The sequence below is a fragment of the Actinophytocola sediminis genome (genome assembly GCF_054779715.1).
In genome coordinates this window covers 1-57,671 of record NZ_BAAGXS010000024.1, presented here as the reverse complement: position 1 = coordinate 57,671, position 57,671 = coordinate 1, and the positions used below count along the sequence as shown (strand labels likewise).

Below are 57,671 nucleotides of genomic sequence, written 5' to 3'. Positions count from 1 at the left end.
ATCCAGGAACGGGGCGGGATGGCGCGCACGGTGAACAACATCAGGAGCCGGGTGATGATGAACCTCCCACCGGTCAAGCGGCGGGTCACCCTGCGCGCGGCCGAACTCGACACCCACTACCGGGACAGCCCACTGTCCACCGCGGAAGGGGAAGGGCGCTCCGGGTCGCGGCTCCAGCCGGGAGACCGTGCGCCGGACGTCTGGTTCGGTCCACCCGGCGACCGGCGCCGGACACACGACCTGCTGTACGGCGTCGGACACGTGCTGCTGCTGTTCGCCGGTGACGATCCCGGCGCGGCCGCGACGCTCGCCGGCATCGACAAGCGGCACAACGTCGTTTCCTACGTTGTGGTGCGCAATGCCGATCCGGTGCGAACGCGGCTGCCCGACGTCGGTGTCGTGTCCGATCCGGACGGTGCGTTGCATACCGCCTTCGCCGCGCGGCCCGGCAGCCTGTGCCTGGTCCGGCCGGACGGTTACCTCGGGTTGCGCGGGTATCCGCTGGACCCGCGGCTGTTGCACGGTTACCTCGACCGGTTCGCACACTGAGCCCGGAGCGGCCGTTGCCCGGCGATGACGGGAACGTGCCCGACGAGGCCCCCCTGTCCGTGCTGCGGCTGCCGCCGTGGCGGCGGGTCCTGCGGGCAGCGCTACCGAAACTGATCGTCGACGGTGTGCTGCCCGTGGGGACCTACTACCTCCTGCGGCTGGCCGGTGCCGGTGACCTGGTGGCGCTCACGGCGGCCGCGAGTGTGGCGGCGATGCGGGTGGTTGTCGGCATCGCCGCCCGCCGCCAGGTCAACGGACTCGCCATGTTCGTGCTCGTGACCTACCTCGGCACGATACTGGCCACCGCGGCGTTGGATGACCCGAGGCTGCTCCTGGTGCGGGACTCGGTACTGCAGGCGCTCGCGGGCGCGGTACTGCTGGCGACGCTGCTCGGCGCGAAACCCCTTGCCTTCCACGTGGGCCGTGCGCTGATGACGGCGGGCGAGCCGGCCCGGCGCGCGAGATGGAACTCGCTCTGGGAGCGGGCGCCGCGGTTCCGCCGCGCGCTGCGCACGCTCACCGGCGGGTGGGGCATCGGGCTGCTGTGCGAGGGAACAGCGATCAGCGTCGCCGTCTACCAGGTCCCCATCACCGTGGCGGTCGCGTTGGGCGCGGCACTGAGCGCGTGCGCCATGGGTGCCCTGCTCGGCTGGTCGGCGTGGTACGTCCGGCGGACACGGGCCGCACTGATGACAACGATTCCCCACTGAGGAAAGGAAACAGCGTGTCGACCAGTTCCGACCAGGCCACCGACGGGCGGTACCAGTTCCTGGCGGTACCCACGGGGGACCGCCCGCTCGTCGTCGCTGGCTACTCGATCCCGGAGCGGTCATGAGTGCCGACGTGCGTGTCGCTCCGCGACAGCGGCAGGTGCGCGTGGCGTTCACGGGACTGGTCCTCGCGCTGCTGCTGGCCGCGCTCGACCAGACGATCGTGGCGACCGCGCTGCCCACGATCGCCGGTGAGCTGCGCGGTCTCGAGCACCTGGGGTGGGTCGTCACCGCGTACCTGCTGGCGATGACCGTGACGATGCCGATCTACGGCAAGCTCGGCGACACCTTCGGCCGCGCACCGCTCCTGGTGTTCGCGATCGTGCTGTTCCTCATCGGCTCGGCGCTGTGTGGTGTGGCGCAGTCGATGGAACAGCTGATCGCCTTCCGCGCGCTGCAGGGCCTCGGCGGCGGTGGGCTGATGGTCGGCGCCCAGGCCGCCATCGGCGACCTCGTGAGCCCACGCGAGCGTGGCCGCTACCAGGGAGTGCTGTCCGCGGTCATCGGGACGGCCACGGTCGTCGGGCCGCTGCTCGGGGGGTTACTCACCGACAGCCTGTCCTGGCGCTGGATCTTCTACCTCAACATCCCGGTCGGTGCCCTCGCGTTGACCGTCATCCTGACCGCGCTGAAGCTGCCCCGCCCCGCGACCCGGCGGCGGCTCGACTACCTCGGTGCGCTCACGCTGACCGGCGCGGCCGGCTGCCTCGTGCTGCTGACCAGTTGGGGCGGCACCACCTACGCGTGGGACTCGCCGGTCATCCTCGGGCTGGGTGGCGGGCTGGTCGTGCTGGTGTCGGCGTGGCTGCTGGCCGAGCGGCGCGCCGAGGATCCGGTGCTGCCACTCGCGCTGTTCCGGAACCCGACGTTCGGCATCGCCGTCGTGATCAGCTTCGTGGTGGGCGTGACGATGGTCGGAACCGTCTCGTACCTGCCGCTGTTCATGCAGTCCGTCACCGGGGGTTCAGCGACCGACTCCGGACTCCTGCTGGTGCCGATGATGGGCGGCATCGTGTTCTCCGGGCTCACCTCCGGGTTCCTGATCACCCGCACCGGCCGGTACAAGTACTTTCCCGTCACCGGCACCGTCCTCGCCGCCGCCGGCACGTATCTGCTGTCCACAATGGACGCCTCGACGAGCAGGACCACGGTGAGCTGGTACCTGGTGCTGCTCGGCCTCGGTATCGGTCTGGTGATGCAGGTGATGGTGCTCGCGGTGCAGAACAGCGTCGCCTCCCGGCACCTCGGGGCAGCGACCTCCTCGGTGACCGTCTTCCGCACGATCGGCGGCTGCGCCGGAGTCGCCATGATCGGCGCCGTGTTCACCAACCGCCTCACCACCAGCCTCCAGGACCACCTGCCGCCACACACCGCCGCCCGCATCGGCACCGAGCTGAACGCGGACGCGATCGCGGCACTGCCCCCGGACGTGCGGCACGGCGTCACCATCGCCGTCGGCGACGCGCTGCCGCCGATCTTCGGCTACGTCGCCCCCGCGCTGGCGATCTGCTTCGTGCTCGCACTAACACTGCGCGAACAACCCCTGCGCGGCAACAAGACCAGGGAGGGTCCTGCGAAACCCTGACACCCGGCAAGCCAACATCACCAGCGGGGCGGGCCCACCGGCTGGTTGCCTCGGATGGTGATCCGGTGCATGACCCGGTGCTGGTCGCCGTAGTCGTCGACGGCGTAGTGGGCGGTGCTGCGGTTGTCCCAGACGACGACGTCGCCGGGCGTCCACCGGTGGCGCACGCTGTGCTCGGGGCGGCCGATGGCGGCGAAGAAGACGTCGAGCAGTGCGCGGCTCTCGGTCTCGGTCACATCGTTGATGTGGGTGGTGAATCCGGGATTGACGAACAGGCTGCGCCGGCCGGTCTCGGGGTGCACGCGCACCACGGGGTGGGTCACCGGGTCGAGTGACCGGACCCGCTCGCCTTCCCAGAGGTTGCCCTCGCCGGAGAGCCTGTCACGCAGATACTCCTCGAAGTCCCCGCGTCCGTCGTGGACCGCGTCGAGCTGGTCGGCGAGGCGCCGCAGTTGCGGGGACAGCGCGAGGTAGGCGGCCTCCAGGTCGGTCCAGCAGGTGTCTCCGCCGACGGGCGGCAGGTCGACGGCCCGCAACACGGACCCGAGAGGTGGCGTGCGGGTGAACGTGACATCGGTGTGCCACACCGGCGCCTTGCCACCGTCACCGCTGTCGAGCACATAGATCTCGGGGTGCTCGGCGTCCAGTCCCGGCACGACCGGGTGTGCGGGGGTGAGCTCGCCGAGCTCGGCGGCGAAGGCGCGATGCGTGTCCGGCGTCAGCCGCTGCCCACCGAACACCAGGACCTTGTGTTCCAGGAGAGCGGCGCGGACCGCGGCCATCCCTGCCGGCGGCAGGCCGGCAGCCAGGTCGATGCCACGCACCGTGGCGCCAATCGTGATGGTCAGCGGTTCGACCGACAGTGCTGTGGTGGTCACCGGTACCTCCTTCTAGGAAACTGACGCCCTGACCGCAGCGGCGACCTCGCCGCGCAGTGCCGCGTAGTGCGGTGAGCCACGCAACTCGTCGGCGGGCACGCCCTGGCGGGACAGGTCGATGGGCAGGTCGAGCGCGACGCGGCCGGGCCGGTCGGTGAGCACGATGACGCGGGTGCCGAGGAAGACCGCCTCGTCGACGCTGTGGGTCACGAACACGACCGCGCGATCGCCTTCGGCGAGGACACGCACGTCTTCCTGGAGCCGTTCCCGGGTAAGCGCGTCGAGTGCGGCGAACGGTTCGTCCATGAGCAGCAGCCGCGGTTCCGCGGCCAGCGCACGAGCGATGGCGACCCGCTGCTGCTGGCCACCGGAGATCTCCCAGATCCGGCGCGGGCCGAGTTCACCGAGCCCGACCGAGGTCAGCAGCTCGACTGTCCGTCTGCGCCGGTCCACTTTGGACACCGCCGCCCAGCGGAGTGCGGTGGCGATGTTTCCGTCGACCGTGTGCCACGGGAAGAGGCGGGGCTGCTGGAACACCACGCCGACGTCGCGGCCCGGCACCGGCGGGCGGCCGAACAGCGTGATGTCCCCTGTGGACGGTCGCTCGAAACCGGCGAGCAGACGCAGCAACGTGCTCTTGCCCGACCCGGACGGGCCGACCACGACGAGGAACTCCCCCGGGGCCACCCGCAGGTCCAGCGGGCCGAGCGCGAGCACCGGTCCGGACCTGGTGCGGTAGGTGTGCTCGACCGCGCGCAGTTCGGCGACCTCAGGCACCGTCGGCTCCCGGGGCCCGCAGGGCGGCACGGAAGGTCGCCAGGTCCGGAACGGAGTCGACCTTCTTCTGCTGGTGCAGGAACTCCGCGGTGGACCGTAACTGGACCGCCAGCTCACCGGGTTTGTCCGACGTGCCGAAGTAGTCCGGTCCGCGTTGTTCCGCGTGGTCGAGGTAGATGTTCTGCGTGAGCTGGGACAGCGCGTCGGCGGTGCTGATGCCGATCTGCCGGCTGACCGCCGCGGCGACCGTGCCCGGGTCCGTCTTGACCAGTGTGAGCGCGTGGTCCGTCGCGGCAAGCCATTTGTCAAGCACGTCGGGGTTCGCGTCGGCGAAGTCCTTGCCCGACACCGTGAACGTCAGCGTCGGCTTGCCGGCCTCGGCGAGCTTCGCGCTGTCGGTGAGGGTCACGCCGTCCTGCGCAAGGACGTTCAGTACCGGCGTCCAGACGTAGGCGCCGTCGATGTCGCCGCGCTGCCAGGCGGCCTGGATGTTCTGCGGCTCCAGATCGACGATCGTGACCTTGCCCGCGTCCACACCCGCCAGTTCGAGCGCGGCGAGCAGGCTGTAGTGCGAGGTGGAGCTGAACGGCGCCGCGATCTTGCGGCCCGGCAGCTGGCTGATCCGCGTGATGCCACTTGCCTTGCGCACGACGAGCGCTTCGCTCTCGCCGATGACGTTCAGCAGTTCGACGACCTGATACGGGATGTCCAACGGCGGGCACAGACCGGCCGCGGCGGGGCTGCTGCCGATCACCGCCAGATCGATCGCACCACCGAGGAACGCGGTGTTGATGCTCGCGCCGGAGTCGAACGCGGTCCACTCGATGACGTGGTCGGGGAGCGCCTTCTCCAGTGTCTTCTGATCCCTCACCAGCAGCGTGCTGTCGGCGAAGTTCTGGTAGGCGATCCGGACGGTGGTGCCGCCCCCGCCGGACGACGAGCCGCCGACGCCGCACGCGGCGAGCGCCGGCACGGCCGCCAGCAGGGACAGCGCGTTCCTACGGGACATGGGCATTGGGCTGGCTCCTCGGGGTCAGACCCGGCCACGCCAGGGTGACAGGGCACGTTGCGCGACAACGATCAGCGAGTCGATCACGAGTCCGGTGACGCCGATGACGAACAGACCGAGGATCACCACCGAGGTCTGGTTGTAGCGTTGGGCGTTGAGCACCATGCCGCCGATACCGTCCGCGCCGTTGACTGTCTCGGCCGCCACCACCGAGCTGTACGCGATGCCGACGGCCAACCTGATGCCAGTGAGGATCTCGGGCGCCGAGGCCGGCAGGATCACGCCGCGAATCACCTCGATCCGGCCAGCACCCAACGCCTGCGCGGCTTCGACGTACTGCCGGTTGACCCCGCTGACCGCGCTCGCGGTCGCCACCGCGACCGGCGGGAACGCGGCGACCATGAGCAGATAGACCTTGGGCTCCTCGTCGATGCCGAACCAGATGACGAGCAAGCTCAGGTAGGCCAGCGGCGGCAGCGCACGCAGGAACGTCACGGCGGGCTCGGTGATCGCCCGCACGACCGGGATCAGCCCCATCGCCAGACCGAGCACGACACCGATCGCGATCCCGTACACACAGCCGTAGCCGACGCGGCGAAGACTCACCCCCAACCGCTCGACCAGCGTCGACCCCGCGTACCCGCCCTGCCCGTTCGCGGCGTCCGAAGTAGACAGCAACTGGTGCCACACCTGCCCTGGACCCGGCAGGATCGCGGGCGGCCAGATCTTCGCCAGCGCCACCACCCACCAGGCCACGAGCAACACGACGATCGCGATCACCCGCACCAGCAGCGCCCTCGTGACCATGGCCGCCAACGTACAGTTGTACACACGCATTGTGGGAAGGCTTTCCGTATGGTGGATCGCGGCCACCAGCCTCTTGCGCAAAGGCAGGTTCATGAGGCAGGAGAAGACCTCGACCCGCCGGCACGACCCGCGGCGCCGCGAGCGGATCATCGAAGCCGCCGTGTCGGTGATCTCCGAGTCCGGTCTGTCCGGCCTGACCCACCGCTCCGTGGCCCTCCGCGCCGACGTGCCACTCGGCTCGACCACCTACCACTTCACCAGCCTGGACGAACTGCTCGACGCCGCCGTCCGGACGGTGTCCGCCCGCAACGTCGCGCGCCTGCGCGACTGGGCGACATCCCTGCCATCGGACGTCGATCTCAGCACCGCACTGGCGGACTTCATCGTGCGACTGACCATCGAACACCGGCAGACCATGGTGCTCGCCTACGAGCTCTACGGCGGCGCGCTCCGCCGCCCCGCTTTGCGCACCGCCAGCACCGCATGGGACACACTGCTCACCGAGGTCTTCGAGTCCAGAGTGGACTCCACCACCGCACGGGCACTGACCGCGATGTTCGACGGGCTGCTGTACCAGGCACTGGTCTCACCAGGAAAACCGCGACGCACCGACATCGAACCCGTTCTACGTCGCCTGCTCACCGGACCACCATGAGTACTCCAGCTGGAATCCGCCCAGCGCGACCGCCGCGTAGCAGACGGGTCCAGATGTCGATCGTTGACGCGGCGAACGACGACCAAGCAAGCTGCAAAAATCGGTCTTCCGGGCCGGGTGTATCCGGTCAGGTGCCGCGACACCCTGGCGATTTCCGGTGCGCTCGCACGACGCCCTTCGGCCAGCCGGTCATGAACAGGATGAACGCCGGCGCGTCCACGGGCAACTCGACCCGCACCGGGTCCACGGCAAGCGCGGCCGCAGGTTTGTCTCCTGCACCACCGCATGCGTTGCTACCGGGAACTCCATGTGTAGAGCATCTGGTTGGTGTCGCGGGCTTGTCGTGCCAGTTCGACGAGGGCGGTGGCCAGTGGCCGGATCGTGGCGGGTGTGCTGTCGCTGTACTGGCTGAGTTCCTCGCTGTGGGCCCAGTGGGTGGCGAGGTCGGGCAGCTGGTCGTCGGTGATTGAGGCGAGGGTGTCCCGAACCGGTATGCCCAGTTCTTGCAGGGTCGCTGGCGGGTTCTTCCAGGGGGAGTCCACGGGCAGGTTCTCGTACTCCTCAAGCGAGGTTGGCTCGTCCGCGGCGGGCGGCCACACGAACACGAACGGCACGGTATCCAGGGTCCAGTGCGTGTTCTGGGCCAACGCCACCAGCGTCCCGAGCGTGCGAAAAGGCTCGATCCCCCGCGCCTGGACCCCATCGAGCCCCTCCCCACCGTCGGTGGACAGCGGACCACCGTCGCGGTGCACGACGGACATCGCGGAGACCGCGTCAGCTGCTCGGAAGTAGACGAACTCGTGGCCACGTACGGCACGACGGGTCACTCGCAGCGCCATCGCCCCCACCGACTCAACCGTCGGGTCCTCGGCGTCCTGGCGGGCCAGAATCGTCCGAAGCAGGCCGGACAGGCGCGCCCACGCCCGTTCCTTCGTCCCGTCCCGGTCAGTGAATGCATGCCCGGACATCAGCAGTTGCCGCTGCCCACCACGAACGTAGTCAAGGGCAGTTTCCAAAGACGCCCGAACATCATCCCCCTCTTCCGACTCCGACCAGGAGGCGGCCTGATCCAATGCCGCGATCACCACCGGTTCAGCATGCTCAAGAAAAACGTAGCCATCTCCTTGAGGAAGTTTCTGATCGAACAGATCGACCCCACCCATGAACGCCACATTAATCAGCGTGGCACCGGAGAAATCGTTGCCCTCATACCGGTTCCGATCACGACCTATATCCTGCCCATAGAGTTCGGCATTGAAGTTGATCTCACGAAGCACACCAGTGAACACACAATCGATGAACTCGGCATCCTTACAAATCCATTTCGTCAACCGAACATCACGAAAAGAACATCGAACGAATCTGGCACGCCCAGGACCAAGCGCCCTGATACGCGACCCATCGAAGCTGCAATCGATATACTCCGACATCACCTTGCCCGCACCAAAACAAAAATAATCCACCCGAACATTCTCGAACCGGCATCGTTCGAACCTGGATTCGACTACAGTCCACCGCTTGCTCTTGTAGCCGGACAAATTCGCATCCACCACACTGACATCCTTGATGACCAAGCCGTGCTTATCCACAAAGATGCCATCTACCCATTCCGCCACTACACGATCACCTCACCAAAGCCCTATTCGAACATTGTTATTGTAAGCTACATGAATGGTCGGCACCCCGGCGCCGACCTCGGCGAACAGCTCACTCCTTGCGCAGATACACCAACACCAGCAGCGCCTGCTGACCCGGACCAAGCGCCAGCAACGCATGAAGCCCCTGGGGACCAGCAGAACGATCTTGGTCGATAGCTCTGCTACCAGGGGCTTCGCCACATCCACGCGCCGACATGCCGATGATCATGCATCCGGTTCAGGGGATCTCCAGGCCGCTGAGCCGCTCACGCAGGTCGTCCGATCGGTGGTCACCGAACTTGTCGAAGATCGCCAGCGCCTCACGCCATGACTCGATCGTGCGGGCGATGTCTCCGATATGTCGTAGCGAGGTGCCCAGGGTGTCGAGGGTGACGGCGTGATCCTGCGGCCGGGAAGGGTGATGGCGGCGCTCGCGGTCGAGAGCCTGCTCGCACAGGCCGATCGCCTCGTCGTGGTCGCCGGCGGCCTGCCGGGCTTGCGCCAACCGGGTCAGCAGGTAGGAGTCGTAGCCGACGTGGTCGGTCCGCCGTAGCAGAGCGAGGCTCCGCTCGATGTGCCGACGCGCCCGATCATGTTCACCCAGCCCGCTGTACGCCACGCCGAGATGGCACTCGGCGAGGTATTCCATGCGCCCGTCCTGTGCGCCGAGGCTGAGCGGCAGCGCCGCCAACAGGTAGTCCTTGGCTTCGGCGAACAGTTTCCGGTCGACGGACAACCAGCCGAGGTGATGCAGCACCTCCGCGACCAGCCGCTGGTCACCGATCCCGCGGGCCAGCGTCAGGGCGACCCGCATAGCGTCGTCGGCCTCCTGCGGCTGACCGACGCTCCACAGCAGGAGAGCCAGGTTCTCCATCATGCGGCATTCGGCGGTGCGATCGCCGAGACGACGGGCGGCGGCCAGCCCGGCGCGGCAGACTTCGAGTGCCTCGTCCCAGAGCGCTTGCAAGGACAGAAACGTCGCGCCGACACGCGCCAGGGCGACGGTCGACCGGTCCAGACCGTGGCGCGCGGCAACACGGACCACGGCAAGAATGTTGACATACTCGCGACCGGCCCACGCCCACGCCTCGGCGGGCCCGGCGAACGTTATCTCGGGCGACACACGCACGTTCGGACAGGTGCCGCCAAACCAGTCGGCGAGCATCGGCGAGACCACCACCGCAGCGGCGACGGCGTGGTGTGCGTACCACTCGATCAAGGTCCGGCGGGCCTGGTCACGATCTTCCCGGGGCTCGTCGTGGTCGACCCGGTCAGCGGCATAAGCCCGCAGGAGGTCGTGGAAACGGTAGCGATCCCGGGCGATCGGCTCGATCATGTGCGACTCACCCAGGGAATCGAGCAACCGCGTAGCCTCGACCACCCCGAGGCCGGCGACAGCCGCGGCGGCGTGCGGGCTGATCTCGAGCCCGGGGTGCAGCCCCAGCCGGCGAAACATCCGCGCCTGCGCCCCGGTGAGCAGGTGATAAGACCAGCCGAACACCGGCCAGACAGCGGTGTCCTCGTCGGCCGGAACGCTGAGCGCGTCCCACCGCCCCAGGTCGCTACGCAACTCGGCGACCAGCTCAGCGAGAGTGAGATGCGGACGCGCCGCGACTCGCCCGGCGGCGATCCGCAGAGCCAACGGCAGCCGAGCGCACGATCCGATCAACTCGACCACCGCGTCGGGTTCCGCCTCGGCCCGTCGCAGCCCAAGAATCGTTCGGACCAACTCCAGGGCCTCGTCCGGCGTGAGCAGGCCCAGCGTCACCCGTGTCGCGCCCTCACCGATCATCAATCCGGTCAAGCTGGCCCGGCTGGTTACCACCACCAGGCAGCCAGGATTGCCGGGCAGCAACGGCCGCACCTGCCCGGCGGAGTTGGCATTGTCCAGCACGACCAGCACCCGACGCCCCGCCAGCACCGACCGGTACAACCCGGCCCGCGCCTCCAACCCCGACGGGATCTCCTCCGGCGGCACACCAAGCGCGCCAAGGAACCCGCCCAGGACGTCACACGGGTCAGCAGGCGCGCCGGGCCCGTAACCGCGCAGGTTCACATACAACGTGCCACCAGGAAACCGGTGCTGGACACTGTGTGCCCAACGCACAGCCAACGCGGTCTTGCCGACGCCAGGGGTGCCATCCAGCGCCGAGATCATCACCGCCCCGCGGCCACCGTCCTCGTCCCGAGTCAGCAGAGCGTCCAGCGCGGCCAAGTGCTCGACCCGCCCGATGAAATCCCGCACCGCCAAGGGCAACTGACGAGGTACCCGGAGACGGTCATGCTGCCAGGACGGCAGCGAGACGTAGTCGCTGAACCCCGCCCGCACGACCGGGCCCACAGCCCCACCGCTGGCCACATCGCGCACCTCCGGCCAACCATCCACGAAGTCAAGTCTGTCGTCCCCGACGACCGCGCCCACACCAGCACGGCGAACACCACTCTTACGGGCTAACGACGCGCGCCGACGAACGTGCTCACCTCCGCACGCAAATCGAAACCGAGTCTGGGTCACCGGTGAAACGGGCGAATAAATCGGCTGAGCAGATCGAGTTGAAGAAACTCCGCCGGCAAATGCTATGTCATCCTCGACATCTACTCCCGCTATGTCACCGGAACCGTGAAACGCTCTGACCTGGCCGGACACGCCGCGACGGCCACATCCTGTTGGCCGACAAAGGCTTGTCCGGCACAGAGTTCAAGAACCTCCTGGAAGGGCACTTTCTTCAGGTCCGCGCCGGCAACGAACCTCATCGATCCACGGGTCCAGGCTGGGGTCAGGGGGCGACTCCCGTCGTGACGTAGACCCAGCCGCCGTAGCGGGTCAGGGTTCGGGAGGTGGCGGCGCCCTGCTCGATCGCCTTCCAGGGGTGGCGGTTGAGCAGCATGTCGGGTGTGCCGCCGAACGGGGCGATGACTGGGCCGAGCGCCGGAACAGCTCGCTGCGGCCACCAGTGCGGCAGGCGGTAGTCGAGAGCCACCCAGTGTCCGCCCGACACGAGCGCGTCGTAGCCGTTCTTCACGACCGCCTCGTAGCCTTCCATCAGAGTCAGCGAGAAACAGGCGATGATGCGGTCGACCTCGGATGGGAACTCGAAGGTCATGAGGTCGGCCTGTTGCAGGGTCACGTTCGTCAGCCCGTGCTCGCGGATCCGGTCCTCGGCCAGGTTCAGCATCGAGTCGGTCAGGTCGACGCCGATGACCTTTCCCTCTGGACCGACGGCCTCTGACAGGTACGGCAGGTTGTGGCCGGTGCCGCACCCCGCGTCGACCACGGTGTCGCCCGGTCGTGGCGCCAGCTGCTCGATCGCCAGGTGCTTGTAGGCCATGGTCCGTTGGCCGATCAGGTACAGCCGGTTGGACATGACGTCGTAGTGCTTGGCGCGCTTGCGGTAAAGGGTCCGCAGTCGGTTCGTCTCGCCATTGCCGGTCAACGACTTCTCCTCGGATTTCGGGCCGCGCAGCACCGCGGCGACTACACGCGGGTGGAAGACGGCTTGGGGTGAGGCCAGCAGGTGATAGGTGTCGAGCAGTGCGGTCGCCGCGGGGCCCTTGGTGGTGGCCACCTGCGTCAGGCGCCCCATGTAGCGCTGCGCGAGCCGCGCTGCCACGGGCAGCGGTCCCGGCGCGGCCCCGGGATACGCCAGATCGGAGTTCGCTGAGAGCATCCACGCACCGTCGACCCGGCGGGCGATCGGTGCGCGCAGATCCGCCGCCAGCCCGGCCGGGATCCGGCCGGTGTCCCTGGTCCCAGCCGCTTCGAAGGCGTCGTCGAGGTCGACGGCGCACCCCGCCGCCACCGAGATGCCCTGCCCGTAGGCGGGGTTGAACGAGCCGACCGCGTCGCCGGCCACCACGAACCGGTCCGGCCAGCGGTCGAGCCTCTCGTAGTGCCTGCGCCTGTTCTCCGTCCTGCCGGAGCCGTGGACCTCGGTGAGCGGCTCGGCATGGCGGATCTGGTCGTACAACTCGGTACCGCGCAACGTCCTGGCGAACTCGAGCAGTCCACTGTGGTCGAGTGGTGGACGCTCACCGCCGACCCCGGACACCGACACCATCCAGCGGTTGCCTTCGATCGGGTTCAGGATGCCCTGGCGCGGCACGTCCGGAGTGGACTGGATGAGGATGCACTTCCAGTCGGCGTCGTGGCCAGGCGGAATCGCGTAGACACAGGTGGCATAGGCACATCGTGCGTCGACGACGCTCTCCGCCACCTGTTCGTAGTGCAGCTCCGCCAGCCAGCTGGACGACTGGGAGTTGCGTCCCGTCGTGTCCACGACGAAGTCCGCGGCGAAGTCGTAGGACTCGCCCCAGCCGTTCCTGGCGCCGATTTCGCGGTCGCGCAACCGCACACCGTGTACGGCCTTCTCGTCCGCCAGCAGGCCGAGGGCCTCGCACTCCTGCCGGATCTCGACGTTGGGCAGCGCGCCGAGGTGAGCGCGCACCCGCCAGTCGATCAGCTCGCGGGTGCCTGACAGCACCACGTGCCTACTGGTGAAGCGTTCCATCCAGCCGCCGGGAACCATCGCGAGCATGTCCTTGGGCATCCGCACGTCGACGATGCCGTGCTCGCGAAGGTCGGCCAACACGCCGGGGAACAACCGTTCCAGTGCCCGCTGACCCGCGCCGAGCAGGTTGTGGGTGTGCCTGGACTGCGGCACGCCCCGGCGCCAGTACGGGCCGTCGGGGTAGGCGTCCCGCTCGACGAGCGTCACCTTGGCCAGGTGGCGGCTGAGCGCCGCCGCGACGCAGATTCCCGCGAGGCTGCCACCCAGGACCACCGCGTGGAGGCCGTTGTCGGTGTCTGACATCTGAGTCCTCCTCAGGCCGGGGTGGTACGGGCGGACTCCGCCCACCGGGAGAGCTGCCGGGCCGCCGCGTCGAACCACAGCGGGGCACTGCGGTGAACGTTGATCGAGTGCGCGGCCTCCGGCACGACGAACAGCTCGAAGTCCGGGGTCGCCGGGTACCAGTCGCGTTCCTGCTCGGCACCGACGAACAGCTGGTCCGCACCGCCGATCACCAACAGCACCGGGACGTCGACGGCGGCCGAGTGGTCCCGCCGGTAGATCTCGTCCACTGTCGCGCCCTCACCGATGGTCACGGTGGACTTGGTTGCCTCGTGGTACTCGGCCACCCGCGGGTCCACTCCGCCCGCGAACTCGTAGATCAGCCTTCGTTGACCGGACCGGGTGGTCAGGTACCCCTCCTGGCCGCCGGCGACCGGTTCCACCGAGCCCACCGCGTCCAGGTACAGCGGGCCGAAAGTGTGCGAGAGGCCGGTGAGCACCAACGCGTCGAAGTCGCGGTGCTGTGCGGCGCCGATGATGGCGATGCCCGTGCCGAGCGAGTGGCCGACGGCGACGACCCTGGTGAACGGGCGTAGCCCGGCGATCCCCGACCGCAGTGCCCGGACGAGCTCGTGCAGTGTGTCCACATTGGACTGGACGGTGACCTCGCCGGCAGGTGGGTGGAGGCTCTCACCGGTGCCGATCCGGTCCAGCGCGAGCACGGCGTGCCCCCGCTCGACCATGTACCGCACGTAGTGGCTCGATCCCGGCACGAGCCAGTACCGCCGGTCATAGGTCAGGCCGGACAACAACACCTGCACGGTGTCCGGCTGGTCACCTGCCGGCAGGTGCAGCTCACCAGCGAGCCGCCACGTCCCGCCGCCCGGGGCGGTGACGTCGAGGTGGATGGGGACCTGGATGGGGACGTTTCCCATTGTGCGCACCTCTTCTCAGAACACCGTGACCTGTGGTTCGCCGGACACGACGCCCGCGTCCCGCATCTGTTCTGCCAGCTTCATCGCCTCCGTGATCAGGGCCTCCACGATCTGGTGCTCCGGCACGGTCCTGATCACCTCGCCCTTCACGAAGATCTGTCCTTTGCCGTTGCCGGAGGCCACGCCGAGATCGGCCTCGCGGGCCTCGCCAGGACCGTTGACCACGCAACCCATCACGGCCACGCGCATCGGGATCTCCATTCCGTCCAGGCCGCTCATCACCTCTTCGGCCAGTCGGTAGACGTCCACCTGCGCACGACCGCAGGACGGGCAGGACACGATCTCCAGCCGCCGTTCCCGCAGTCCGAGCGACTCCAGGATCTGGATCCCGACCTTGACCTCCTCGACCGGTGGCGCGGACAGCGAAACCCGGATGGTGTCCCCGATCCCCTCGGCCAACAGCACACCGAAGGCCACCGCGGACTTCACCGTGCCCTGCAACGTGGGACCGGCCTCGGTAACGCCGAGGTGCAGCGGGTAGTCGCATTTCCCGGCCAGCTGCCGGTAGGCCTCGATCATCACCATCGGGTCGTGGTGCTTCACCGAGATCTTGATGTCGGTGAAACCGTGCTCCTCGAACAGCGAGCACTCCCACAGTGCCGACTCGACGAGCGCATTCGGCGTCGCCTTGCCGTACTTCGCGAGCAGCCTCGGGTCGAGCGAGCCCGCGTTCACGCCGATCCGGATCGGCGTGCCGTGGTCCTTCGCCGCGTGCGCGATCTCCTTGACCCGGTCGTCGAACTTCCTGATATTGCCCGGGTTCACCCGTACCGCGGCACAGCCGGCCTCGATCGCGGCGAACACGTACTTCGGCTGGAAATGGATGTCGGCGATCACCGGGATCTGCGACTTGCGGGCGATGACCGGCAGCGCCTCGGCGTCGTCGTGTGACGGAACCGCGACCCGCACGATCTGGCATCCGGCCGCCGTCAGTTCCGCGATCTGCTGCAGCGTGCTGTCCACATCGGCCGTCACGGTCGTGGTCATGGACTGGACCGAGACCGGCGCGTCATCGCCGACGGGGACATCACGCACCATCAACCGACGTGCGCGGCGGCGCGGCGCGAGCGGCGCGATCGCCGGTTCCGGCATTCCCAAAGGGACAATTGTCATCGCAGGACTTCCTTCTCCAGCATGGAGTCGAGCGTCCCCCGGACCGCGCTGGCGGCAACCGCGTCGGCGATCCGGTCGGCGATCCGCCCGGCGGTGAGCCCGAACTCCTCCAGCAGTTCGGCACGTGAGCCGTGCGTCAGGAACTGAGTCGGCACACCGAGTACCCGCAACTCGGCCGGCACGACCCCCGCGTTCCACAGGCTCGCCGCGGTGGCCTCACCGACACCACCGTCCCGGATCCCGTCCTCGACGGTCACCACGACCCTGAACCCGGCCGCCAGCTCGACCAGCGCGGGGTTGACCGGTTTCACCCAACCCGGGTCGACAACGGTGCACGCGATCCCGTGCGCGACCAACTGTTCTGCCGCCTCGACGCACGGGCCGGCCATCGAACCGACGGCGATCACCAGTGCGTCGACGCCGTCGGCGACGAGCAGGTCGACCGGACCGTCGGTGTCGTCGCCAACCTGGTCGACCGCGGGGATGTCCGCACCGACCGAGCCCTTCGGGAAGCGAAGCATCGTCGGTGCGTCCTCGACGTCCAACGCCTCGGTCAGCAGCCGGCGGAGCGTCGCCTGATCACGGGGTGCGGCGATGCGCATTCCCGGAACGGCCTGGAAGGTCGCGAGGTCCCACAGACCGTTGTGCGATGGCCCGTCCTCGCCGGTGATCCCGGCGCGGTCGAGCACGAACGTCACCCCCAGCCGGTGCAGTGCGACGTCCATCAGAACCTGGTCGAAGGCCCGGTTGAGGAAGGTCGCGTACACGCAGCAGACAGGCCGCAGGCCGCCCATCGCCATTCCCGCGGCGCTGGTGACCGCGTGCTGCTCGGCCATGCCGACATCGACGACGCGATCTGGATGAGCGTCCCGCAACGGTTGCAGCCCGGTCGGTTCGAGCATCGCCGCGGTCAGCGCGACCAGGTTCGGCCTGCGGTTCGCGGCGGCGAGCAGCTCCTCACCGAACGCACTCGTCCAACTCGGGCCGGAACTCCTGGCCGCGGCGGCGCGCACGGCGTGCATGCGGTCCCGCTCGTCCTGTTCGGCGGGCGGGTGCCCACGCCCCTTCTGCGTGACACAGTGCACGATCACGGTGTCCCCACGGTCACGGGCGTCGCGCAACGCCGACTCGACGGCGACGCGGTCGTGACCGTCGACGGGTCCAACGTAGGACAGGCCGAGGTTCTCGTACATCGACCGCGAGTGCCGGCGATCCCGCAGGTCTCGCAGGTGGTCCGCGAGACCACCGACGGTCGGCGCGTAGGAGCGGCCGTTGTCGTTCACGACCACGACAAGTGGCCGGTCCTTCGCGACGGCCAGGTTGTTCAACGCCTCCCACGCCATGCCGCCGGTCAGCGCCCCGTCGCCGATCACGGCGACCACGTGTGCTTTCCTGGCGCGCAACCGGTTCGCCCGCGCCAGACCGTCCGCATAGGACAACGCGGTGGACGCGTGGGAGTTCTCCACCATGTCGTGCTCTGACTCCAGTTTGGACGGATAACCCGAGAGTCCGCCTCGCTTGCGCAGGTCCGCGAACCTCCCCGCGCGCCCGGTCAGCATCTTGTGCACGTAGGTCTGGTGTCCGGTGTCCCACACGATGCTGTCGCGAGGCGAGTCGAACACCCGGTGCAGTGCGATCGTGAGCTCGACGACACCGAGGTTGGGGCCGAGGTGACCACCATTGCGGAACACCTCGACCAGGAGCCGATCGCGGATCTCCTCGGCGAGCGCACCCAGGTCCGGATCGCCAAGACCGCGCAGGTCCGCAGGGCACCGGATCTCGTTCAGTAACGACATACTCATCCCCTCATCAGTGCCGGTAGCTGCTGTTGGAAAACCACATCGGCCTCCGGCGCCAGTCCGAGCAACTGACCCGTGACCAGCTCACCGGCGGTGACGAGCACGTTGTAGTGGTTCGGGAAATGGCAGGAGTCGAAGCCGAGCACGGTGCCGACCAGTCGTTGGCCGATCCACAACTGGTCACCGCGGTCGATCACGCCGGCCCGTCGCACCTCGACGAACCCAAGGAAGCCCACCCGGTCGACCCGGGCGCCCGGTGCGTGATCGGTCTGGTCCGTGGTGACGAGCTCGTGCACCTCACCCTGCCGGACGCACCTGCTCGCGAACTCCTCCAGGCGCATGCCGCGATCGACCCGGCTGTGGGTCAACACCTTGACCAGGGTGCCGCTTACCGCCCGCTTGTCGCCGTCCTCGCTCTTGTTCATTCCCCAACGCTCGCTTCCCTGCTGTACACGGCATTCACCAACTCCAGCGCGGCCAACCCGTCGGCCGACGGATCGCAGGCCGACGTGGAGGTCAGACTCTCGCTGAAGTGGGCCAGTACGCCGACGTACTCGTGTGCCAGTGACTGTTTGAACTCGGGGTATCCCGCGAGCATGTCGGCCCGCAGCCGGGTGCCGTCGGCGAGTTCGATGTCGATGTCCTTGACCTCACCGGGATAGCTCCAGTCGAGCTCGACCACCACGGCGGCGCCGCTGTTGGCCCGCATGGAGATCCGCGCGCTGCGGTCCACACCGGCCGCGTCCCGCTCGACCTGCGCGTCCACCACGGTGACGTCGCCGAGGAACAACCGCACCAGGTCGAAGGCGTTGGGACCGTTGTCGGCCACACACCCACCGCCGCAGCGCTCGGGATCCAGGTACCAGCCGTCCGCCCCGACATGCTCCTCGATCCGCTCCAGGTACCGGACGGTCAGCGACGCCACGGGCTGGTCGGACGGAAGCGAGTTGAGCAGCGCCAGTACGTTGGAGTTGTACCGGCGGTGCAACGAGGTGAACAGGGGAACTCCCTGCCGGGCGGCGAGTGCGACCAGCTCACGTCCCTCGTCCAGGTCGATCGCCAGTGGTTTCTCGACACAGACCGGCAACCCGGCTTCGATGATGTCCCGGCACACGGGCACGTGCGCGTCGTTGGGCACGTTCACCACCACCGCGTCGAGCACACCCTGCTCCAGCATGTCCTGGTGGGACGTGTAGCACTGCACATCGCCCGCGAACGGGGCCAGCGCCTCGGGCCGCAGGTCGCAGACGGCCGCGAGCTTCAACGTGGGCAGACTCGCGAACGCGTCGACGTAGAACCGGGAGATCACCCCGAGTCCGATGATTCCGATGTGGGTTCGCGTCACGCCACGCCTCCAGTGCGAGGAAGGTCAAGACCGCGTTCCGCGGCCAGGTCCCGAAGTTCGCGATACCGCTCGATCGGCAACAGCACGCCGTTTTCGGTCGCGTCTACGGCCTGCTCCGCCTCGTGCCAGCCGGGATAGCTGACGGTCTGGCCCTGCGTCAGCGGCGGACAGTCGAGCAGGGTGGTGAACAGCCCGTCGGCCTGGTCGAGGAACTCGTCGATCGGCCGGAGCGCGCCTGGCGCCACGACCAGTGCGACGAACCCGATGTCGTCGTCGCTGCCCGTCGGCTCTCCCCCACCGGCCAGCGCCGCCGGCTCGGGACCGAGACCGGCGCCGGGAACCAGCGCGGCGAGCACCTCGACGAACAACCCGAGCCCGTAACCCTTGAACGCGCCGGTCGCCGGGTCACCGCCGAGCCAGCGCAGGTAGGCCTGTCCACGGTCGAACTCGCCGGGGTCGGTGACCGGTCGGCCGGCGGCGTCCTCCAACCAGCCCTCGGGAACGGCCTCCCCCGCGCGGTGCGCCGCCCGGATCCGGCCAGTCGGCACGACGGTGGTGCTCATGTCCAGCACATAGGGGTGTTGCCGGCCGGCGGGAGAGGCGATGCTGAGCGGGTTCGTGCCGAGTACCGCCGGCCGTCCGCCAGGGGGGCGGGCGATGCGCTGCCTGCCACAGTTCGACGCGAGCACCGCGACGAGGTGCCGTCGTGCCAGTCGCCCGGTGTGGTAGCCGGCGCAGCCGAAGTGCGTGGCGTCACGCACGGACACCATCGCTATCCCGGTGTCCAGCGCACGGGTCGCGGCGAGGTCCAGTGCGTGGGTGGCCGACCACAGGCCCAACGCCCGCCTGCCGTCGAGCAGCACCGCGGCGCCGGTGTCGGCCAGGGTCACCGGTGTCGCCGTCGGGTCGATCCGGCCGTCGTCGATCGCCGGCAGGTACAGCCTGGTCAGGTTCGCCGTGCCGTGCGAGGACATCCCGGTGAGGTCGCCGTAGCACAACGCCTCGGCGGCGAGCCGTGCCCGTTCCTGCGGAACACCACGGTCGGCGAATGCCGCCGCGGTTAACGTCACGAGTTCCTCGTACGCCATCCGCACCGTCGTTGTGGTACCGATCAGATCCGTCACGGCGCCCTCCCCTCCGAGAAGCTGGCTTTCCGCAGCGCGAAACGCTGGACGATCGTCGAGACGCCGGCGGCGAACTCCGCCAGTTCGGCCTCCGTGGCGTACTCCCCCTCCGCGTGCGCGTGGTTGGTCGCGAGGGTCCCCGGCCCGAGAACGGCCGTGTGAGCTCCGGGAAGGCCGGCCATCCACAGGGCATCGCAGGTGAACGCCGGCTCGTCGGCCGGCCAACGAGCGAGCCCGGGGCCGAGCAGCTCGGTTGTCCACTCGTCGGTTTCTGGCTCCAGCGCGGGCAGGCCACGCTTGTGCCATTCGATCGTGGTGATGGCGCTGGCGTCCGTCGCCGTGCGGGCCAGGTCGCGGTTGTCGCGGTAGTGCGCACGGAAATCCCGCAGCGCGGAGCGGACCTCGGACTCGACCACATCGACCAGCCTGCGGCCCGTCCGGTTGCGGCCGTAGGAGAGGTTCAGCATCAACCGGCCCGTGCCGTAGACGCGGTTGTGCAGATGTCCAGTGTGGACTCCCGCGATGCAGGCCCGTCCATCGACGGTATGTCGGGAAAGCACGTCGGCGAGCCGTTGGCTGATGAACCCGAGCAGGACTGTCGCATTGTGACCGACCTCGGGGTTGTCGTCGATCGCGTCGTCACCGTCCACCCGGACACACGCCGTCATCGCCGCCGTGCACCGTGTCAGGACACGCATTCCCGTCGGTTCGCAGAACAGGTTGAGCCGGCCGTAGTACCCCTTCGCCACGAGCTGTCGGGTGCCGAAGACTCCCATGGCGCCGCCCTCCTCCCCGGACACGACCTGGATCAGCACGCTGGTGTCCCGCGCGAGTGCTGGGTGGCCGGCCAGTGCCGCGCGAACCCCGGACAGCAGCGCGACGGCCGGGCCCTTCGCGTCGATCGCGCCCCTGCCACGGAATACCGAGCCGTCGTAGCCGACCGGCTCCATCCCGGCCACGGTGTCCAGGTGGACGTTGAACATGAGCGTGTCGGGCTGCGGCAGGCTCGGTCCGAGCCGCAGCACTAGACTGGGCTGGTCGGCGAGGAACCGGGGATCGGCCGCCACGGCAAGGCGAACCGAGCGCGGCACGTCCTCACCGACGGGTGGGTCCGGTGCCTCGTGCGACACGACGGTGAAGCCCAACTCCGCCGCGGCCTCGGCGTAGCGGCGCTGCGCCGCCCACAGCTGTGGCGCTGGCCCGTCGGGTCCCACCTCCAGTGGGCCCGCGGTGGGCAGTTCCAGCAGGTGCAGCAACAGCGTCCGATCGGATTCGGTCAGCACGGGAACCCCCGCAGGCCGGCGGCGAGGCGTTCGGTCGCGCGCCCGTACTCCACGAACCTCGTCACCCCATCAGGTCCGGCGGCCGAACGCCCCTCGTGTGGGCGAACCCGCAGGTGCGGCTCGATCGTCCAGGTGCCGGTGAACCCGGCGTCCAGCAACAGCCGCAGGCAGTCGGCGACCCGGCAGCTGCCCTCGCCGGGCAGGGTGTAGACGACCTCGCCGTTCAGGCCGCGGGCGTCCTTCACGTGGACGTGTTCGACGAACGGCAGCAACGGCACCAGCAGGTCGTGGGCCTGGTAGCCGTAGGCCAGGCCGTTGCCGATGTCGAACAGCAGGCGCAGGGCGGAGTTGTCGACCTCCTCGATCAGGCGAAGGGCACGGCCGGCGTCCGCGCCCGCCCAGCCCGCGCAGTTCTCGTGCAGCAGCACCAGCCCGGCGTCCGCGGCCCGCTCGGCCAGCACACGCATCCGCCGCAGGACCCGCGAGCCCCACTCGTCCTCGTCGAGCCCGTCGTTCGGGTAGGACATCACCCGCACGTACCGCGTGCCGAGCGCGGCACAGCGTTTACCCAGCCGGTCGAGCTCGGTCAGGTCGAGCGCGAAGTCCCCGGTGATCGGCCGCGCCCAGTTGGCGATCCGCGAGTCGACGCACACCACGCGAAGCCCCGCCCGGTCGAGCGTCTCGGCGACGTCGTCGAACGCGGCGTCCTCCAGGTCGGCCATCGCGACGCCGTCGACCGTACGCAGCTCGATGGTGCGCCAGCCGAGCCGGCGGTGGGCCTCGATCTGTTCACCCAACGACGGACCAGCCTCGTCCCCGATCCCGGCAAGGGTGATGGCAGGATCAGCCGACACTGGCGGCCTCCGTTCCGGTGAGGCACAGGTCCTTGGCGTCCGCCAACAGTTCGACGACCTGGCAGGCGATCGCCAGTTCCGGCCGGAAGTCCCTACCCTGCTGGAAACCGAGGTAGGTGTCGGCCATGTACTCGGTCAGGGCGTCGTCCGGGAAGACCTCCCTGGTCGATGGCCGTCCCTCGACCGCGACGTGCAGGTGGGCGTAGTGGTCGTCCTCGCTGCCCGGGTAGTGACCGATCACGTGACCACGGTCGAAGTCGAGCTCGATCCGGCGTTCCCGGACCGGGGACGCGAGGTCGGACACGATCCGGCTGGTCGCCGTGGCGTGGTGGAGCACCAGTTCCGCCGAGCCCATGTTGGGAATCACCGTGGTGCCGATGACCATGTCGGAAAGGCGCGCGTCGATCAGCCGTGCGGCGCCGGCCAACTGGAGGCACACGCCGAGCGAGTGCGGCGGCTCGACGTCGAACGCGGTGGGATGTCCGGCGGTTGCCAGGGACCGGCGCAGGCGCGGCTTGCTCTGGTGGATCTCGATGGCCCGCAGCGCACCGAGTTCGCCCGCGGTCACCAGTTCGGTGAGCCGGGCCGTCAGCTTGCTCGCCAGCCAGGGTGCCACCACCGCCAGCCGCAGTCCCCTGGCGTCGGCCAGGTTCAGGATGGCCGCCAGTGCCGCCCGGTCGGTGGTGACCGGCTTCTCCACGATGATGTCGCGGAAGCCGAGCTCGGCGAGCTCACGCAGCAGCTCAGGCCGCTCGCCCGGCGGTGTGCACACGTGCACCACGGTCCGGACCGGGTCCACCAACCCGGCGGCCGTCGCGAGCGATGCGACGACTCGTACGTCCGACCCCGGCGAGACGGTGTGCGCCTGCGGGTCGACCGCCACGAACGGAAGCTGGCTGGGCCAGGTCGCCCGAAGCTTGCGCAGCACAGGCAGATGCAGGCCGGCACCAGCCCGGCCGAGACCGACGATCAGTGTGCGTGGCACGTCAGCTTGGCTCCTTCGCTTCGCCCGCGCCGACCGCGGCGGAGGGCAGCTTGAAGCTGATGTCCGCCTCCGAGGCGGTGACCTCCAGCTCGATCCGGTCGAAACCGAGTTCGGCCAACCGTGCCAGCAACTGGTCCACCTGGAACTCCGGCGCGCTGGCACCCGCGCTCACCCCGACCGAGTCGACGTGCCGCAGCCAGCGCTCGTCCAGGTCCTCGATGTCGGGCACGAGGTAGGACCGCACACCGGCCTGCTGCGCGACCTCCACCATGCGCACGGTGTTGCTGGAGTTCGCCGAACCGGCGATCAGCACCACCTCGGTGCGCTTGGCGAGCGCCTTCACCGCGACCTGCCGGTTCTGGCTGGCGTAGCAGATGTCGTCGGTCCCCGGGCCCACCAGGTCGGTGAAGCGCGCGGCGATCGCGTCCACGACCTCGCGGGTGTCGTCGATCGACAGCGTGGTCTGGGTGACGTAGGTGACCGGCGTGTCGTTCGGCAGGTCCAGCTGCCGCACCTCGTCCGCACTGCTGACCACGAAGGTCCGGTCGGGCGCCTCACCATAGGTGCCCTCGACCTCCTCGTGCTCCATGTGGCCGACGAGCAGGACGGTGCGATCGTCCCTGGCCGCCCGGATCACCTGCTGGTGCACTTTGGACACCAGCGGGCACGTCGCGTCGATCACCCTCAGGTCACGGGCCTCGGCCTCGGCACGCACCGCGGGTGAGACACCGTGGGCGGACAGCACACAGACCGCGCCGTGCGGAATCTCGTCGGTGGAGCTCACAAAACGGACAGCACGTTGTTCCAACGCACGGACCACGTGCTGGTTGTGCACGATCTGGTTTCGGACGTAGATGGGTGGGCCGAACCTCTCCAGCGCCTGCTCGACAATTTCGATGGCGCGCCGCACACCGGCACAAAAACTTCGCGGTTCGGCCAGAACAACTGTCTTCCCGACAGACTCGCTCGGGTCGTTCGCAGGGTCCATTTCTATTCCCCAGAGCAGTGGGAACGAGGTTTCACGGGCCATGCGTGCCGCCAGGTTAGGCGTTTCACCCGGCCCCGCCGCCTCGTTGAGATATCCCCAGGCTCACTCGAAAGAAGATGGCCGTCAAGCCCTTCCAGGTCGTCGGACCCCGTTCACGACCAGGCGTTCGCGTTCCACGGGCTACGCTGAACAGGCAATACGGCGCACATCTCGGCCGCATGGCTGATGTCAGCCATATCAATGCCGCGACCCAGCCAAGGTATTGCTATTGCCTATCCGAAAAGATCTCCATTAGGTTTCATCTCAGACTGCGGCTCACGCAGGTGCATAACGAATTCTGGAGGGCGACTAGGTGAACTCAGTGCCCGCGTCACCCATTTCCTTCTTCACGCAGGCCTCCTCGTTCAGACACTGCTGGCCGGAGATCAGCCGTCACCTCAATGCCCTGTTCGACCGAGGCAAGTACTCACACGGCCGGCAGGTCGTGGAGTTGGAGGAGATGCTGGTCGACTACACCGGCGCCGCGCACGTGCTGGCCGTCAACAGCGGTACCGACGCACTGACCCTGCTGCTGCGCGCGGCGGGCGTCGAGCGCGGCGACGAGGTCGTGGTGCCGGCGTTCAGCTTCGTCGCGACCGCGTCGTCGGTCGCGCTCGCGCTGGCCAAGCCGGTGTTCGCCGACATCGACCCGGAGAGCTACTCGCTTGACCCGGACTCGGCCGAGGCCGCGGTCACCGAGCGGACCACCGCGATCATGCCGACCCACCTGTTCTGGCAGATGGCCGACATGACCGGAATCGGTCAGGTCGCCGCACGGCACAACCTGGCCCTGGTCGAGGACAGCGCGGAGTCGATCGGCATGCGTTGGGACGGCACACACGCGGGGCTGCTCGGCAAGGGCGGGGTGCTGTCGTTCTTCCCCACCAAGACACTCGGCGCGCTCGGCGACGCCGGCGCGATCCTGACCAACGACCCCGAGGTGGCCAAGCTGGCAGGGATCCTGCGCCACCACGGCCGGATGGGCCGCACCACCGACCACATCGCCGGTATCTCCAACCTGTCCGGCAGGTCGGGCACCAACAGCAAGATGGACGACATTCAGGCCTGTGTCCTGATGGGCAAACTCCCCCACCTGGACACGAACATCACCCGCCGAGCCGCGCTCGCCGAGGCGTACACCGAACGCCTTCGCGCGGTACCTGGCGTGCTGCGCCTGCCCTCACTGGCCAAGCGTGAGGTCAGGAGCGACCCGGTGTTCTACGTGTACGCCATCGAGGTGGAGAACCGCGACGGGTTGGTCGAACACCTGACCCGGCACGGCATCGGCACCGAGGTGTACTACCCGTCACCGCTGCACCTGCAGCCCTGCTTCGCACACCTCGGCTACCGCCGGGGCGACTTCCCGAACGCCGAGGCAGCCTGCGAACGCGCGGTCGCGCTGCCGTTCTACCAGGACCTCACCGACGACGAGGTCGACCGGGTCTGTGCGGCGATCAGCGCGTTCTACACCGGGAGCCGGACATGACCACGCTGCCTTTCTTCCCACCGGACCTGTTCGAGCAGGATCGCCAGGAACTGCTCGACATCGTGTACCGCCACGGAACCGGAGCCAGCCAGCACTTCATCCTCGGCGAGCAGACCAAGGCGCTGGAGGACGCGCTGCGCGCCGAAACCGGGGCCAGGCACGTGATCGCGTGTGGCAGCGCGACCGGTGCGCTGGAACTCTGCGTGCGAGCACTGGGGATCGGGCCGGGCGACGAGGTGATCGTGCCCGCGTTCTGCTGCCAGCCGGTGGCGAGCTCGGTGATCAACATTGGCGCGACCCCGGTCTTCGCCGACGTCGACCCGTGGACGATGGTGATGGACCCCGCACAGGTCCCCGCACTGATCACCGAACGGACCAAGGCGCTGATGCCGGCGCACATCTTCTCGATCATGGCCGCCATGCCGGAGTTCCGCAAGCTCGGCCTCGAGTACGGACTGCCGGTGATCGAGGACTCGGCGGTGGCGCAGGGCGCGGTGCTCGACGGCGTGCCGGCCGGCCGCTGGGGCGACCTCGGCGTGTTCTCCTTCTTCCAGGTCAAGGCGTTCGGCACGACCGGCGAGGGCGGCATGGTACTGACCGACGACGACGAGTTGGCGACGCTGTGCCGGATGTTGCGCAACCACGGACAGGACGGCAGACATCGCTTCACCCACCACCGGATCGGCCAGAACAGCCGTTTCGACGAGATCATCGCGTCGTTCCAGCTCCACCGGCTGCCCACGTTCGCCGATCGCCTTGAGCGGCGCGCACAGATCGCGGACTACTACTCCGAGCGGTTCGCCCCGCTCGCCGACCGCGGCGTGCTGGCTCCGCCCCCTGGCCGCAACGGCCGCTGCTACTACGTCTACTCATTGTTGGTGGACCGCCGGGAGGACTTGCGGGCCTACCTCAGCGACCGACAGATCGGCACCCACATCTACTACCCGACCCCCCTGCCGTTGCAGCCCGCGTTCTCCGCGTGGGCACCGGAAGGGCAGCGCTGGCCCAACGCCGAGCAGGCGAGCGCCACCAATCTCGGCATCCCGATCTGGCCGCATCTGACCGACCAGAACGTCGAGTTCATCGCGGACACCGTATGCGAGTTCTTCGATTGAGAGAGCCATGAGCACCGTCTCCGAGAAGGAATACGTATTCGACCCGACCTGGGTCAAGGAAACCGAACGGCTGCGTACCAACGAGGCCATCTGGGACCCTGGCACGTTCGAGCGGCTGGACCGCCTCGGCGTGACCGCCGGCTGGCGGTGTGTGGAGATCGGCGCCGGATCCGGCTCGGTCGCCCGCTGGCTGGCCGACCGGGTCGGCCCGACCGGCCAGGTCCTGGTCACCGACCTGGAGATCCTGCGGCTGGTGGAGCCACGGGTACCCGGGCAGGCACTGGCCGACCTGCCGCAGGTCGAGGTGCGCCAGCACGACGTGCGGGTCGACGAGTTGCCGGCCGAGACATTCGACCTGATCCACTCCAGGATGGTCGTGCAGCACCTGCCCGACCGGGCCGACGTGGTGGCGCGGATGGTTCGCGCGTTGCGACCCAGTGGCCTGCTCTTCCTGGAGGACACCGACTCCTCGACGTTGTTCCGCAGCTTCCACTCCGAGGAGTTCCTGCAGGACGTCCGGACTGCCGGCTACGGCCTGATGCGCCAGTCCGGCCATGACCCGCGTGGCGGCCACGTCGACCTCCGGTTGTTGCTCGAGGCCGGGCTGGAGACGTCCGCGGAAGGCCGGACCGTGATGGTCCGCGGCGGCTCGGACCAGGCAAGGCACTACATGTTGTGGCTGGAGTTCATGTGGCCGCGGATCGCCGCGGCCGGCCTGGTCACCGACGCGCGCATAGAGCTCGCCCTGGAGGAGATGGCCGACCCGAACAACCACTGGCTCAGCCAGGTAATGATCAGCACCGTGGGCCGCAAGCCCGCACCGGAGGGGGATTCGACGCGATGACCTCGGCCATGAGCCCGACTGGGGAACGGCTACGCGCGTACGTGAAGCTGGCCAAACTCTCGTTCTGGGACTACTACACCTGCATCCTCGTGGTGTTCGCCCTGTTGACCCCCTCGGTGCAACAGGAGCCGAGGGTCTGGATCGTGCTCATCCTGTTCAACCTCGGCTGGGTCGGTGTGGTCGCGGCGACCGTGGCGTTCGACGACGTCACCGGTTTCCGGGACGGCAGCGACGCCCGCAACTACGACCCCGCCCAGTCCCTGCGCGCGAGGGATCGCAAACCCCTGCTGGACGGCAGGCTCACGGTGACCCAGGCGCTCCGCTTCGGTTACACGTGCACGATCCTCGGCCTGGCGCTCTGGGTGATCGCGTTCGCCGCCGCACCGCACGTGTCGCTCCTGGGCGTCGTCGGGGCAGCGCTGTGCGCGTTCGCGTTCATCCAGTACTCCTACGGCCTGAAGATCAGTTACCGGGGTGGCCAGGAGCTGGCCCTGTGGCTGTGCACCGGTCTCTGCGTGCTGGTCCCGTTCACCATGGTGAACGAGGAGGTGACCGGGCTGATGTGGCTCGAGTCGTTCCTCTTTGGACTGTGGAGCCTGATGGTCTCCATCTACTCCAACATCAACGACGTCGATGGCGATCGCGAGGCGGGCCGGATCAACCTGGCCACCCGGGTCTCCCCCGCGACCTACCGCGGTTTCATCGCCGGCCTCAGTCTGTTGGAGACGGTGGTCATCGTGGTCGCGCTCGCACTCGGGGTCGCGCCACTGTGGTTCGGGCTGTTCCTGGTGCCGACAGTGTTCATGCGCGCCAGGCAGGCCTACAACGGTCTGATCGCGGGAAAGCCGTTGATCGCACGGAAGGCCGGTGTCACCATCCATCGATGGGGAGTGGTGGCGCTGCTGGCCGGGAACCTCATGTTCGTCCATGTCGGCTGAGCCGGGAATCGCTGTGGTGAAACTTGTGGTCGTCGGCCAGGGGTACGTCGGCCTGCCGCTCGCCGTGCGGGCGGCCGAGGCGGGGCACTCGGTGATCGGCTACGACGTGGACGGGGACCGGATCGGGCGGCTGCGCTCCGGTCGGTCCTATGTGCAGGATGTGTCCGACGAGCGGCTGGCCGGGGTGCTGACGCTCGGCAACTACCAACCGACGACGGACTCGACCGCGCTGGCCGGGTTCGACGTGGCCGTGGTGACCGTGCCGACCCCGTTGCGCGACGACGTGCCTGACCTGTCCTTTGTGGAGAGTGCGGCGATGGCGATCGCACCGCACCTGACCCGCGGCGCGCTGGTGGTGCTCGAGTCGACCACCTACCCGGGCACCACGGAGGACGTGTTCGGCGCCTTGCTGGAGAAGGAAAGCGGCCTGGCGCCGGGCCCGGACTTCCAGCTCGGGTACAGCCCGGAACGGATCGATCCCGGCAACCAGCACTGGACGTTCGAACGCACTCCCAAGCTCGTCTCCGGGGTGGACGACGAGTCGCTGCGACGAGTGCGTGAGTTCTACGACACCCTGGTCGAGTCGACCGTTCCGGTGCCCTCCCTCAAGACGGCCGAGCTGGCCAAGTTGATCGAGAACACCTACCGGCACGTGAACGTCGCGCTGGTCAACGAGATGGCCGTGGTGGCACGCGAGTTCGGGGTCGACATCTGGGACGCCATCGGTGCCGCGTCGTCGAAGCCGTTCGGGTTCATGCGGTTCAACCCGGGCCCCGGCGTGGGCGGCCACTGCCTGCCGGTCGACCCCCGGTACCTGTCCTGGCGCGTCGAACGGCAGCTCGGTCGACGGTTCCGGTTCGTGGACCTGGCCAACGACGTCAACAACCAGATGCCGCAGTACGTGGTCCAACGCCTGGTGGAGGCGCTCAACCAACGCCATCGCTCCGCCAACGGCTCCCGGGTGCTCGTGCTCGGCCTGGCCTACAAGCGCAACACCGGTGACGCCAGGGAGTCTCCCGCGGTGCGCGCGGCGGAGGCGTTGATCCGTACCGGGGCCGAAGTGCGGGCGGCCGACCCGCACGTCCGGGAGACCGTACCGATCGACCCTCGGGTCGCTCGGGTGAGCCTGACGGTGGAGGAGATCACCTCGGCGGATGCCGTGGTGATCCTCACCGACCACGACGCCTTCGACTACGACCTGGTCGCCACCCACGCCAGCTACGTCCTCGACTGCCGCAACCGCCTCGTGCCCGCCCCACACATCGAGCGACTCTGACCCCAGATGTCACGGTCTCGGTCCCGGCTGCGTCGGGTACTGGGAGCGAGGCGATCCGAGGAGGAACCTGGATGCAGACACGGGAACGAAACCCGTGGGTGGTACTGAGCGTACTGCTCGTTGGCTTCTTCATGACGTTGGTGGATACCACGATCGTGAACATCGCCATCCCGGACATGGTCACCGGGCTGGGGGCGTCACTCGACCAGGTGTTGTGGTTCGTCAACGCGTACACCCTGGCGTTCGCCACACTGCAGATGCTGTCCGGTCGGCTCGGTGACCGGCTCGGGTCGCGGAACATGTTCATCGCCGGGCTGGTGATCTTCACCGTCGCATCGGCCGCCTGCGGCCTGGTGGAGTCGGCCGAACAGATGATCGTCACCCGAATCGGGCAGGGCATCGGCGCGGCCGTGTTGATGCCCCAGACGCTGGCACTGATCACCGCGGTGTTCCCGCCGGCGAAACGGGGCACGGCGTTCGGCATCTGGTCGGCGGTCGCGGGGCTGGCCATCGTCGCCGGCCCGACCCTGGGTGGCTTGCTGGTCAGCTCCGTCGGGTGGCGCTGGATCTTCTTCATCAACGTGCCGCTGGGCGTGCTCGCCGTGGTGGCGGCGGTGCTGGTCGTGCCGAACGCCCGTTCGGGCCGCCGGTCGCGGCTGGACCTGCCCGGCGTGCTGTTGTCGACCGTGGCGCTGTTCCTGGTGATCTTCGCCCTGATCGAGGGCCAGCGCTTCGGGTGGGGCACGGTGTTCTCGTTCGTCACCGTTCCCGCCGTGCTCGTCGCCGGGCTCGTCCTGTTCGTCGTCTTCTTCTTCCTGCAGCGACGCCGGCAGGACCGCGACCCGCTGTTGCCGTTCCAGCTGTTCCGCAACCGGGTGTTCTCGATCTCGGTGACCCTGTCATCGGTGATCCTGTTCGCCACCGTGGGTCTGCTGCTGCCGCTGACCATCTACCTCCAGTCCGTGCTCGGCCTCTCCGCCGTCGTCGCCGGCCTGGTACTCGTGCCACCTTCGGTGATCTCGCTGTTCCTCTCCCCGTTCGCGGGCAGCCTCGTGACCAAGATCGGTGGCCGGGCGATCCTGGTGCCCGGTCTGCTGCTCTACGGCGGAGGTCTGGCGCTGGCGGGGCTGATGGCCGAGCCCGGCTCCAGCCCCTGGGTGCTGATGCCGGGGTTGATCCTGTTCGGCATCGGCATGGGCCTGGTGTTCCCCCCGATCAACACGCTGGCCATGCGGGACGTCCCGCCGGAGCTGGCCGGCGCCGCGTCCGGCGTGCTCGCCACCACTCGCCAGCTCGGCACCGTGCTCGGTGCGGCCGTCGTCGGCCTGCTGTTGCAGAACCGCCTCGCCAGTGCGGTGACCGACCAGGCAGGCCAGCGGCTGGACGAGGTGCCGCCGGAAGCGCGGGACGGCTTCCAGGACAGCGTCGCGGCGGCCGTGGACCGTGGCCTCGACGTCGGCACCGGCCAGAGCGGTGGGATCGCGCCACCGCCCGGGCTGACCGAACAGGCCGCCGAGCAGACGGCGCGGGTCACCCAGGACGTGTTCGCCAGCGGCTTCACCACGGCCGCGACCGTGGCGCTGGTCCTGACCGCCGCCGTCCAGTTGGCCGGCATGGTGCTCGCACTGTGGTTGCCGCGGCACCCCAGGCCGGCGCCCGCCCCGTCATCGGAGACACCGGCCACCGCCGGGGCAACGGGAGAACGGTCGTCATGACGGTCGACCCGTTCAGCCTGCGGCCGCCGCCGTCGCTGGCGGCCCGCTATCGGCGCGCGGGCTGGTGGCGCGACCGGTCCGTTCTGCACGACCTCGTCAACACCGCCGCCACCCACCCGGACCGGCCCGCGATCATCGCCTACCGCGCGGCGGCGGGTCGGGTCGTCACGGTGCGGTACGGCGAGCTTCTGCGCTATGTCCGCCGGTTCACCGCGGCGCTGCAGGTCCTGGGCATCCGACGGGGTGACGCGGTGGCCTTCCAGTTGCCGGACTGGTGGGAGACGACGGCGCTCACGCTGGCCTGCCTGTGGCTGCGCGCGGTGGCCGTACCCATCCAGGCCAGCATCGGGCCACGAGAGGTGGAGCTGATCCTCGCCGAGGCGCGGGCCCGGTTGTGTGTCACGCCGCAGACCTGGCAGGGCGCCGAGCTGGCGTCGGCCCTGGAGGAAATGGCGCGCAGACTGCCACAACTGCGGTTCCGAGTCGTGCACGGGGAACGTCCGGACAACGGAGCGATCGACTTCGCCGACCACTTCCTCAACACCCCGCACGAGGACCTGGTCCGGATGCTGCCGCCCCTGCCCTCCGGCGCGGCGATGGACGAGGCACGGCTGATGCTGTTGACCTCTGGCACCACCGGGCAGCGAAAGTCCGTGGCACACACCGAGAACTCCATGTTCGCCGGGATAGCCGGGCACGCGCGGCCGGTCGAACGCGGGTGGGACGAGCACGACGTGTTCTGCACGCCCCACCCGCTCACCGGCGGCGCGGGCCTGCTCTACTCGATCTGGGGACCCTTGCTGGCCAACGGAACCGGCGTGTACCAGGACGTCTGGGACGCCGACCGGCAACTCGACCTGATCGCCACCGCGGAGGTGACCCAGCTCTTCGGCGCCCCGGTCTTCCTCTCCAAGATGCTCGACGCCCAGCGGGCACGTCCACGGGCCCTGCCCTCGTTGCGGTTGTTGAAGACCGGTGCCGCACCGACCCCCGATGACCTCGTGCACCAACTGGTCGACGAGTTCGAGGTACCGGTCCGGTCCTGCTGGGCCATGACCGAGGTCGGCATGGGTGTGCGGATCAGGGAGGACGATCCCGACAGGTGGGCGGCGCACAGCGACGGCCGGCCGCTGCCAGGACTGTCGGTGGACCTGCGTCCGGTGCCGGGTGCCGGCGGGATGCACCGGCTGTGGGTACGTGGGCCCTCGCTGTGTTCCTCGATGTGGCACACCAACGCCTCCGGTGAACGGGACGTGCGCCGGCCATGTGACACCGCCGACGACTGGTTCGACACCGGCGACCTGGTCCACCCCGACGGCCGTGGCGGGTTCCGCTTCGCCGGCCGGGCGAACCGGCGGATCGGCGGCATGTTCATGATCCCGATCGAGGAGGTGGAGAAGGAACTCCAGCAGCACCCGGCGGTTCGGGAGGTGGCGATGATCGGACACCACGGAGCCGACCGCGCCGAGCAGGCCTGGGCCGTGGTGGCGGCCCGTGGTCACTGCCCGACACTTGCCGACCTGCGTGACTTCCTGACCTGGCGCGGCATGACCGAGTGGTACCTGCCGACGAACCTGATCCACGTGGACAGCCTGCCCCGCGACGCCTGCGGCAAGGTCGACCACGACGTGCTACAGACCATGATCGTCCAGTGACCCGGTGTCGCCGGCCTGCAACACCCACTGGGCGACGTGGATGCGCGAAGGCAGGCCGAGTCGCTGCATGATCTGCCGGACATGGTTGACCGCGGTCCACTCCGAGATCTGTAACTGGTTGGCGATCTGACGATTCGTGAGGCCCTTGCTGACCAGGGAGGCGATCTGGTACTGCCGGGGCGTGAGCTTCGCCTGCCTCGGCGCGGAGGTCGTCCGCCCGGTGCCGGCCATCAGCGGCGCCGCCAGCATCTCGGCCACCACGGCGCCGGAGCTCAGCAGGCGCCCCTCGTGCCACAGGTCCTCGAAGTGCTGGCCGCCGAGTTGGCGACGCAACTGGCGCAGCGGCCCCACCGGTGAGGATCGCCGGGTTCGCAGCGGCGACGCATCGGTGGCCTTGCGCAGGGACGAGCTCGCCGACATCACCCGGACGACCCTATCCTCCTGCCCCGGAACCTGTTGCGACAACAGGAATGCGTACGCGTCGAGCACGGTCGGCAACATGGTGCGCTCGCCGACCGACCGCAACTTCTCCAGACTCAGCCTGAACGACCGTTCCGCCACGTCGACCTGACCGCGTGCCAGCGCGACCTCGCCCTGCTCGGCGAGCACCAGGCCGGTGCCGCGCGCGTCATGGTGACGTGCGTACGCCTGCCTGGCGGCATCCAGCAGTTGCTCACGGCGTTCGAGATCGTGGTCGGACATGGCGAGCGCGAGCGCCGCGTCACCGATCTCCGCCGGAGCTTCGGCGCGGACGGCCGACCGGATCACATAGTCGACCAGTCGGCCGTTCAGTCCTTCGCCCGCGTACTGGAGAACCGCCTGGCGTTGCGCGAGCACGGCATGTTCCCGGTCCTGGTCGCCGCACGCTCGATAGGCCTTGCTCGCCCGATGGAACGACTCCGACGCGAGCAACACGTCACCCATCGCCGCGGCCAGCGCACCCCGCGCCGCGTTCAGCTCACCGTCCAGCGACGGGGTGATCGCCGTCGTCGCCAACACGTCGGCGAGGTGGCGGCAGCCAACCTTCAGATGTCCGTGGACCAGCCAGAACCGGTGCATCGCCGCCGTGATGTTCGCGGCCTCGCTCGACCGGCCCTGGTCCAGCAGGAACTCCATCGCGCCCTGTAGGTCATGCTGTGCTGCCTCGAGCTCACCGAGCCAGTGACCCTGGTCGTGGCCGGTCAGCTGAGGTCGCGCGCGCTCGGCGAGATCATGGAAGTGCTCCGCGTGCCGGGATCTCGCCTCGACCAGCTCGCCGAGCTCCCTGAGCCGGTCGAGGCAGAACACTCGAACCGTCTCCAGCACAGCGAACCGCGGGTCCCCCGCGCCGCGCCGCACCGCGACGAGGCTGAGTGCGACCAACGGCTCCAGGACGTGCTCCATCTGGTGCGACGCCAACCCGCCGAGGTCTTCGACCGTATGTAGCCCAACGTGTCTCGCGCACACCGCGACCCTCAACAGCAGGCGCTGCTGCTCCGCGTCGAGCAGCCGGAAACTGCCCTGGGTGAGCGCGTGGACCGACCAGTGCCGGGGAGACTTGCCCATGTTCTTGCCGACCGCGCCGTAGTCGCCAGCACGCAGTCGGGCCGCCAGGGCGCCGACCGAGAACAGTCGTAATCGCGACGCGGCGAGCTCGATCGCCAGCGGCAGGCCGTCCATCCGTGCACAGATCTCCGCGACCGGCCCCCCGTTCTCGGCCGTCAGGGCGAAAGACGGATCCACCGCCCTGGCCCTGTCGACGAACAGCGCCACCGACGGGTACTCCTGCAACTCCGTCACGGCGTCAACGGGTGCGCAGCGCGGCGTCGGCAACGGATACAGCGGCAACAGCCGCTCCCCGTACAATCGCAGCGGCCGCCGGCTCGTGACGAGTATCCGCAGGCGATTGCGGTTGGAGAGCAGGTCGCTCACGACGGCGACCACCGTCTCCGCCACCTGCTCGCAACCGTCGAGCACCAGGAGCACCGTGCGGTCCGGCGGAATGATCGACGCCAGATCGGCCACGGCGACCGGGGAGTCGAACGCACCCCCGAAACGCTCGCCGAGAGCCCGGGCGATCACCCACGGCACGTCCTTCGCCGTGTCCACGTCGTGCAGGTCGGCGAGCACGACGGTGACCGACGTCAACCGGCCGACTTCGTCGACAGCCGCTGCCACGAGCCTGCTCTTACCGACCCCACCAGGTCCGGTCAGGGTGGAAAGGTGGGTGTCGGACCTGCACAGATGTGCCGTCAGCGTCAGCAGATCCGTGTCCCTGCCGAACAACGGCGGCAGCTGACCGAAGAAGCGTGGCGGCTGGGCCGCCGCGTCCCCACCCAGCCCGCCCAGGGGCGTGCACGTGAACGTCATTCCGGTTCCCCCATCGTCAGCGGACCACCACAGGTCATCTGGCTGACGAGATCCTCACAACCAGGACTACCAGGTGCCACATGGCTCGTACCTCTCGCACACGTTATTTTCCACCGCTACGACACCCGATTCTGGTTTCTTCCCGCCTATCTGTCCACACTCCTGCGCAACTTCCCACAAGGCGGCCAGAGATGTCGTAACTTTGATAATGATTAGTTCCCTCAATCGGCCTATTCCAAAGCTTTCGACCAGCCGCAGTGCGTCACTCCGCGTGAGTTCAGCCATCCGATGCCAGCGCCATGTCACAGTCCGGCGCTCTGGTGCGTCGGTCGGGGTAGCCACCATCACAAGGGGTGAAACCATGAGTTCGCTAGGAGAGAAATTCGTCGTGACCTGGGGTGCCCAGGACTGGGATTCGTTTGCCCAGCTGTACGACGAAGACGTCATTCTTTACGCTCCCTTTGCCTGGAAGGTCGTCGGCCTGGACGCCATCCTCAAGGTCGCGGCCGGGTTCCACGCGACCTACCCGGGACTGCGCGTAGCGCTGCACGACGAGTTCCACAACGCCGACTACACCCGCGCGGTGTTCCGCTACGCCTGGGACTGGCACAACACGGGACCGTTCCACGGCCAGCCGCCGACCGGTGAGCGGGGCTCCACGATCGAGACCCACACGGTGCGGCTACGAAATGGCCGCATCATCGAACAGGTCGTCTCGGCGAACAATCTCGCGCTGATCAGCCTACAGCTCCGACACGGACTGGAATTCCCGTTGGTCACACCCGATCCAGCGTTGGAGATCTCCCCCACGCCCTGACCGGCAGCCCGGCGAAGACGTCATCGTCCGCCGGCGTCCATGGACGGGGGTGCGGTTCTGCCGGCGGAACCGCACCCCAACATGGACGATGCCGGTAGTGGGCTCGCAACGGCCGAACACGTGGGCTCGGTGCGGGAAGACCACTAGTTGACCACAGGAATGCGCGACAGCTTGTTCTCCTCGCGAATGACCCAGATCGCATCCACGCGACTGTCCTCATCCGCCGCGAAGTCAAGAACAAACGCCGCGTACACCTCGTTGTCGACAATGAACAACCCGCCGCCACTGCCGTTGAGCTCGACATAGCGCGAACGGATCCCGGCCGGGAACCGGCCGGCGACCGCGGCGAAGTACTCGGCGATCGCGGGCGCGCCGTGCACCGGTTGCCTCGGCCCGCCCTCGGACTGGCCGTTGGAGTCCACCCACATGGTCACGTTCGGCGCAAGCAGCTCCATCAGCACACCGAGGTCGCCGCCGAGACAGGCAGCGAGGAAACGTTCGGTGATCCGCCTGGCCTGCTGGCCGCTGGCCGCGAAGCGGCGGCTGCCGCGCACGTTCGCCCGCGCGCGACTGCCGAGTTGGCGGACCGCGACCTCCGAGCGGTCGATCGCCCGCGCGACCTCGGGGTAGCTGAAGCCGAACACCTCGTGCAGCACGAAGACTGCCCGCTCCAGCGGCGACAACCGCTCCAGCATCACGAGAACGGCCATCGAGACCGAATCATTCCGCGCCACGCTGTCGGCCGAATCAGGTTCGGTCAGCAATGGCTCCGGCAGCCAGGAACCGACGTAATTCTCCCGCCGCACCTTTGCCCGGCGGAGATGGTCGATAGAGGTTCGGGTCACCGCACGTACCAGATAGCCGCGTGGATCGTCGACCGCCCCTCGGTCGACGTGATTCCATCGCAACCACGTCTCCTGGAGAGTATCCTCAGCGTCCGCAAGACTACCGAGCATTCGATACGAAATGCTGAACATCAATTCTCGGTATTGCTCGAACGCGTCAGCGCGGGCCGATGTGAACCCCATACCCCGCAGTATACCAGCGAGGTACATGACCGGCCAGCCACCGACAACCGGTGTTGACCGGACGTGTGCGCCGGCGACGAGCAGCTGGCCAGGAACCGTTCGGCGTCGGAAAATGGCTTTGCGCCACGAAGAACTCGACGGTTCTGGTGAACAGGCCAACGGTGCCCCGGTGACTGCGCGGCCCGACCGGCTCGCGGCCATGGCGATTGTCCGATCGGTCGGTCGTGGTCCCGGCCGGCGTGCGCCGGCCGGGACCACAACCGCCCTTCGGACCAGGGTCAGCAGTTCCACCAGTTGGCGGCCCAACCTGACCCGGCCCAGTAGTTCTGGCACCAGTTGCCAGTTCCGTTCACCCATGCCGAGACGCGGCGATCACCGTTGGCCCATTCCAGCCAGATCGTGCCGGTGTCATCGGCTCTACCGGAACTGTCCGGCATCTGGTGCCAGCGCCCGGCGCCCGGCCAGGTGTGCCAGATCGTGCGATTTGGCGCGATACCGAAGCATTCGTCGACATCGGTCGACCAGTCCACCGCGACGACGGTGGTACCGGATCGGAATTCGCCACGGTAACCGAAGCAGGACGAGAAGTACTGTGCGCCGACGTCACTGGCCGACGGTCCCACGGGCGTGGCACTGACCGTCCACGGTTCGGCCGACTCGGCCGGTGCGGACACCGCCGCCGGGGCGGCGGCGATGAGGACACCGACGATCAGCGCCGCGACCGAAACCAGCCGAGCCGCGGTGCGCGACCCCGGCCTTGATTTGACGAATGAATATTTCATCGTTCCCCTTCGATTGTCGTGTCCGGACTTGTCCCTGCTCGCCGCTATCGGCAGGCGGAACAACGGGCTTCACAGTAACGATGACCGGGTGGCCGTTCGTCCGGCATCAGGTTGAGGTTTCCGTAAACCGTTGCGGTACCTCATCGACTGGCCAGCGACAGTCCGAGATCAACTATTCTTGATGATCGAATAGTCACCCCAGTAATTCATGGCGGTGTTCGTGGTGGACGGCGGTATCGGGTTTCGGGGTTCTCGGCACCGGCGTCGGTCGAAACGTCGTTGAACGATCGCTGACGCCGCTGCCGCAAACCTGTGCGGTAGGTGCCTGCACCGTGGGTAGGACGTGTGCGCCGCACGCGGTACTTATGCTGAGGCGCATGCGCGGCACCGAGGCGAAGAACGTTCCAGTCGCTGACCTCGTGGTCGCCGTCGCACTGGTCGTGATCGCGTGCGTGGTCGGTGCCCAGTACGCACCGTTGGGCTGGGGAACCGATTCCGTCGCCCTCGTGTTGACCGTCCTGGTCTTCCTGCCGTTCGCGGTGCGGCGCCTGGTGCCGGTGCTCGCGTTCGGCCTGAGCAACGCGGCGTTGCTGGTCTTTGTCGTGCTCGGCTACACCCAGCTGGGGCTCAACTACTGGGGTCCCATCCTCCTGCTGTACACGGTGGCGTCGGTGCGGGCACCGATGATCACCGCGCTGTGTGTCGCGACCTTGGCGCCGGTGCTGTTGTTCGCTGGGCTGCGGCTGTCGTTGTTGTGGTACATCGCAGTCGCCGAGGCCATAATGTTTCCGTTGACCGCGTGGGTGTTGGGCAATGTCGGCAGACAGTTGGCGCTGCGCAACCGGCAGTTGGCCGAGTTGACCGAGCGGCTGCGGGTCGAACAGGAGTCGCGGACCGAACAGGCGGTGACCAAGGAGCGGGTCCGCATCGCCAGAGAGCTCCACGATGTCGTCGCGCACCACATGTCGGTGATCGCCGTGCAGACCGGGCTTGCCCAGTACGTCTTCGACGACGACCCGGCAACCGCCCGGGTCGCGGTGAACGCCATCGGCACCACAAGTCGCGAGGCGCTGCGGGAGATGCGGCGTCTACTGGTGCTGCTGCGCACCGACGACGAACCGGGAGACACCGCTTTGAGCCTGGCGCACCTGCCAGAGCTCGTCGATCGGATGAGATCCATCGGGCTGCCGGTGACACTGGACCTGGCCGACCCGGGGGACTTGCCATCCGGGCTGCAGCTGTGCGCCTACCGGGTCGTTCAGGAAGCACTCACCAACGTCGTCAAACACGCCGGGTTCGCCGGCACCGACGTGGTGGTGGGGCGGGACGCCGACCGGCTCGTCGTGCGGGTCACGAACGAGCCGGGACACCCGTCACCCGTGGCCAGGTCGGGCATTGGCCACGGCCTCGTCTCCATGCGCGAGCGGGCGGAGCTGTACCAGGGGACGGTGTCCGTGCGGGGCCGCGCGGACGGCGGGTTCGTGGTCGAGCTGACCCTGCCGGTCAGGGCGGATGACGAGCCGCCTGCGGTATAACTGTTTGTGATGAACGGAATGGTTACCGTCCTGGTCGCCGACGACGAGGTCCTGATCCGCGCCGGGCTGGCGTCGCTGATGCGGGCCGCGCCCGGGATCGAGGTGCTCGGTGAGGCAGCCGACGGCGAAGAGGTGGTCGCGCTGGCCGCGCGGACGCGGCCGGACGTGATCCTGATGGACATCAGGATGCCGGGCATGGACGGCATCACCGCCACCGAGTACATCCTGGCGGCGGCGAGGGAGCCCAAGCCGCGCGTGCTGGTCCTGACCACGTTCGACCTCGACGAATACGTCTACGCGGCACTGCGTGCGGGCGCGTCGGGTTTCCTGTTGAAGGAAACCGAGCCGCACCAGGTGATCGCGGCGGTCCAGACCGTCTCGGCCGGCAACACGCTCCTCGCCCCCGCGGTCACCTGCCGTCTCGTCGAGGCCTACGCCCGGCAACCGCTGCCACACCTGGTCGCACCGAAGGTGATCGACATCGAGCGGCTGACTCCCCGCGAGGTCGAGATCCTCCGCGTCGTGGCGACCGGACGGACCAACCGGGAGATCGCGCACGACCTGACCGTCAGCGAGGCAACGGTCAAGACCCATCTCAACCGCGCCATGACGAAGCTCGCGCTCAACAGCCGCGCACAGGCCGTTGTGGCGGCCTACGAGTCCGGCCTGGTCACCCCCGGGCACCAGGCACACTGACTCGCGCTCGTCAGATCAGTGAGCCGCTCCTGTCGACCCGCTTCTCGATCCGCTTCCCGAACAGTATTCCGGCGAGGGTGGCCCGCGCGTCCAACGTGGGCGGACAAACCGACGCGGTAGGGCGGCGCGACTTCCGCGGTACCGGGTGCTCGAGAATGGACCCTTGTAAGGGGTCATCCCTCTTTGCCAGACTGATGTGAGACATCTCGTGTGAGCGCGAGGTTCCGGGTGGCGGATGGGATCGGAGATCTTCGGCGGCGCAGATCGAGTTGAAGAATGGGCGGGCGTCAGCATTTCTAGTGCGATGTGGACTCGTCGTCCTTGGTGCGCCGCGCCCGCTTCTGGAACGTGATCGCACGCTCGCGGACGACCGCCTGAGCCCAGTCGAACGTCTCGGCGGTGATCCGCTCCTCGTGGTTCGCGATCTCCCTGCGATCGGCCCGCCGACGGCGCCTGGCCGTGCGAGTAAGCGCCACGCGCAGCCGAAGTCCCTCGCGCAACGCCAGCTCGAGCTGCTCGAACACCCACACGACTCGCTCGAGGTAGGCGCGCTTGCCCTCGTCGTCGTACAGCTCCGCGAACAGTTCGGTCCGACGTGGGTCACCCTTCGGGTACAGCAGCACGATCACCCGCAGCAACAGCCCGGGAGCGAGGCCGAAGGTCAGCCCGAAGATCAGCGCGGCGACCGGTACCTGGATGCCAGCCGACGCCACGGCGTCGACCAGCTCGTTCAGCATGTCCGCACCCGGAGGAGCGCGGCGAAGCGCGCGCTCTTCCGGGCCTCCGCGAGCAAGGCGCCCAGTTCGGCGCGCCCGGCGGCGGTGAGCCGGTAGTACCGGCGTGGCGGCCGTTTGTCGGTGATCGTGGCCGGGTCCTCCCAGCCGTCGGTGAGCCAGCCCTCGGCGAGCATGCGGGCGAGAATGGGGTAGAGGACGCCGGCGCGGACCCCTGTGCGGCGTGAGGTGTCGTAGCCCCAGTGTCGGCCGTCCGGGTCGTCCAACAGCGCGAACGCGACTTGGACCAGTGCGTGGGTTTTGCGCATGGCTCGTAGTCTATATAGGTTCTGGACGTAGGATTGTAGCTTACGCATCACTCATAAGTGTATATTTCCGTGTCCCCGATGGGGGTAGTTGTGGAAATCAAAGAAATTGATGTTCATCCAGGACGACGACACCGTCCGCATCACAGAGTCCATTGAGGACCGCTGAGTAGTCCTGTCGGTAGCGCCGTCTGATCAGCGTCGGCTGGCCTGGAAGGGGCCTATCACACCCGACAGGACATGTTGCCGCTCTCCCTTACCCCGTCCTCAACCTGGGCTGTCCCTTCGGGAACGAAGCCATGCTTGCGGTAAGAACGCCTGCGCACGAGGGTTCAGGCGCGGCGACCCAAAGCACCGCCGATTCCGCCGGGTCAATGACGGCCTCCAGAAGCGTGCACATAGAGCGCATACGGCTGACTGATCCAGGACGACGTGCCGTCCTGGGGCGGACCTCGTCATCCCGGACGGCGACAGCAGCCCGATCAAGGCGACAGCGCTCGCCAGTCAGTGCGGCAGTCCACATCCGTTCCCGGCCGGCCGGCACCGTCACCCTCCCCCAACACCACCGGAGCTATGGCCTTGACCGGAATGAGTCGATCAGTTTCCGGGTTGGTGAGCCGAGGCCGGTTGCCGTGTTGTAGCCGGGTGCGAACCCGAGGTTGGCGTTCTCGTACTGGCCGGGGGTGACGAGTGTGACGTAGCCGCGGTCGCTGACGGCGAATGCGATGGTGTCCGGGGTTCCTACCGGGTTGTCGTGGATGCGGTGGAACTCGTGCTGGCGGGCGTAGAGAACCGGGTTGGCCAAGCCGAGCGGACCGTGGACCTGCACGATGAGGGCTTCGACGCCGGCGAACAACGGGGACGCGAGGCTGGTGCCGCCACCGTTTTCCTCGGTGTAGCCCAGGTTGTCGTCGACGTCGTACTCGGTCACCCCGATGCGCAGACCGAGGTCTGGGTCGGCGAGGGCGGAGACGTCGGGGACGGTGCGCATCGGCGGGGTACCGGCGAAGGACGCGGGTACGACATCGTGTTGGTAGAAGGGTTGACCGAACACGGTGCTGGCGCCGCCACCGGTCGCGTATCCCTGGTAGCCGGGTGGCGCGTACTCCCAGCTTGCGCCATCCGCGGACAGATCCGTGCTCTCGGTCGCCCAGACGACTTCCCACAGGTACCTGTTCCGCGGGCCGATGGCCAGGGTGGTGCCGCCCACCGCGGTGACCCAGGGGCTGGACGCTGGATACTCGACCGTCAGCACACCGTCAACGAGGCCATCGCCCGCGTTGCCGCTGGCGAAGGTGAACGTGATGCCTTCGACGGCCGCCTCCTGGAACAGGCGCTCGTACGCGGCGATCGCGTCGGGCGCCGAGCCGGGGGTGTAACCAACCGAGAGTGAGCCCGACACGACATCTGCCAGGCGTTGGTCCACGATGGTGGCGATCCCGTCCAGCACCATGTCCCCCCACATGGCGCCGGAACCGACCACGTAGGCGATGTTCGCTTCCGGCGCCATCGCGTGCACGGCCTGGATGTTCATGGCGAACTCGCCGCTGGCCTCGCTCGTGCCGGCGCCGGGCGCGACGTACTCGGTGAACTGACCTGGCGCCAAGGTGGGCTCGCCGTGTTCCTCGGCGAAGCGGTTCGCATCGGCCTTGGCGTTGACCTCGTAGGTGGAGCCGAGGATGCCGATGGTCACGCCTTTGCCGGTGGTCCCGGTGCCGGTGATCCCGTAGGCGTCGCGCACCTGCTTCGGCGTGTAGCCGCACGGGGCCCACTGGGCGGGATGCCCGTAGGCGGGGGGAAGATCGGTGGCCGGAGTGTCACCGAAGTGTGCGGGGCAGGGACTGGTCGGCGTATCGGCTCGGCGAGCGGCTTCGTCCGACGTCAGTGCCCTCGCTTCCGGGCGATGGCCGCTGGACGTCAGCGTGCCGGGCTTGCCTGGCTTGCCGGCGGTGAGCCCGGTAACGGCGAGAACGTCGGCTGCCACGGCGGCGGGCACGGTGATCGGATCCACCGTCGCGCGGTACGGCTGGGTCAGGAAGGTGTAGTTCGCGAACCGCGTACCGAAGGCGGTGGCCGCCTGGGCCACGGTTCCGTGCACGACGACGCCCCGGGAACTTGCCCTGCCGATCGACAGACCGGTGCCGCGCAGCCAGGCGGTGACCGCGTCGATCCGTTGCTGAGTGGCACCGAAGCGGGCACGTGTCTGAGCGGGTGTCAAGAACTCGCCGTAGCGGGGGTCGGCCGGGTCGGACACCGCGCGCGCGTAGTCGGCCAGGCCGTTGGCGTCGCCGGTGAGAAACACCTGGGCGGTGAGTTGCGTGGACGGATCGGTCGGTCCAAGATGAGTGCCCTCACGGACCACTCGGTCGGCCATGGTGTCCGTCAGCCGCTCCACCGGCACCCGATCCGGCTGGTCAGCCAGAGCGGCGCTCGCCCCGGGAAGGCTGACGACCATGGCCACGAGACACCCCAACACCGCGTAGAGGTGGCGTTTCCTCCGCATTTCTCTCCTGTTCCCTGGGGGGTAATTTGTCCTGATCAGACGGTCCTGAGTGGACGTAACCGGTTCGGTCAGAACTTGCCGACCGCGATGTCGGCGACCTTCACCCGGGAGGACTCGTAGGTCGATGAGGGCGACGGCTGCTCGCCCGGGGTGGTCCTGGTGTTCTCGGAGCGGATCGGCAGACCGGTCCTGGCGTTGATCACCAGCACGTATTCGGAGTGCCCACCGAACAGTGCCGATCCGGCCGTCAGGATCAGCGTGGGCTGTCCGTCGGCGGTCCCCTTCGTGACACTGACCTCCGGAATGGTGGACATCAGTCGGAGCACGCCCGCCCGGACCTCGGAATTGGCCGCACCCGCGGCAAGCGCGCTGAAGCTGTTGCTCCACAGGGTGTTGTTGATGCGGTCCGCCAGCGCCTTGCCGGTGGGCCGCGGCCGCGGCAGCGTACCCCGGTACCCCTTCTGCCGCAGGATCGGAGCCAACTCGGCCTCGGACCTGTCCCAGACCTTCTGTGCCTCTGCCGGGCTCAGGCCCACCCCCCACGGGTTGCGCGACGCGTTGATCATCCCCACCCGGGCCTTGTCGAGATCGTTGCCCGCCGCGAAACGCGCGGCCTCGATCACCGAGGAGTTGTCGGCGTCGTCGATGTTGTCACCGCGGACGACCACCCCGGCGAGCGCACTCCGCTCCTCCGCGTAGAAGATCTCGCCCTTGTCGGTGTACAGGTTGTACCTGACGCGCGACTGTCCACCTGGAACGGTCGTGGTCATGATGACCAACGAGGCGTCGCCCGGCAACGAGCCGCCACTTGCCTTGACGTCAGCCGCCAGGGTCACCAGCCCGGACTCGACCACGGGCGCCTCGGCGGTCGGCCCGACCGGCCACGGGGCCTGCAGCGTCGCGGCCACCACCACGACGGCCACCACCGCCGCGGCAACTCCGATGACACCCACACCCGCGCGGAAGTCACGAATCCAGGTGAACCTCTTCTTCCGCGCCGGAGCCGCGACCATTTCCGGCCTCTCGGACGTGGCCATCGCTGTCCCCAACATCGCCCTGGCCCGCTCGTACGCGTCTTGCCGCAGAGGCGGCACGTCCGTCAACCGCTTGACCATGTCCATCTCATCCATGCTGACAAGCTCTCCTTCACCCAGTGGGAACCGTCAGTAGCGCGGCTACTTCCGGCGCGTTCCGCAGTTCTCTCCTGGCCTCGTGCAGCAGACGGCGCGCTGTGCCCGCCGGTATGCCGAGCACCCGCGCGGCTTCGGCTGCTGTCAGGTCCTCCCAGGCGACGAGGGTCAGTACCTCCCGTTGCTCTGGCTTGAGCTTCGCCAAGGCCGCCCGTAGCAGCGCCTGGATGTCCACCCGAGCGTCCACCGCAGGCCACGGGTCCCACCAGGTGGCCATGTTCGTGACGTCCGGTACGAGATCCTCGGCCGGATCCGACCGCCAGTGACGCCGCAGCTTGTTCAGCGCCACGCCATACAGCCACGGCCGCGCATCGGCGAATGACCGGTCGTAGCTTCGCCTGGACTCCCAGGCCGCCACCCACACCTCACCGAGCAGGTCCTCGGCCTTGTCCCGCCCCACCCGCCGGGCCAGGTAAGCACCGAGCGCGACCTCGTGACGGCAGATCACCTCGACAAAGGCGTCCCCGTCGCCGTTCAGCGATTCGCTGATGAGTTCCGCGTCTGACGCCATGAAGCTCCTCGGTCTGCCTCGCCCTTCACCCCGTACTTGCCAACCGGCCGCGAAAGTGTTCAAAGCCAGCGCCGGATCGGATCGACGGGCTCAGCTAGAAGCTCGGCCAGCAGCCGTTGACGAGGGATCTCGCCGCCGCGGGCGGAGTCGTCGAACTGGTTGTCGGCGTCGACGCCGTACTCGTCCGGCTGGTCGATCGTCCAGTGTGGAGTCCAGATGTCGCTGGACGCCTCTGTCTGGTGTGGACCGACGCACATGGCGGCTGGCAGGTGCCTGCCGTACCAGTGGACCGACGTCTCCTCGTCGCGGCTGTTGCCGTTTCGGGCGCCGACGGTGCGGCGGGGCTCTCCGTGCGCGCGGGGACGGAGGTCAGGGCTTCCTGGGTGGCAGGGGAAAGCCGATGTCCAGTTTCCGGCGGGCCTGCAGGATGGCCTCCGACTGGGCGGGGTTGTACCACTCGCGCAGCGCGTCGACGAACAGCCGTTCCGGGTCGTCGCTGCCGCCCGGTTCCCGGGCGGGCGCGGAGTCCACGCCGCGCACCAACGGGGACATCTCCGCCACCATCTGCTCGGCCACCTCGGCGATCTGGTCCGGGTCGGCGTCGGCAGGCAGGTTCTCCACGGCCTCGTTCGGCCAGACCACCGATTCCCGGTGCCTGCTCAGCACGGCGCCGAACTCGCGCAACCCGGCCGGCTCGTACAGATGGGTGATCAGCGCCATCAGGTCCCGGTCCCGGTCCTGGTGTTGCGCCGGCCGCGCCGGCGCGAGCGCGGCCAGCTCTCTCGCCGTGTCCGGAGAGGTCCCGCACCGCCGCACCGCGGCGATCTCCTCCCGCCTGCGCTGCAACAGCGTGATCGTGACGGCCAGTTCGTCGTCCAGTTCACTCAGCTCCGAGTCGGCCGGCGCGCCCTCCCGAAGGAGCTCCCGTACCCGGTCCAGGGAGAAACCGAGCTCCACCAGCCGCCGGATGCGTAACAGCCGGGCCAGATGGACGGTGGTGTACCGCTTGTGACCGTTCGTCCGTCGCTCGGGCTCATCGAGCAGCCCGATCTCGTGATAATGCCGCACCGCGCGCAGGGTGACGCCCGCCTCCTCGGCGAGCTGTCGGGTACTCCATGACAACACCGGCGACTCCTGAGCAGCTTCGGGGTTGAAAGCCCACCTTATCGAGCGAACCCCACGGTGCGCCCGGTGTGCCGTCGCGGTCGGACTTGATCGTGCCGCTACGGCATGTTGTTTGCTGGCCTCCGCCCACCGATCCGATCCCCGAGGAGGCCGTCGCCGATGCGCCGGACCACGCTCGCCGTACTCGCCGTCGCGGTCACCGCGGCGTGCGCCCCCGAACCGGCCGCCGTCGAACCACTGGCCACCCCGGAGCCGCCGACCTGGGGCGCCTGCCCGGACGACGTGCAGGACACCAGCCTGGAGTGCGCGACGATCGACGTCCCGCTGGACTACCGCGACCCCGGCGGCCGCACGATCGAGATCGCGATCTCCCGGCTCGCCAGCGCGAAGCCGGCGCAGCGGCGCGGTGTGCTGCTGACCAACTCGGGCGGGCCGGGCGGCCCCGGCCTCGGATTCCCGGCCAAGCTGCGTGAACTCGGGCTGCCGCAGACGGTGCTGGACAGCTATGACGTGATCGGGATCGACCCGCGCGGGGTCGGTCACAGCACCCCGGTGACCTGTGAGCTCACCGCCGAGCAGCAGACCAGCAACATCCCGCCGTACGCGGCCGACGACGCCGCCGTCGCCGCCCGCGCCAAGGACGTCGAGGTCATCGCCGAGCAGTGCGGTTCCTCGGCGAGCGCGGCCGTGCTGCCGCACATCAGTACCGCGAACACCGCAAGGGACCTGGACCAGGTACGCGCGGCACTGGGCGAGAAGACCGCGTCCTACCTCGGTGTCTCCTACGGCACCTACCTCGGTTCGGTCTACACCACACTGTTCCCGGACACCACCGACCGGGTGCTGTTGGACAGCGCGGTCGGCCCGAACGGCTGGGATGTGAACCACTCGCGGGCGCTCGGCGAGGGCATGGAGGACCGGTTCCCGGACTTCGCCGCGTTCGCCGCCGCACACCCGAAGTACGGCCTGGGCGCGACCCCGGCGCAGGTACAGGCGAAGTACCACGAACTCGGCGCCCGACTGGACCGCACGCCGAGCCCGGACGGCGTCACCGGCGTGATGTTCCGCCAGACCACGTTCAGCATGCTGTACTACGACACCGGACTGCCCGGACTTGCCCAGCTGTGGCAGGTGTTGGACACCGGCACGCCGCTGCCGGGCGCCGGGGAAGCGGTCGAGGTGGAGAACTACCTGGCCAGCCAGCTGCACGTGTTGTGCAACGACTCCGACTGGCCCGAGTCGGTGGTGGAGTACCAGCGCAACGTGGCGACCGACCGGGTCAGCCACCCGCTGTTCGGCGCGGCCGGGGCCAACATCACCCCGTGCGCGTACTGGCCGGTCGAGCCGACCGAACCGGCTGTGGAGATCACCGACGACGGACCGTCCAACGTGCTCATCATGCAGAACCTGCGCGACCCGGCCACCCCGCTGTCCGGAGCCCGCGAACTACGCGCGGCGTTCGGCGACCGAGCCCGGATGATCACCGCCGACCAGGGCGGGCACCTGGCCTACCTGTACCTGCCGAATCCGTGTGCGGACGACCCGGTGACCGCGTTCCTGGTCACCGGCGAACGCCCTGCCGACGACCTCGACTGCGGCCCCGGACCGGCCTGACCGTAAAAGGCCCGCTTACCTGGACAAACATCCAGGACCAGCGGGCGCTCAACGACCGTCGGCTGACAGGATTTGAAATCTCCCGATTTTCTCCTTCTCCCACGCGGCAATTCGCAGGTCAACTTTGCGGGCACGCCAACCAGTGGACGTCGAAGTCGGTGGTCACTGGATCGTGATTCAAGGTCTTCGGTACTTCGCCCAACGTCGAGCATGGCTTCGCACTGCACGAACGGAGTTCGTCGGCGGGCGCAGCGCCATAGAGGCTCTCTATGGGAACCCGGTGAAACACGTCTTTGCACTTCGGACTCGCGTCGTTCTACGTTGAACGAGTTGGCGACGTGCGCAACGCGGAATCCGAAGAAATTCCACGCGCCGTCGTCGTCCATGCCAATGCGATGACGAATGGAACGGTGTCATGACGACGATCGATCACGGATCGGCGAGGCCGGAGTTGAAGGGAAAGCGGGCGGTCGTCACGGGCGGCACCCGTGGAATCGGTGCCGCCATCGTGCGGAGGTTCCTGGAGGAGGGGGCCGAGGTGCTCACGACCGCCGGGTCGGTGACGAGCCCGGCACCCGAGGGAGCCGCGTTCGTCGCGGCCGACGTGCGGACGCCGACCGGGGTTTCGGCCCTCGCCGCTGCCGCACGCGAACAGCTGGGCGGCGTGGACGTCCTGGTGCACAACGCGGGTGGCGCAGGCCCGAGCGACAACGCACTGGCGATCTCCGAGGAGGAGTGGCAGGACGTGCTGAACCTGAACCTCCTGTCGGCGGTGCGACTGGACGCGCTGCTCGCGCCGGACATGCGCGACCGGCGTTCGGGGGCGATCGTGCACATCTCCTCGGCGGCGATCTTCCCGCCGCCGCCGCAGGTCGTGCACTACACGGCGGCGAAGGCGGCTCTGGAGAACTACAGCCGCGGGCTGACCACCGAACTCGCGCCGTTCGGTGTCCGGGTCAACGTCGTGACTCCCGGCCGAACCGCCACCCCCGGTGGCGAGCAGACTCGGCGGCAGTTCGCACTCCAGCACGGGGACTCGATCGACGCGCCCGGTGTGCCGTTGGGCCGCGACGGCAGGTCCGAGGACATCGCCGAGGCGGTCCTGTTCCTCGTCTCCGACCGGGCGAGCTGGATCGCCGGCGGAAATCTCGTCGTCGACGGCGCGGAGTTCCCCCGGCGTTGAGCCCGCCGGGGTTCGGCGCGACCCCGGTCCCCGGTCACGACACCTGCGAGCGGGGTGGGGCCCGGTGCCAGGTCTCCTGCCGGAGCGATTCGAGCAGGAACGTCTCCGCCGGACCCGCGCCCGAACGGACCACGGCCACGACGGGCTTGACAACGCCGGGGAACAGCGGTCGCACGAGGTGCTCGTAGCCGCGAGGCACCGCGGAGGCCGGGACGAGCGCCACTCCCAACCCTTCGGCGGCCCAGCGCACGGCCGTCGCCGTTTGCGTCACGCGGGCGACCGGGGGCGGGGCCGGCTCACCTTCCCCGAGCGCCTCCCGCAGGACGCCGTCCAGGGCGCTGTCGCGATCGAATCTCACCCACGGGTCCTCGGCCAACTCGCGCAGCCGGACCCGGTTCGCGGTGAGCCCGCGGTGCTCTTGGCTCAGCACGACCACGAACTCCTCGTGGCCGAGCCGCTGCGCGTCGGCGGGGGTCTGCTGGCAGGCGGCCATTAGCGCCAGGTCCAGCTCGCCCCGGCGACTGAGCCGTTCCAGTTCCGCGGTGCTGGGTTCTTCGATCACGGTGACCTCCAACCGCGGGAAGCGGCGGCGCAGGCCGCGCAGCGCACCGGGCAACTGACGGGCGCCGAAACCCAGCTGCACCGCGATCGAGAGCTCACCGGTCAACTCGTCGCTGCCGGATCGTGCCACCGCGGCCGCCCGTCGCGACGCGTTCACCGCGACCTGCGCCTCCCGCAGGAAGGCGCGGCCGACCAGCGTGGGCACCAGACCGGTCGAGAGGCGGGCGAAGAGCCGCACGCCCAGCTCCTGCTCCAGCGCGCGGATCTGCTGGGACACCGAGGGTTGGGCGACGCGAAGCCGCTCCGCGGCGGCGGTCACCGAACCCGCCTCGGCAACCACCAGCGCGTACTCGTACTGACGAAGACTCATCGGCGGCTCTTCTGGCAGGTACCCCTGACCGCATCCCGCGAACGCGCCGGGGCCTGGCGGGAGACGACCCACCTCGATCCGGATCCGCTGGCGACGGCATCCGTCGTGCTCACGTCTCGGCCGCACTCGTCTGCGGAATGGGAACGGCGTTGTCGACGAGAACGGCGGCGATGGCGGCCGCGGTGGAGAGACTCTCCCCGCCGAGAACCCGGCCGCGAACCGAGGCGCCGTCGAGGAGCAGTGCCAGCTGTTCGCCGAGCCCTTCCGGATCGGCGGCTCCGGCCTGGCGCGCGGTGTCGGCGAAGCGGGCCGCTACGGACGTCTTGTACTCGTGAGCGCGCTGGCGTGCCGGGTGTTCGGGATCGTCGATCTCGACGGCGGCAGCAATGAACGGGCACAGCGATCTCACGTCGTCCGGTGACACCGACCACGACGAGTCGAAAGCGGCGAGCAGGCGCTCCCGGGGTGTCAGGTCGGTGCGATCGAAGACTTCCGGCAGCACGTCGGGGTCCTGTCGTCGCAGGTGCTCGGCGATGAGCGCGTCCTTGCCGCCGAAGTGCTGGTAGGCAGTGCGTTTCGACACCCCGGCCACCGCGCAGAGCTGGTCGATGCCGGTGTTGTTGATGCCCTGCGTGCGGAACAGGTGCTCGGTCGCGCTGAGGATGCGCTCACGCGCGCCCCTGCCACGACGCCGCCCCAGGGGCCCTTTCTCCTGCTCAGCCATCTTCTCACGATACACCCGATGGTAACGATGGGTGTACTTAACTTGCACGGCTGTCCGCGAATGACTAGCTTAAGTACACCGATCTGTTTCTATCAACGAATCGGTGATGTCCGGGACGAACGCGACACCTGACAGGAGCAGACGATGACCACAGCCACAGGCGGGCTCGACGGAGGCGCGGAGGGCGCCGCGCAGCCTCGGGACGACCCGGCAGCCGGGAGGGAGGCCGAGGTCTGGGCCGTGGCCAGGCTCCGGCTGCACGAGGACAAGCTCGACGAGTTCACGCGTGCGGCGGCGAAGTGCCTGGAGCGCGTCAGCACCGCGGACACCGGAACGCTGCGGTACGAGATCCACCTGAGCGCCGACGAGTCCGAGTGCGTCTTCATCGAGGGCTACCGGGACGTCAACGCACTGGCCGAGCACAACGCGAACCTCGCGGACCTGCTGCCGACGATGCTCGGCACGGGATCGCTCTCCGCCGAGCTCTTCGGACGCTTCAGCGACGAGTTCAAGAAGTCGTGGGCGCACGAACCCGTGCGGTTCTTCGCTCCACTGCGGTGACGCGCGACACCCTCCACGTACGACGTTCCATCAGGAGTTCAACATGATTCGCGGTATCCACCACCTGGGCATCCACACACGAGACCTGGACCGGATGCGGTCGTTCTACGAGCAGGCGTTCGGGTTCGAGGTCGTCGGCGAGGAGTTGCAGCTCGCCGACGTTCCGGTCGCCTCCCTGGTGACCGGAGTGCCGGATGCGGTCGCGCGTGTGCTGATGATGCGCACCAGCAACGCCTTCGTCGAACTGTTCGAGTGGTCGTCACCCGAGGGCGAGCCGTTGCGGCCGCTGCGGCCCCACGACTACGGCTACACCCACTTCTGCGTCGACGTCACCGACATCGACGCGGAGTACGAGCGGCTCACCGGACTCGGCGCGACCTTCGTCCACCCGTCCCCGGTGCGCATGGGAGACATGGCCTCGGTGTACGGAAAGGACCCCGACGGCAACCTCTTCGAACTCGGCGAGATCCCTCCGGGGAACATCTACCACCGCGACGGGGGTGAGTGACCCACCGGAGCATGCCTTACGCGCCGAGCGTTCTCGTAGACAGGCCTACCGGTTCACCATGCGGTGCCCTCTGCCCGTCGGCGACGACATCCTCCACGTGACCGCCCAGTTGTGCGCGGCCATGCACGAGAACCGAAACATCCGTATTCTCAGCGGTTTCTGGCGCGGCCAGCGGGACACCCACACCGTTCAGCCAGCAGTGAACCCGGGCCCGACCATGCCGGACGATCACTACCGTCCAGTCTCATGACGACGATCACCACGCGCACGGTCGAGTACCTGGCCGACGGTCTGACGATGATCGGGCACCTCGCGCTCCCGGCCGGTATCGACCGCCGGCCCGCAGTCCTGCTTGGACCAGAGGGCACGGGGCTCAGCGACGTCGAGCGCCGCCGGGCCGACACCCTCGCCGAACTGGGGTACGTGGCGCTTGCCTTCGACATCCACGGCGGCCGCTATCTGGGCGACCCCGAGGAGATGCTGGCCCGTTGCCTGCCGCTGCTCGCCGACTCCGACCGGATGCGGGGCATCGGCCACGCGGCGCTCGAAGTGCTGCGCGCCGAACCGCGGATCGACCCCGACCGGATCGCCGCTGTCGGCTACGGCACCGGCGGCGCGATCGCGTTGGAACTCGGGCGCGACGGCGTCGACCTGCGCGCGATCGCGACCGTCAACGGACTGACCACCGGCCGACCGGACGAGGCGGCGCGCATCCGCTGCCCGGTGTGGGCCGGGGTCGGGTCCGAAGACCCGATCATGCCGCCCGCGCAACGGGACGCATTCACCGCCGAGATGCAGGCCGCGGGCGTCGACTGGCGCCTCGTGGTCTACGGCGGCGCCTTGCACGCCTTCCACCACCCGACGGTCGACCACACCGTGCTCCCCGGCGTTGGATACCACCCACGGCATGCGCAGCGCGCCTGGCACGACGTTGTCGACCTGCTCGCCGAGTGCCTGCCCGTGACGGAGTGACCTGACCAGCACTTACCGGTCACCACGGCAGGTTTCTGGCGTATGCGGTCGCAGCGGCGCAGGACGCTGACAACGCGTTCTCCTTCGCCAGCCGATACCTCGTCAGCTGCCCACCAGGGGCGACGAACTCTCCGCGCACGATCAGACCACAATGGACAACCCAGCGAGATCGACACCAGGGCAGCGAAAGGCCCGCTGAACTGGGCCCTCAACGACCGGCGGGCTGACAGGATTCGAACCTGCGACCCCTTGACCCCCAGTATCGTTTTGCAATTTCCTGAACCGCGAGAACAGAGAACACCCTGAATAATGCAGGACAGCTCAAGGTTAATTGAATGCAGTTCACTTCGTTAAACGTATGGCTGACTCTCCCGATTTTCTCCTCCTCCTTCAGCCACATACGCTCCGGCCACCTCAGGGGTCAGCGGCTCGACCTGCCGTGTGTTTCTGCGCTCTGGCCGAGAAGGACCGCGGCGATCTGACGAACGTCGCTCAGGGGCACGGTCCGAGGGCTCGACGTACTGGAACTGCTCCTGGTCGTGTTGCTATATGATCACCATGGGTCGGGGCCGTCGCTGATAGGGATTCCCATGCGTCGCATCATCCTTGCCGTACTGCCCGCTTGTCTGGGGGTCAGTCTTCTGGTGGCTGGTCCACCGGTGATCGCCGAGCCTCACACTCGTCCGGCCGCGACGGCAGGCCCGTCGACCTTCATATCGCTGGCGCCGGTCCGAGTGCTGGACACCAGGGCAGCGGATCTGGGTGCCGTCGGCCCTCGCGGCAGTCTCAGCCTTGACCTCTCGAGCCGCGTGCCGGACACAGCGACCGCGGTGGTGCTCAACGTAACCGGTGTGACGCCCAGTGCGGCCACCTTCGTCACAGTTTTCCCGGGAGGGGTCGCCAGGCCGGACACCTCCAGCCTCAACCTGGTCACCGGTGAGATCAGGGCCAACCAGGTGACCGTCGCGCTCGGCACGAACCAGACGGTGAGCCTGTACAACAACGCCGGTAACACCCATCTGCTCGCCGATCTCGCCGGCTACTACCACACCGGCGTCGGCGCGAAGTTCACCGCACTGCCAGCCAGCCGGCTCACTGACACCCGCTGGGACGGTGTCCCGGTCGGCGCTGGCGGAACCGTGGACGTCGACTTCGCTGACCGGATACCCGCCTCCGCGACCGCGGTGACATTCAACCTCACCGTCACCGACGTCACCGCGGCCACGTTCGTGACCGCCTGGCCGACCGGCGCACCCCGGCCGAACGCGTCGAACGTGAACGTGACCAGCGGCGAGACCCGACCCAACCTCGTCACCATCGCACTCGGACTCAACCGAAAGGTCAGCCTGTACAACCACACGGGCAGCGTCCACGTCACCGCGGACCTCACCGGTTTCTACACCCCCGACTACGGTGCCTCCTTCCTGCCGCTGCCCCCGACACGAGTGCTGGACACCAGGAACGGCACCGGAGGCACCACTCGACCGGTCGGCCCGGGGGCGGAGATCGAGGTGGACCTCGGCAGTGGTATCCCGGTGACCACGACCGGTCTGGTCCTCAATCTCACTGGCCTGAACGCGACCGCCTCGACGTACGTGACCGCCTGGGGACCCTTCCGGTACAAACCGAACGCTTCGACCCTGAACATCGCTCCCGGCCAGATCACACCCAACGCCGCGGTTGTCGCGCTCGCACAGCTACCCGCCATGAAGCTTTACAACCACAGAGGGAACGTGCACCTCCTCGGTGACCTGACCGGAGTGTTCGCGGTGACCGACGCGCCCTGTACGGCCGACTGCGTCCACGCCTGGGGCGACATCAATATGGATCGCACACTCGGCACGGCCGAGCTCGGGTTCGGGGCACCAACGCCGACACCAGTGGCGGCATTGTCCGGCATACGAGCGGTCGTCGGTGGCGGGGATACGAACGGGTATGCGCTGCGCACCGACGGGACGGTCTGGACATGGGGCAACAACGGATCCGGAAGGTTAGGCAACGGCTGGACGACCTACCAAGGCAGCTACGGCGGCGGCTCGGTGGTTCCGGTCCCAGTACTGGGCCTGACCAACGTGACAGCGATCGCCGGCGACAGCTGGGGCGCCTACGCACTCCGGTCCGACGGCACGGTCTGGGCATGGGGCTCCGGAGGCCAGGGCAGGCTCGGTAACGGACAGACCCGCGACGCCGCTGTGCCGGTACAGGTGACCGGGTTGACCGACGTGATCGCGATCGCCAACAGTTGGGGCAACGGCTACGCACTACGCCAGAACGGCACCGTAATGGCCTGGGGCTACAACGGCGCCGGACAACTCGGCGACGGCACCGACGTCGAACAGACGACGGTACCGGTCCAGGTACCACTGACCGAGGTCACCGCGATCGCGAGCGGCGGCAACGGCGCCTACGCGGTGCGGACCGACGGCACCGTCTGGGCATGGGGGACCAACGACTCAGGCCAACTCGGCAACGGCCAACCGTGTGACACAAGCGCATGCATGTCCCGAGTCCCGGTACAGGTCTCGGGCCTTGTCGGCGTACATGCCCTCACCGCCAGCATGAACAACACCTACGCGCTACACGAGGACGGCAGCGTCTGGGCATGGGGCCGGAGCCACAACGGCCAGCTCGGAAACGGCGTCGAGTGCGACCCGACCACAACCACCTGCGAGTCCCGAGTACCGGTACAGGTGTCCGGCCTCACGGACATCACCCAGATCGGGAACTTCACCTACGGCGGATACGCACTTCGTGCCGACGGCACCGTATGGGCATGGGGAAACCGCAGCGACGCCCTGGGCAACAACGAGACGTCCGATCACGCAACGGAGCCGGTACGCGTCCTCGGCCTGCCGACGGCCAACGCCATCGCCGGAGGCTGGAACACCGGATACGCCGTGGTACCAACCCCGTAAGGGGGTCATCCCTCTTGCCAGACTGATGTGAGACATCTCGTGTGAGCGCGAGGTTCCTGGTCGAGGGTGGGATCGGAGATTGTGGTGTACGTGTCCACATCGTATGACAAGCAGTCCGGTTCCTCGGCTTCGGCTGGTGGCGCTGACCCGGCGCCTCGGCCATCGCGGCGTACGTCGCCGGACCAGCGACAGGCGCCACCCGTAGCCCAGAAGGCCGGAAACTGTCGGACCCCTCCGGTACACACAGAGTGTTCCGTTGGTAGCTCCTTGGAGGATTCATGCCACCGCGCAACTACAGCCGAGGTGATCGTGCCGCGTTGAGCTTGCTCAGCAGGGGCCACTGCTACTGGCAGCCGGTGTGTACCGAACCACTGTTCACTAAGGTCAACGGTCGACACAAATTGGCGCTGCAGATCGCGCACATTCGTACGGACGAAAGCTCCCACGAGCGGTTCATGCCGGGCATCACGAAGGAAAGCGTTGACAGCTTCGACAACCTCTTGTTCCTCTGCAAACCGCACCACGACACCATCGATGAGCCAGGCGCGGAGAATATTTACCCAATCGACCTTCTGACGAAATGGAAGACCACTCGCGAGTCCGGGCAGTATGACAAGTTGCAGGGACTCCGCAACGTGACCGAAGACCGGCTGGTTAAACTGATCTCACAGGCCCAAAAGGATCGTGACCAGGCCTTCACCACCGTGCTGAACCGCCTGGAAAGCAGCGACCGTGAAGCCGCAGCACTTCTCCGCGAACTGAGCGACGAACTGGAACAAGTTCGGCGTCATCGACAACTCCTTGATCCGGACCTCGTCCACATGCTCAACTCCGCCGCCCGCAACCTTCGCGGGCTGATGGACAGCGCGTCCCTGCTCTCCTCCGCTGGACGAGATCTTCGCGGGCTACCAGACACCGCTTCAGTTCTCGACCGTGCTGCTAACAAACTACGCGACCTGCCGGGTAGCGCAGACATGATCATGACGGCGGCACGCGACCTGTCGCGTGCCGCCGCGCGAATTGAGGACGCGCGGCACAGGTAGCAGACTGACGAGGGAGCGCGTCGAGCGCTTCTACGAAGTAGGGCAGGTCGAACCCTGGGTTGAGGTCACCGGCCCACACAGGTCGACTACCTCGCCGCCGTCGCCGCCGAGATCAACGACCGACCCCGTAAGACCCACCACTGGAAGAAACCCAGCGAGATCCTCACCGAACTCCTCGCCTCAGATGCTTCCACTGACTGAATTCGCCCTGTTCATCGACGTGCTGGGCTACCACGCGGCGAACTTCGGCTGGTGATCGCTGAACTTGCTCCAGAACTTCGTCCAGGTTGCAGCGTCTGCTGACTCCAGTTGGAGCCCTGCCATGATGCAGAGGTAGAACTTGCCGAATTCCTCCTCCGCCAGAATCGCCAGCACGTGCGCCCGTGGCCAGAGCTTGAACGTGAAGAGCAATCGGGCGTCGTCCAGCAACGCGCCGGAGTTGTCGAGCGCGGCTCGCGTAAGTTGAGCGAGCTGCGGCCGGGTCAGGGCTGGTGACGGCTTCGGCATGCTACTCCTCGACGTGAGTCGGTACGGGCCGCGACCGGACGAGACCATGCAGTCGTCGGCGTCGGCGTCGGCGTCGGCGCCGGCGCCGACGAGGCGGGAGGCGGGAGGCGGGAGGCGGGAGGCGGGA

General features: G+C 68.1%; 51 protein-coding genes and 1 pseudogene (1 of these 52 running past the window's edge). 22 read left to right on the top strand and 30 right to left on the bottom strand.

What is annotated here, in order from left to right; all coding sequences use genetic code 11:
- From ACYVIP_RS16550 to ACYVIP_RS16540, 3 genes are all read left to right on the top strand, one after another.
- Window positions 1-549, top strand: the 3' end of a protein-coding gene (locus ACYVIP_RS16550) for an FAD-dependent monooxygenase (RefSeq protein WP_460397091.1). It extends 1,080 nt beyond the left edge of the window; 549 of the gene's 1,629 nt are visible here — the last part of the coding sequence; the start codon falls outside the window, past its left edge; its stop codon occupies window positions 547-549.
- 14 nt (window positions 550-563) lie between these two features.
- On the top strand, window positions 564-1,259 hold the full coding sequence (locus ACYVIP_RS16545) for a VC0807 family protein (RefSeq protein ID WP_460397089.1): 696 nt from the start codon (window positions 564-566) through the stop codon (window positions 1,257-1,259).
- A gap of 121 nt (window positions 1,260-1,380) precedes the next feature.
- Window positions 1,381-2,904: an MDR family MFS transporter gene (locus ACYVIP_RS16540; RefSeq protein WP_460397088.1), complete on the top strand. Its 1,524-nt coding sequence runs from the start codon at window positions 1,381-1,383 to the stop codon at window positions 2,902-2,904.
- 17 nt (window positions 2,905-2,921) lie between these two features.
- Here ACYVIP_RS16540 and ACYVIP_RS16535 read toward each other — a convergent pair whose 3' ends face one another.
- Genes ACYVIP_RS16535 through ACYVIP_RS16520 form a run of 4 tightly spaced genes read right to left on the bottom strand, consistent with a single transcriptional unit; the run spans window position 2,922 to window position 6,375 of the window.
- Window positions 2,922-3,782, bottom strand: a complete 861-nt coding sequence (locus ACYVIP_RS16535; RefSeq protein WP_460397086.1) for a TauD/TfdA dioxygenase family protein — start codon at window positions 3,780-3,782, stop codon at window positions 2,922-2,924.
- A gap of 12 nt (window positions 3,783-3,794) precedes the next feature.
- The gene (locus ACYVIP_RS16530) at window positions 3,795-4,559 is read right to left on the bottom strand and encodes an ABC transporter ATP-binding protein (RefSeq protein WP_460397084.1); all 765 of its coding nucleotides are present in this window, start codon (window positions 4,557-4,559) and stop codon (window positions 3,795-3,797) included.
- Complete coding sequence (locus ACYVIP_RS16525) at window positions 4,552-5,568, bottom strand: taurine ABC transporter substrate-binding protein (RefSeq protein WP_460397082.1); 1,017 nt, start codon at window positions 5,566-5,568, stop codon at window positions 4,552-4,554. Before ACYVIP_RS16525 ends, ACYVIP_RS16530 begins: the two co-directional genes overlap by 8 nt.
- A gap of 24 nt (window positions 5,569-5,592) precedes the next feature.
- Complete coding sequence (locus tag ACYVIP_RS16520; RefSeq protein ID WP_460397079.1) at window positions 5,593-6,375, bottom strand: ABC transporter permease; 783 nt, start codon at window positions 6,373-6,375, stop codon at window positions 5,593-5,595.
- 91 nt (window positions 6,376-6,466) lie between these two features.
- Here ACYVIP_RS16520 and ACYVIP_RS16515 point away from each other — a divergent pair, with 91 nt between their 5' ends.
- A complete protein-coding gene (locus ACYVIP_RS16515) occupies window positions 6,467-7,030 on the top strand; it encodes a TetR/AcrR family transcriptional regulator (RefSeq protein ID WP_460397077.1) in 564 nt (187 codons plus the stop codon).
- A gap of 293 nt (window positions 7,031-7,323) precedes the next feature.
- On the opposite strand, the gene ACYVIP_RS16510 is transcribed toward ACYVIP_RS16515, so the two are convergent.
- The 13 genes from ACYVIP_RS16510 to ispH all read right to left on the bottom strand — a co-directional run bounded on the left by ACYVIP_RS16510 (window position 7,324) and on the right by ispH (window position 23,943).
- Window positions 7,324-8,646, bottom strand: a complete 1,323-nt coding sequence (locus ACYVIP_RS16510; RefSeq protein WP_460397075.1) for a hypothetical protein — start codon at window positions 8,644-8,646, stop codon at window positions 7,324-7,326.
- 259 nt (window positions 8,647-8,905) lie between these two features.
- Window positions 8,906-11,089: an ATP-binding protein gene (locus ACYVIP_RS16505; protein WP_460397073.1), complete on the bottom strand. Its 2,184-nt coding sequence runs from the start codon at window positions 11,087-11,089 to the stop codon at window positions 8,906-8,908.
- 355 nt (window positions 11,090-11,444) lie between these two features.
- Window positions 11,445-13,478 carry a methyltransferase domain-containing protein gene (locus ACYVIP_RS16500; protein ID WP_460397071.1) on the bottom strand — a complete coding sequence of 678 codons (2,034 nt, stop codon included), beginning with the start codon at window positions 13,476-13,478 and terminating at the stop codon, window positions 11,445-11,447.
- Window positions 13,479-13,489: 11 nt separating this feature from the next.
- Window positions 13,490-14,392 (bottom strand): alpha/beta hydrolase, encoded by a 903-nt coding sequence (locus ACYVIP_RS16495; protein ID WP_460397069.1) that lies wholly within the window; start codon window positions 14,390-14,392, stop codon window positions 13,490-13,492.
- 15 nt (window positions 14,393-14,407) lie between these two features.
- Window positions 14,408-15,565, bottom strand: a complete 1,158-nt coding sequence (gene ispG, locus ACYVIP_RS16490) for a flavodoxin-dependent (E)-4-hydroxy-3-methylbut-2-enyl-diphosphate synthase (protein ID WP_460397067.1) — start codon at window positions 15,563-15,565, stop codon at window positions 14,408-14,410.
- A complete protein-coding gene (locus ACYVIP_RS16485; RefSeq protein WP_460397065.1) occupies window positions 15,562-17,361 on the bottom strand; it encodes a 1-deoxy-D-xylulose-5-phosphate synthase in 1,800 nt (599 codons plus the stop codon). Before ACYVIP_RS16485 ends, ispG begins: the two co-directional genes overlap by 4 nt.
- A gap of 2 nt (window positions 17,362-17,363) precedes the next feature.
- Window positions 17,364-17,789, bottom strand: coding sequence for a DUF6917 domain-containing protein (locus ACYVIP_RS16480; RefSeq protein ID WP_460397063.1), 426 nt, complete (start codon window positions 17,787-17,789; stop codon window positions 17,364-17,366).
- The gene (locus tag ACYVIP_RS16475; RefSeq protein ID WP_460397061.1) at window positions 17,786-18,709 is read right to left on the bottom strand and encodes a Gfo/Idh/MocA family protein; all 924 of its coding nucleotides are present in this window, start codon (window positions 18,707-18,709) and stop codon (window positions 17,786-17,788) included. The genes ACYVIP_RS16480 and ACYVIP_RS16475 overlap by 4 nt, the downstream gene beginning before the upstream one ends.
- Window positions 18,706-19,833 (bottom strand): Ldh family oxidoreductase, encoded by a 1,128-nt coding sequence (locus tag ACYVIP_RS16470; RefSeq protein WP_460397059.1) that lies wholly within the window; start codon window positions 19,831-19,833, stop codon window positions 18,706-18,708. The genes ACYVIP_RS16475 and ACYVIP_RS16470 overlap by 4 nt, the downstream gene beginning before the upstream one ends.
- Window positions 19,830-21,116 carry a M20/M25/M40 family metallo-hydrolase gene (locus ACYVIP_RS16465; RefSeq protein ID WP_460397057.1) on the bottom strand — a complete coding sequence of 429 codons (1,287 nt, stop codon included), beginning with the start codon at window positions 21,114-21,116 and terminating at the stop codon, window positions 19,830-19,832. The genes ACYVIP_RS16470 and ACYVIP_RS16465 overlap by 4 nt, the downstream gene beginning before the upstream one ends.
- On the bottom strand, window positions 21,110-21,970 hold the full coding sequence (locus tag ACYVIP_RS16460) for a sugar phosphate isomerase/epimerase family protein (RefSeq protein WP_460397055.1): 861 nt from the start codon (window positions 21,968-21,970) through the stop codon (window positions 21,110-21,112). The genes ACYVIP_RS16465 and ACYVIP_RS16460 overlap by 7 nt, the downstream gene beginning before the upstream one ends.
- Complete coding sequence (locus ACYVIP_RS16455) at window positions 21,960-22,955, bottom strand: Gfo/Idh/MocA family oxidoreductase (protein ID WP_460397053.1); 996 nt, start codon at window positions 22,953-22,955, stop codon at window positions 21,960-21,962. The genes ACYVIP_RS16460 and ACYVIP_RS16455 overlap by 11 nt, the downstream gene beginning before the upstream one ends.
- Before the next feature lies 1 nt (window position 22,956).
- A complete protein-coding gene (gene ispH / locus ACYVIP_RS16450) occupies window positions 22,957-23,943 on the bottom strand; it encodes a 4-hydroxy-3-methylbut-2-enyl diphosphate reductase (RefSeq protein WP_460397051.1) in 987 nt (328 codons plus the stop codon).
- A gap of 361 nt (window positions 23,944-24,304) precedes the next feature.
- Between ispH and ACYVIP_RS16445 the strand changes: the two genes are divergently transcribed.
- From ACYVIP_RS16445 to ACYVIP_RS16415, 7 genes are all read left to right on the top strand, one after another.
- Window positions 24,305-25,468: a DegT/DnrJ/EryC1/StrS family aminotransferase gene (locus ACYVIP_RS16445; RefSeq protein ID WP_460397049.1), complete on the top strand. Its 1,164-nt coding sequence runs from the start codon at window positions 24,305-24,307 to the stop codon at window positions 25,466-25,468.
- Window positions 25,465-26,583, top strand: coding sequence for a DegT/DnrJ/EryC1/StrS family aminotransferase (locus ACYVIP_RS16440; RefSeq protein WP_460397047.1), 1,119 nt, complete (start codon window positions 25,465-25,467; stop codon window positions 26,581-26,583). Before ACYVIP_RS16445 ends, ACYVIP_RS16440 begins: the two co-directional genes overlap by 4 nt.
- Window positions 26,584-26,590: 7 nt before the next feature.
- Window positions 26,591-27,427 carry a class I SAM-dependent methyltransferase gene (locus ACYVIP_RS16435; RefSeq protein ID WP_460397045.1) on the top strand — a complete coding sequence of 279 codons (837 nt, stop codon included), beginning with the start codon at window positions 26,591-26,593 and terminating at the stop codon, window positions 27,425-27,427.
- 8 nt (window positions 27,428-27,435) lie between these two features.
- A complete protein-coding gene (locus ACYVIP_RS16430; RefSeq protein WP_460397043.1) occupies window positions 27,436-28,365 on the top strand; it encodes a UbiA family prenyltransferase in 930 nt (309 codons plus the stop codon).
- A 16-nt stretch (window positions 28,366-28,381) separates the two neighbouring features.
- Window positions 28,382-29,641: a nucleotide sugar dehydrogenase gene (locus ACYVIP_RS16425; protein WP_460397041.1), complete on the top strand. Its 1,260-nt coding sequence runs from the start codon at window positions 28,382-28,384 to the stop codon at window positions 29,639-29,641.
- 71 nt (window positions 29,642-29,712) lie between these two features.
- A complete protein-coding gene (locus tag ACYVIP_RS16420) occupies window positions 29,713-31,356 on the top strand; it encodes an MFS transporter (RefSeq protein ID WP_460397039.1) in 1,644 nt (547 codons plus the stop codon).
- Complete coding sequence (locus ACYVIP_RS16415; protein ID WP_460397037.1) at window positions 31,353-33,011, top strand: AMP-binding protein; 1,659 nt, start codon at window positions 31,353-31,355, stop codon at window positions 33,009-33,011. Before ACYVIP_RS16420 ends, ACYVIP_RS16415 begins: the two co-directional genes overlap by 4 nt.
- On the opposite strand, the gene ACYVIP_RS16410 is transcribed toward ACYVIP_RS16415, so the two are convergent.
- Window positions 32,988-35,360 carry a LuxR C-terminal-related transcriptional regulator gene (locus ACYVIP_RS16410; protein WP_460397035.1) on the bottom strand — a complete coding sequence of 791 codons (2,373 nt, stop codon included), beginning with the start codon at window positions 35,358-35,360 and terminating at the stop codon, window positions 32,988-32,990. The genes ACYVIP_RS16415 and ACYVIP_RS16410 overlap by 24 nt on opposite strands.
- A gap of 388 nt (window positions 35,361-35,748) precedes the next feature.
- On the opposite strand from ACYVIP_RS16410, the gene ACYVIP_RS16405 reads away from it, so the two are divergent.
- The gene (locus tag ACYVIP_RS16405; RefSeq protein ID WP_460397033.1) at window positions 35,749-36,177 is read left to right on the top strand and encodes an ester cyclase; all 429 of its coding nucleotides are present in this window, start codon (window positions 35,749-35,751) and stop codon (window positions 36,175-36,177) included.
- A 143-nt stretch (window positions 36,178-36,320) separates the two neighbouring features.
- Here the strand turns inward: ACYVIP_RS16405 and sigJ are convergent, their stop codons facing one another.
- Together sigJ and ACYVIP_RS16395 are read right to left on the bottom strand one after the other, a co-directional pair.
- Window positions 36,321-37,205: an RNA polymerase sigma factor SigJ gene (gene sigJ, locus ACYVIP_RS16400; RefSeq protein ID WP_460397031.1), complete on the bottom strand. Its 885-nt coding sequence runs from the start codon at window positions 37,203-37,205 to the stop codon at window positions 36,321-36,323.
- 278 nt (window positions 37,206-37,483) lie between these two features.
- Window positions 37,484-38,050 carry a hypothetical protein gene (locus ACYVIP_RS16395; protein ID WP_460397029.1) on the bottom strand — a complete coding sequence of 189 codons (567 nt, stop codon included), beginning with the start codon at window positions 38,048-38,050 and terminating at the stop codon, window positions 37,484-37,486.
- A 314-nt stretch (window positions 38,051-38,364) separates the two neighbouring features.
- Here ACYVIP_RS16395 and ACYVIP_RS16390 point away from each other — a divergent pair, with 314 nt between their 5' ends.
- Window positions 38,365-39,522, top strand: a complete 1,158-nt coding sequence (locus tag ACYVIP_RS16390) for a sensor histidine kinase (protein ID WP_460397027.1) — start codon at window positions 38,365-38,367, stop codon at window positions 39,520-39,522.
- A gap of 9 nt (window positions 39,523-39,531) precedes the next feature.
- On the top strand, window positions 39,532-40,218 hold the full coding sequence (locus ACYVIP_RS16385) for a response regulator (RefSeq protein ID WP_460397025.1): 687 nt from the start codon (window positions 39,532-39,534) through the stop codon (window positions 40,216-40,218).
- A gap of 296 nt (window positions 40,219-40,514) precedes the next feature.
- On the opposite strand, the gene ACYVIP_RS16380 is transcribed toward ACYVIP_RS16385, so the two are convergent.
- The 7 genes from ACYVIP_RS16380 to ACYVIP_RS16350 form a co-directional block, all read right to left on the bottom strand.
- Window positions 40,515-40,955: a hypothetical protein gene (locus ACYVIP_RS16380; RefSeq protein ID WP_460397022.1), complete on the bottom strand. Its 441-nt coding sequence runs from the start codon at window positions 40,953-40,955 to the stop codon at window positions 40,515-40,517.
- On the bottom strand, window positions 40,949-41,260 hold the full coding sequence (locus tag ACYVIP_RS16375; protein ID WP_460397019.1) for a PadR family transcriptional regulator: 312 nt from the start codon (window positions 41,258-41,260) through the stop codon (window positions 40,949-40,951). The genes ACYVIP_RS16380 and ACYVIP_RS16375 overlap by 7 nt, the downstream gene beginning before the upstream one ends.
- Before the next feature lie 568 nt (window positions 41,261-41,828).
- Complete coding sequence (locus ACYVIP_RS16370) at window positions 41,829-43,760, bottom strand: S53 family peptidase (protein WP_460397017.1); 1,932 nt, start codon at window positions 43,758-43,760, stop codon at window positions 41,829-41,831.
- A 68-nt stretch (window positions 43,761-43,828) separates the two neighbouring features.
- A complete protein-coding gene (locus tag ACYVIP_RS16365; protein WP_460397015.1) occupies window positions 43,829-44,890 on the bottom strand; it encodes a hypothetical protein in 1,062 nt (353 codons plus the stop codon).
- A gap of 16 nt (window positions 44,891-44,906) precedes the next feature.
- Window positions 44,907-45,461, bottom strand: a complete 555-nt coding sequence (locus tag ACYVIP_RS16360; RefSeq protein ID WP_460397012.1) for an RNA polymerase sigma factor — start codon at window positions 45,459-45,461, stop codon at window positions 44,907-44,909.
- A 59-nt stretch (window positions 45,462-45,520) separates the two neighbouring features.
- Window positions 45,521-45,718: a hypothetical protein gene (locus ACYVIP_RS16355; RefSeq protein WP_460397010.1), complete on the bottom strand. Its 198-nt coding sequence runs from the start codon at window positions 45,716-45,718 to the stop codon at window positions 45,521-45,523.
- 112 nt (window positions 45,719-45,830) lie between these two features.
- Complete coding sequence (locus ACYVIP_RS16350) at window positions 45,831-46,586, bottom strand: MerR family transcriptional regulator (RefSeq protein WP_460397008.1); 756 nt, start codon at window positions 46,584-46,586, stop codon at window positions 45,831-45,833.
- A gap of 159 nt (window positions 46,587-46,745) precedes the next feature.
- Here ACYVIP_RS16350 and ACYVIP_RS16345 point away from each other — a divergent pair, with 159 nt between their 5' ends.
- Both ACYVIP_RS16345 and ACYVIP_RS16340 read left to right on the top strand, forming a co-directional pair.
- Window positions 46,746-48,200 (top strand): alpha/beta hydrolase, encoded by a 1,455-nt coding sequence (locus tag ACYVIP_RS16345; protein WP_460397006.1) that lies wholly within the window; start codon window positions 46,746-46,748, stop codon window positions 48,198-48,200.
- A 415-nt stretch (window positions 48,201-48,615) separates the two neighbouring features.
- Window positions 48,616-49,383 carry an SDR family oxidoreductase gene (locus ACYVIP_RS16340; RefSeq protein WP_460397004.1) on the top strand — a complete coding sequence of 256 codons (768 nt, stop codon included), beginning with the start codon at window positions 48,616-48,618 and terminating at the stop codon, window positions 49,381-49,383.
- Window positions 49,384-49,417: 34 nt separating this feature from the next.
- On the opposite strand, the gene ACYVIP_RS16335 is transcribed toward ACYVIP_RS16340, so the two are convergent.
- On the bottom strand, window positions 49,418-50,314 hold the full coding sequence (locus tag ACYVIP_RS16335) for a LysR family transcriptional regulator (RefSeq protein ID WP_460397002.1): 897 nt from the start codon (window positions 50,312-50,314) through the stop codon (window positions 49,418-49,420).
- A 109-nt stretch (window positions 50,315-50,423) separates the two neighbouring features.
- Window positions 50,424-51,038, bottom strand: coding sequence for a TetR/AcrR family transcriptional regulator (locus ACYVIP_RS16330; protein ID WP_460397000.1), 615 nt, complete (start codon window positions 51,036-51,038; stop codon window positions 50,424-50,426).
- A gap of 144 nt (window positions 51,039-51,182) precedes the next feature.
- Between ACYVIP_RS16330 and ACYVIP_RS16325 the strand changes: the two genes are divergently transcribed.
- The 6 genes and pseudogenes from ACYVIP_RS16325 to ACYVIP_RS16300 form a co-directional block, all read left to right on the top strand.
- Window positions 51,183-51,599: a putative quinol monooxygenase gene (locus tag ACYVIP_RS16325; protein WP_460396998.1), complete on the top strand. Its 417-nt coding sequence runs from the start codon at window positions 51,183-51,185 to the stop codon at window positions 51,597-51,599.
- A 43-nt stretch (window positions 51,600-51,642) separates the two neighbouring features.
- Window positions 51,643-52,107 (top strand): VOC family protein, encoded by a 465-nt coding sequence (locus ACYVIP_RS16320; protein WP_460396996.1) that lies wholly within the window; start codon window positions 51,643-51,645, stop codon window positions 52,105-52,107.
- A 246-nt stretch (window positions 52,108-52,353) separates the two neighbouring features.
- Window positions 52,354-53,079 carry a dienelactone hydrolase family protein gene (locus tag ACYVIP_RS16315; protein ID WP_460396994.1) on the top strand — a complete coding sequence of 242 codons (726 nt, stop codon included), beginning with the start codon at window positions 52,354-52,356 and terminating at the stop codon, window positions 53,077-53,079.
- An 851-nt stretch (window positions 53,080-53,930) separates the two neighbouring features.
- The gene (locus ACYVIP_RS16310) at window positions 53,931-55,994 is read left to right on the top strand and encodes an RCC1 domain-containing protein (protein ID WP_460396992.1); all 2,064 of its coding nucleotides are present in this window, start codon (window positions 53,931-53,933) and stop codon (window positions 55,992-55,994) included.
- A 278-nt stretch (window positions 55,995-56,272) separates the two neighbouring features.
- The gene (locus ACYVIP_RS16305; RefSeq protein WP_460396990.1) at window positions 56,273-57,037 is read left to right on the top strand and encodes a hypothetical protein; all 765 of its coding nucleotides are present in this window, start codon (window positions 56,273-56,275) and stop codon (window positions 57,035-57,037) included.
- 84 nt (window positions 57,038-57,121) lie between these two features.
- Window positions 57,122-57,238: pseudogene (locus ACYVIP_RS16300) on the top strand (IS30 family transposase); the annotation flags it as partial.
- 27 nt (window positions 57,239-57,265) lie between these two features.
- On the opposite strand, the gene ACYVIP_RS16295 reads toward ACYVIP_RS16300, so the two are convergent.
- Window positions 57,266-57,671, bottom strand: a 406-nt coding sequence (locus tag ACYVIP_RS16295) for an AbiV family abortive infection protein (RefSeq protein WP_460396987.1), incomplete at its 5' end; no start/stop codon positions are given.

Coding starts and splice junctions, on each gene's coding strand:
- ACYVIP_RS16540 (WP_460397088.1), top strand. CDS start 1,381: ATGAGTGCCGACGTGCGTGTCGCTCCGCGACAGCGGCAGGTGCGCGTG.
- ACYVIP_RS16390 (WP_460397027.1), top strand. CDS start 38,365: ATGCGCGGCACCGAGGCGAAGAACGTTCCAGTCGCTGACCTCGTGGTC.
- ACYVIP_RS16330 (WP_460397000.1), bottom strand. CDS start 51,038: ATGGCTGAGCAGGAGAAAGGGCCCCTGGGGCGGCGTCGTGGCAGGGGC.
- ACYVIP_RS16380 (WP_460397022.1), bottom strand. CDS start 40,955: ATGCTGAACGAGCTGGTCGACGCCGTGGCGTCGGCTGGCATCCAGGTA.
- ACYVIP_RS16515 (WP_460397077.1), top strand. CDS start 6,467: ATGAGGCAGGAGAAGACCTCGACCCGCCGGCACGACCCGCGGCGCCGC.
- ACYVIP_RS16305 (WP_460396990.1), top strand. CDS start 56,273: ATGCCACCGCGCAACTACAGCCGAGGTGATCGTGCCGCGTTGAGCTTG.
- ispH (WP_460397051.1), bottom strand. CDS start 23,943: ATGGACCCTGCGAACGACCCGAGCGAGTCTGTCGGGAAGACAGTTGTT.
- ACYVIP_RS16430 (WP_460397043.1), top strand. CDS start 27,436: ATGAGCCCGACTGGGGAACGGCTACGCGCGTACGTGAAGCTGGCCAAA.
- ACYVIP_RS16500 (WP_460397071.1), bottom strand. CDS start 13,478: ATGTCAGACACCGACAACGGCCTCCACGCGGTGGTCCTGGGTGGCAGC.
- ispG (WP_460397067.1), bottom strand. CDS start 15,565: ATGACAATTGTCCCTTTGGGAATGCCGGAACCGGCGATCGCGCCGCTC.
- ACYVIP_RS16360 (WP_460397012.1), bottom strand. CDS start 45,461: ATGGCGTCAGACGCGGAACTCATCAGCGAATCGCTGAACGGCGACGGG.
- ACYVIP_RS16495 (WP_460397069.1), bottom strand. CDS start 14,392: ATGGGAAACGTCCCCATCCAGGTCCCCATCCACCTCGACGTCACCGCC.
- ACYVIP_RS16525 (WP_460397082.1), bottom strand. CDS start 5,568: ATGTCCCGTAGGAACGCGCTGTCCCTGCTGGCGGCCGTGCCGGCGCTC.
- ACYVIP_RS16340 (WP_460397004.1), top strand. CDS start 48,616: ATGACGACGATCGATCACGGATCGGCGAGGCCGGAGTTGAAGGGAAAG.
- ACYVIP_RS16370 (WP_460397017.1), bottom strand. CDS start 43,760: ATGCGGAGGAAACGCCACCTCTACGCGGTGTTGGGGTGTCTCGTGGCC.
- ACYVIP_RS16335 (WP_460397002.1), bottom strand. CDS start 50,314: ATGAGTCTTCGTCAGTACGAGTACGCGCTGGTGGTTGCCGAGGCGGGT.
- ACYVIP_RS16415 (WP_460397037.1), top strand. CDS start 31,353: ATGACGGTCGACCCGTTCAGCCTGCGGCCGCCGCCGTCGCTGGCGGCC.
- ACYVIP_RS16365 (WP_460397015.1), bottom strand. CDS start 44,890: ATGGATGAGATGGACATGGTCAAGCGGTTGACGGACGTGCCGCCTCTG.
- ACYVIP_RS16315 (WP_460396994.1), top strand. CDS start 52,354: ATGACGACGATCACCACGCGCACGGTCGAGTACCTGGCCGACGGTCTG.
- ACYVIP_RS16435 (WP_460397045.1), top strand. CDS start 26,591: ATGAGCACCGTCTCCGAGAAGGAATACGTATTCGACCCGACCTGGGTC.
- ACYVIP_RS16520 (WP_460397079.1), bottom strand. CDS start 6,375: ATGGTCACGAGGGCGCTGCTGGTGCGGGTGATCGCGATCGTCGTGTTG.
- ACYVIP_RS16480 (WP_460397063.1), bottom strand. CDS start 17,789: ATGAACAAGAGCGAGGACGGCGACAAGCGGGCGGTAAGCGGCACCCTG.
- sigJ (WP_460397031.1), bottom strand. CDS start 37,205: ATGGGGTTCACATCGGCCCGCGCTGACGCGTTCGAGCAATACCGAGAA.
- ACYVIP_RS16345 (WP_460397006.1), top strand. CDS start 46,746: ATGCGCCGGACCACGCTCGCCGTACTCGCCGTCGCGGTCACCGCGGCG.
- ACYVIP_RS16320 (WP_460396996.1), top strand. CDS start 51,643: ATGATTCGCGGTATCCACCACCTGGGCATCCACACACGAGACCTGGAC.
- ACYVIP_RS16385 (WP_460397025.1), top strand. CDS start 39,532: ATGAACGGAATGGTTACCGTCCTGGTCGCCGACGACGAGGTCCTGATC.
- ACYVIP_RS16420 (WP_460397039.1), top strand. CDS start 29,713: ATGCAGACACGGGAACGAAACCCGTGGGTGGTACTGAGCGTACTGCTC.
- ACYVIP_RS16485 (WP_460397065.1), bottom strand. CDS start 17,361: ATGTCGTTACTGAACGAGATCCGGTGCCCTGCGGACCTGCGCGGTCTT.
- ACYVIP_RS16325 (WP_460396998.1), top strand. CDS start 51,183: ATGACCACAGCCACAGGCGGGCTCGACGGAGGCGCGGAGGGCGCCGCG.
- ACYVIP_RS16440 (WP_460397047.1), top strand. CDS start 25,465: ATGACCACGCTGCCTTTCTTCCCACCGGACCTGTTCGAGCAGGATCGC.
- ACYVIP_RS16375 (WP_460397019.1), bottom strand. CDS start 41,260: ATGCGCAAAACCCACGCACTGGTCCAAGTCGCGTTCGCGCTGTTGGAC.
- ACYVIP_RS16355 (WP_460397010.1), bottom strand. CDS start 45,718: ATGTGCGTCGGTCCACACCAGACAGAGGCGTCCAGCGACATCTGGACT.
- ACYVIP_RS16410 (WP_460397035.1), bottom strand. CDS start 35,360: ATGACGTTCACGTGCACGCCCCTGGGCGGGCTGGGTGGGGACGCGGCG.